Genomic DNA, 57671 nt, shown 5'->3' on the forward strand with positions numbered 1-57671 from the left:
ACCAGTTTCAGAAATTACTCATTGACTTTGTAGCGCATCCGCAGAAGTATGCGAATGCCTTTCATGGTATGATGGCTTTGCAGTGGTTTTCGGCCTTATTTACATTTGTATTAGGTCCTTGGGCTTATTTATCGTTTGTAGAGAAGCGTTCAATTTTGGATTTGAATCAGGGTGAAATACCGCGGTTTCAAATATTTATTTGGGCGATTTTGACGGTATTGGTATCGATGCCTTTTATGGAATATGTCATTCAGTGGAATGAAAATATGGTCTTGCCTGCTGGATTTGAGGGTGTTGAGCAATGGATGAAAGCTTCAGAAGGAAATTTAGCGGAACTCACAAAATTTTTATTGAATTTCCAATCCGATATGGACTTTGGTTTGGCGATTATGGTGATTGCGGGTATCGCGGCATTGGGAGAGGAAATCTTTTTTAGAGGTGTGTTGCAGTCGATATTTGTTCGATATTTGGGCAATAAGCACGTCGCAATCTGGTTGGCCGCTGCGATCTTCAGCTTCATTCATTTTCAGTTTTATGGATTTTTCCCACGCATGTTTTTAGGTGCGTTTTTTGGGTATTTATATGTATGGTACGGGAGTATTTGGGTTCCAATTTTGGCACACTTTTTTAATAATGCGTGGACGCTGACGATGCATTATATGTACCAACAAAAAAGTATTTCGATCAATCCGGAGCAACTAGTTTCGGAGATTCCGTGGTGGTCGGCAGCATTTTCAGTTCTGTTAATGGGTTTTTATTTGCGTAGATTGTATTTGTTACGAACGGACGCAGCATGAAAGACTGGGTAAAAATCGCGGAATCGCGGACGGGAATCGATTTAGAAATGGACAAAGCCTTGCTTTGGGAGCAGGCGGAGATTCGCGCCGTGGTATTGAATCAGAAAGTAAGTGCCTATGATTTAGGGAATTGGGAATTATATGTGCACGCAGACGACGCGTCGGAAGCGCGAACTTTAGTCTTGAAATAATATGGGAATACGTCAAATGTCAAATTTACAACAACGGATTATCGCCGCGCTGATTGGCGTCCCGATTTTGTTGTTTTGCATTCTTTATTCTGACTATACTTTTTTGGGCCTATTTTTGATTATCGGGGCTTTAGCTCAATTAGAATTTTACAAGTTGGTGGGCAGCATGGGTGATAACCTACCCTTAACATTTTACGGAACTTTTTGCGGGATTGTGTTGCATTTATTGACCTTCTTTATTGAAAAAGGGGATGTGGGGTATCAAAATTACTACATACTTTCGCCGTTATTGACGTTGATTTTTTTCATCAAATTGTATAAGTCCAAAGATGAAAAACCCTTCAAAAACATTGCATACACGTTTTTAGGTATTATTTACGTCGCACTACCCTTTGCATTACTGACCGTTTTAGCTTTTATCCAATCTGAAATATATGATCCCAATATAGTCTTGGGCTGTTTGTTTTTGTTGTGGGCGAGTGATTCGGGTGCTTATTTTGCGGGGACGAAGTTTGGAAAGACAAAATTATTTGAGCGTGTTTCGCCGAAGAAATCGTGGGAGGGAAGTATTGGGGGGTTGGTGACGGCGATGGTGGTGGCTACGATTTTGGGTAATTATTTTACGAATTACACAACTTTTCAGTGGTATGCGATTGGGATTATCATTGTGGTGGCGGGAACGTATGGGGATTTAGTGGAGTCGTTGTTTAAGCGGAGTATTAACATCAAAGATTCGGCGGATACGATTCCGGGTCATGGTGGATTTTTGGATCGTTTTGATGGATTGTTACTTTCTATCCCCTTTATCATAACATTTCTAAAATTAGTTCGTTAATAATTTTAATGTTTCGTCAATCGTAATTTGACTTATCTTGCAGGATGTTTAGTCGGTGTATATTTTGTCTTCTTATCTGCGTCTCTTTCTCGAGTCGTTTGTTTGCCCAGGGGCAGGACAAAACCGTATTATTTAATGCCCGCATAATTTCATCCAACAATTCTGAATATTTGCCTTTGGCTTACGTGTATAACCCGGCGGCTGGTCGGGGCGCGTTGAGCGACAACTTCGGGCAGGTGGATCTATATGTTTTTCCGGGGGATAGTTTGGTGTTTACTTATATTGGATATAAACCACAGTATTATGTGATTCCGCGGAAGACGGATGTGGTGCATCAGGCGGTGATTGAGATGGTGGAGGATAACAAGATGTTGTCGGAGGTGAAGGTTTTTTTACATGCCAATGAGGAGGATTTCAAGAAAGCCTTTTTGAATATGAAAGTGCGTGATGAGCGCCAAAAGCGGATATTGGCCGATAATTTAGAGCAGTCGAAGTTGAACGTTTTTGCGTTGCAGGCGGGGATGGGGGCGAGTGCCAACTTCCGAAATTTCTCGGACATGATGGTTTCCTCACAGGCGAATCGAACATTTTTTGCAAGTCCGATGCTCGCCTTAACGAATCCATTTGCGTGGATGAGTTTTATACAGTCGGTGAAAAAGGGAGATCTAAAGCGGAAGGATTGGAAGCCGGCATTTGAGATTCAACCGAAGCAGGTGGTTTCACCGACGCAGTTCATGCGGGATTTGAATCGGAAGTAATAGGGGGGGGTAGGCAGTTTATCAGTTTTCTGCCTAGGATTTTGTCTAAAAGCCTGTTTTCGGGCTAATTTCTTCGTTTTTTATCAGTTTTTCAGACCAATCTCAACTGTATTGTAAATACCTTTGTGCGGTAACGCTGCCGGGGTCGCAGACCCCGGCAGCGTTTACCCCCTTCGCTTAAATCCAATTACCGCCAGCATCCTGCCCGTAGTCCCGTTCTCTTTCCTGTGTGAATAGAACACATCATTATTCGCCACCGTGCAATAGTCGGAAATTTCAATTTGCGTAATGCCTAATGCGTGTAACTGCGCCGCATTTGTGGCTTTTAAATCCACATGCCAGCGCGCACCGCGCTGCTCCTTCAATTCAAATTGCTCCGCTACCTCATCGCCCACTTCGAAGTTTTCCAAGCTAATGCATGGGCCGATGTACGCCAGGATATCTGAAGGATTTGATCCGCCGTTAATCATCGCGGAGGCCGTTTTGTGAACGATTTGAGCGACGGTTCCTTTCCAACCGGCATGAATTGCCGCGGCGGTTTGACGGACTGGATCAGCGAGAAGTATAGGACAACAATCCGCGATCCCCACACCCACGAATATACCCTGCTCAGACGTCAAAACAGCATCAAAACCTGTCTGATACCCCGCGCAAGATGTCGTCCAGATTTCTGAACCATGTACTTGATACGAACGCGCTAAGGCGTCTGGTGAAATACCTAAATCCGCGCAAAAAAGTCCCAGATTGGACGAAATCGCCACCGGATCATCGTCGGTGTGCACTCCTAAATTTAACGATTGATACCCTTGAGAACTCACACCCCCGTGGCGAGTCGAAATACCCGCCACGAGCTGTGGAATATGTTTGAAAATGGCAGGAATAATGACTCTTTCCGAAGAATTAGTCATCATAACTCAAACCATATTGCTTTAATACATCCGCTGGTACACCTTTCCATTCATTCGGTGTATTTCCTTTGTAACCTATATCATCTATACCAATTCTAGAGGTATAAAATCCAGTGGCTGTTAAGTTACGCATCAAAGAAAAAAAGCTAACGCCTTGTGAGAATTCCTTCTTCGCATTTTCAGGATAAGCAATATCATCTACGATATTGATTCGCTGAGCAGGCGTGATCTGCGTAAACAACTTAGAAAACCGACGGTTAGATTCGCTATCTAACCACCGCAATCCACCACGAACAGGCGTTTTAAATTCAGGCTTATCTTTCACAATAAACTCGATAAATCCAGTTACGCCTGCCTGCGACGCACTGCCCGATTTCTTATCAGCCGGAATGATGATGTCCGAAAGGATCGTAATGGTATCTAATTCATGTTTATTTAAAAACACTTCAGCCATTAATTTAGCATCTCTTTCTGCTTCATCTTTGGTTCTTCCACCCGGAATTTTTAAGGGAGCAGCCTTCGGAACACCCGTAGCATTTTCTAATTGCTCAATCGCCCTAGCATCTGGATTTAAAACCGCTAATCCCAAGGAACTTAAACCGATATTTTTTAAATAATCTCTTCTTTTCATCTTATAAATTGGCTTTTTTTCTCTGGTCTATAATATATTCTGAAGTTCTAAGCGATAATGCTAAAATGGTCCAAGTTGCATTTTTATCTCCTTGTGACACAAATGGAGAGGAATCTGCTAAAAATAAATTCTTCACATCATGCGCTTGGCAATTTGAATTAACAACAGAGGTACTGGAATTATTTCCCATTCGCGCTGTTCCTACTTCATGGATAATTCTACCCGGATCAGCCAAACCATAATTAGTATCCGCACCCGGTTTTTTACCTAATGCCTCACCACCCATTTCCTGAATGATTTGCTCAAAGGTATCTTGCATGTGCTTTGCCTGCTTAATCTCGTAATCACTCCATTTGTAATTAAAGCGAACAACTGGAATACCGTATTTGTCCACCACATTTGGATCGATTTCACAATAATTATCTTCTCTTGGAACAGGCTCCCCACGTCCGGCAAAACCTACATAAGAACCATAATACCGGCGATAATCTTCTTTCAAAGTTGCACCGTATCCTCCAGCTGCTTTACGAAGTCCATCTCGCGTATAGTTTTCCTTTCCATTTAATCCTTCAATGCCCCAGCCAAAACCGTAACTCGGCATACCCATTCCACCACCATACTCAATGTGGTACCCACGAGGGAAATCTAATTTGTTATTATCACCCCACCAAGGCGAGTAAACGTGTAATCCACCCACACCATCTTCATTATATACCTTACGGTCAAATAACTTCGGAATGATCGCGGAACGTGATGCACCCGTCGAATCGTTAATGTATTTACCAACTACCCCACTCGAATTTGCAATGCCATTCGGGAAACGAGAACTTTTTGAATTTAATAATAAACGGGCTGTTTCGCCTGCTGAAGCAGCTAACATGACGATTTTTCCTCGTACCGAATATTCTTGCATGGTCCCTGTGTGTACATAAGAAACGCCTGTTGCTAAACCTGTAGCTGCATCAGTCATCACTTCTCTAGCCATCGCAAATGGCAACAAGGTTAAATTTCCAGTGGCCATAGCCGGCTTCACCAACACGGATGAAGAAGAAAAATCGGCATAAGCCGAACATCCACGGTTACACTGCGCACAATAAAAACAAGACCCACGCTCGTTGTTTATTGGTTTCGTTAGGATAGATAAGCGAGAGGGGTAAGTGGGAATTCCCAATGCCTTATTGGCCTTCTTGATCATCAATTCATGTAAACGAGGTTTTGGCGGAGGTAAGAAAAATCCATCTGGATCATTTCTAAGTCCTTCGTTGGTCCCAAAAACCCCTAACATTTTATCAATTTTATCATAATATGGCTTCATGTCATCGTAGCCTATCGGCCAGTCATCCCCTAATCCATCAATACTTTTTCTTTTAAAATCATCTGGTCCAAAACGCAAGGAAATACGTCCCCAGTGGTTCGTTCTTCCACCAACCATCCGCGCACGAAACCAGTCGAATTTAGTGCCGTTTTTACGGGTATATGGCTCTCCGTCGATTTCCCAACCGCCATACGCAGCATCGAAATCACCAAAGGCTCTGGTCGTTCCAGTTCCTCTTCGAGGAGATTCGTAAGGCCATTTTAATTGAGTGATATTTTTCGGGTCAGCGGGATCAAAGGGTTGGCCAGCTTCCAACACACAAACTTTGGCTCCTGCCTTCGTTAATGTATGCGCTGCCATTCCTCCACCGGCTCCAGAACCCACAATCACAACATCGAAAACTTCCTGTTGGGATTGAATGTAAATAGACGAATTAATCATAGTTTTTGATAAGGATTTAAAGAATGGTAAATGTATAAAATTTGACTTATTTTTGTTTCCAATAGCAACAAAAATTTTGGTAAAAAAAACACCCGATGGGCAAGAACCTTTGAAAAAAGGGGAGACCCCACTTTCCCGACAGTTCAATCAAATCAAAGCCAAGTATCCTGGAGCCATTTTGCTATTCCGGGTAGGTGACTTTTATGAGACGTTTGGTGAGGATGCGGTGAAGGCTTCCAAAATTTTAGGGATCACGTTGACACGCCGGAATAACGGCAATGCCGACGATCATTTAGCTGGATTCCCCTACCATTCCTTAGATACGTATTTGCCCAAATTAGTGCGGGCAGGCCAACGAGTCGCCATTTGTGACCAGTTGGAAAATCCTGCGGAAGCCAAAGGCATCGTGAAACGCGGCGTGACTGAATTAGTAACGCCTGGTGTTTCGTTCAACGATCAAGTACTCGATCACAAACGTAATAATTACGTTGCCGCCATTAGCTACCAAGAAAAAGACGCGCAATACGGCGTGGCATTTTTAGATATCTCCACCGGCGAATTTATGTGCTCGCAAGGGCCTTTGGCATACATCCAAAAGCTAATTCAGAGTTTCATGCCCGCCGAGATTTTATATCCGAAAAAATACCGGACGGTTTACCTAGAAAATTTCGGCGATCAGACCCATTCCTTCTCGCTAGAAGAATGGATTTTTTCCCATGAGTTTACCTATCCTTTGTTGACCGAACATTTCAAGACCAAAAATCTGAAAGGTTTTGGAATCGAAAATATGCCGCTCGGCATCATCGCTGCTGGGGTAATTTTACACTACCTCGCGGAGACAGAGCACAAACAAGTGGGGCATATTGCGACGATCCAACGAATCGAAGAGGATAAATTTGTGTGGCTAGATCGCTTTACGATTCGCAATTTAGAGCTCATTTATTCCGTGCAGGAAGGCGGAGTGCCACTTATTTCTTTGTTGGACCAAACGCTCACCCCCATGGGCGCGCGCTTGTTGCGGAAGTGGATGGTCTTACCGCTGAAGGAGTTGGGGGCGATTCAGGAGCGCCAAGCTGGAGTTGCTGGATTGTTGGAATTACCCGATGTCCTCGAGGCCTTAATCAATTTATTGAAGCCCATCGGTGATTTGGAACGTTTGATTTCCAAAGTGGCAGCTGGTCGGATTAATCCACGGGAACTGGTTCAGTTGAAACGAGCCTTGCAACAAATTCCGGCGATCAAGGAAACCTTGGCGTCGCATCCCGCTGAAATTTTACAGAAGTGGGCGGATCAATTGAATCCGTGTTTGCATTTGGTGCAGAAGATTGAGTCCGCGTTGCGCGACGATGCGCCGATGCTCGTGCATCAAGGTGGCATCATCAAAACGGGGTATTTGGCGGAGTTAGATGAGCTACATTTATTGTCGACAAACGGCAAAGATTACCTCGCCGCCATGCAGAAACGTGAGATCGAACGGACAGGTATTACGTCGTTAAAAGTGGCCTTTAATAAGGTTTTTGGCTATTATTTAGAGGTGACCAATGCGCATAAAGACCGCGTGCCGCCGGAGTGGATTCGCAAGCAGACGCTCGTGAATGCGGAGCGATACATCACGGAGGAATTGAAGGGATATGAGGAGAAGATTTTAAGTGCGGAGGATAAAATATCGACGATTGAATTTGGGATTTTTCAGGAGCTAGTGCGTGAATCACTTGAATATTTGGAGTTGATTCAGTTGAATGCGCACGGCATCGCGACCTTGGATGTGTTGACAAGTTTTGCTGTCGTGGCCAAACGAAACGGCTACATACAGCCAACTTTGCATACCGGTGACTCCATACAAATTGAGGCTGGCCGACATCCTGTTATTGAGCAGCAATTGCCATTGGGGGAAGAATACGTGCCAAATGATGTGTATTTAGATAACGAGACCCAACAAATCATTATGATTACCGGCCCGAACATGGCAGGTAAATCGGCACTTTTACGTCAGACAGCCCTCATTGTTTTGATGGCGCAAATGGGTTCTTTCGTGCCGGCTACTTCCGCGTCGATCGGATTGGTAGACAAAGTTTTCACCCGAGTAGGGGCGTCAGATAATCTATCCAAAGGGGAGTCGACCTTCATGGTGGAGATGACCGAAACCGCCGCGATACTTAATAATTTGTCAAATAATTCATTGGTCTTATTGGATGAGATCGGTCGGGGTACGTCTACGTATGACGGCGTTTCCATGGCTTGGGCGATTGCGGAACACGTCCATAATCATCCGAAATGCAGAGCCAAAACATTGTTCGCTACGCACTACCACGAATTGAATGAATTGGCGGAGGATTTTCCACGCATCAAGAATTTCCACGTTTCCGTGAAGGAAGTGGGGAATAAGATTATTTTCTTACGGAAATTAGTTCCGGGTGGTTCGGCACATAGTTTCGGTATTCACGTGGCTCAGATGGCCGGAATGCCTACATCGCTTGTTTTACGTGCGCATGAAATATTGCAGAATCTAGAGAAGGATCACGTCCTCGAGGCGAATGTAGATAAGCTCAAAGACATGCCGAAAAACAACTATCAGCTCAGTTTATTTGGTTCTGAAATCCCGGAAGGGCTAAAGAAAATCGAGGAGCAATTAGGCGAATTGGATGTGAATACCCTTTCGCCTATTGAGGCGTTGTTGAAGTTGAATGAGCTGAAGCGATTATTGTAGAGACGCGATACCTCGCGTCTAAAACAAAAAAGACGCGAGGTATCGCGTCTCTACAAAATCAGACGCGAAGTATCGCGTCTATACAAATTAATTTCTCACATCCAACCCCCAATTCAACTTACTTCTCAACGTAGTTAAGAAATCATCCCCTGGAATCTTGACGATTTTAGCGGCGAAAGGGGCTTTTTGGACCTCGATGGAGAATTTGGAATCGATGACACGGGAGCGGGAATCGATGGATATTAGGAAATTTTGACTGCGGCTCGTGACTTCGAATCGCAATTTTGATTCACTTGAAACGACCAATGGACGCACGTTTAAGTTGTGCGGACTCATGGGTGCGATGATTAAAATATCAGAACTTGGCATGACTAAAGGGCCTCCTACGGAAAGCGAATAGCCCGTTGACCCAGTGGCGGTTGACACAATTAAGCCGTCCGCCCAATAGGTATTCAGGTAATTGCCGTCTACAAAGGCTTTGATCACAATCATGGAAGACGTATCTGTTTTCATGATTCCGACCTCATTTAAGCCAAATTGTTTGTCTTCAAATAATTTGATGTCCGACTGCACACTCACAAGCGTACGATCTTCGATGCGGTAATTTCCTTGGATTAATTGGTCCAAGGCTGGGCTGACATCTTGTGGCGATAACGTAGCCAAAAAGCCTAATCGGCCCGTATTTAAACCCAGAATAGGTAATTCTTTCGCCCCGATGTGCGTCAAGGTTTCCAATAAGGTACCATCACCACCAATACTCCACGCCATGTGCGCGTCTTTTGGCGTTCCTATTTTTTCATTGTATGTAGGAATATTCGCTACGTCAAATTGGTGTTCGGCTAAATGCTGTTTAAAGTATTCGGACAGAATTGGCACGCAGTTTTTGGACGTAATTTCTTGCCAAATAGCCTCCATCAGCGGTTTGGTTTCCGCATTGAAAGACTTCCCATGAATGGCTAAACGTAGTGACACCGGTTAGGGATTTAAAAATTTCATGAATAAGTCAAAGCGCTCATTATCAGCCGCTTCGCGCTTACCAAATACATAAGCTTTGTTGATAATTACCCCATGGCGCTCAAGTCCTTGAACAACGCTTGACAATTGTTCGGTTTGAATTTGAACCATTAATTCGGGTAAACCCAAGGCGTCTTTGCTGTTTCGAAGCATACATGAACGCGTAATTAATCCGCGGTTTTCTTCGATAATCCGGGCAATTAAACTGAAGGAATCGTGTTGAATATGAAATGGAATGTAAATAATTCCACCGTCTTCGCCATTAAATCCATTCAAGGCAATGGCTTCTCCAACCGTGTTTAGGCTTATATACCCCTGCCATTCTTGGGTGTCGTTTACGACTGGAATTAACTTGAATTGGCTTTTTTCAAAGAGGGGTAGGCTGGCAAATAAATCCTCGTCGGCCTCCAACGAATAATCCTTAAAAAACGAAGTTAACTCACTCAATTTTCCACCTGGATGATTGCTGTTCGCAAGCACTTCTTCGGTAACATTTCCCACAAATTTTTTGCCATCCAATACCGCTACGTTGGTAAGTTCAAGTTCATGAAATACCTTAATCGCTTTTTGGATTGAATCTGTTAGTTTCAATACCGGGAAATCATACGATAAGTAAGCGAGCGAGAGCATGCTATACGGGATTTTGGTCTAGCCATTTGGCTAAAATCTGGTTGAATTCTTGCGGTCTTTCCATCATGGGTGCATGGCAACATTTATCTATGAAATGCAACTCAGAACCGGGAATTAATTCATTGAATTCGTGGCCCACTTGCGGTGGGGTAATCGTATCATTTAAGCCCCAAATCAATAGGGTAGGGGTTTTGATCCGAACAATATCTTTGGCCATATTGTTCCGCTGCGCGGATTTGGCAATGGCGATAATGCGCATCACTTTAGGAATGCTATTGGTAATTTCGAATACCTCGTCGACCAATTCCTTGCTCGCTGTTTTTGGGTCGTAGAATGTGTATTCCACGCGCTCTTTGATATACTCGTAATTACCTCGTTTTGGATAGGATCCACCCATGGAATTTTCGAACAATCCGGACGATCCCGTTAGGATTAATCGTTGAACCTTCTCTGGGTATTTTAGGGTATAAATCAAGGCGACATGGCCGCCCAATGAATTGCCGATTAAGCTGAATTTGTCCATCTTTTTGTAGGCGACAAATCCTTCGATGAATGTGGTTAAACCTTCGCAACCTGCCTCTTTGATGGGCATGTCATGAATGGGCATAAGCGGAATGATGACTTTGTATTTTTGGATGAAGTGGGTGATAACGCCTTCCCAATTGCTGAGAGCACCAAATAAACCGTGAAGGAGCAGAAGAGTATCGCCGGATCCCTCCTCGATGTACTGGTAGTCGTGTTCCTTCTTAATTGTATAATCCATTCCTAGTACCCATTTAATCTGCAAAGTAATAAAAAAGACTTTAAACTTTTGTAAGTTTATGCACTTTGTTCATTTTAATTAGTTCATGAAACCAGTTGTCATCATTGGAGCCGGAATGGCCGGCTTGCAGGCCGCCTCACAATTGCATTTAAATCAGATTGCATTTTTGTTGGTGGACGCCCAAAATCACGTGGGCGGACGTCTCCATTCCGAGCATGTCAAAGGCTTCACACTCGATGTAGGATTTCAAGTTTTACAAACCAATTATCCGGAGGTTCAACGCAGTTTGGACTTGCCTGCTTTGGATCTAGCTGCTTTTGAATCGGGCGCTTATTTGTGGAATCAAGATGGCTGGTTGGCCTTCGTGAATCCCCTCAAACAACCAAGGTCCCTGTTCGATGCCTTAGCATCCGGGATGATGACCGTCAAAGATGCTTATTTATTAGCGCGTTTATGGTTTATGACGCAGGCTGATGTCCAACCGCTAGGGTCTCAAGAGTCCACCCAAGATTTTCTAAATCGCTGGGGTTTCTCAACGAAATTTCAAGCACATTTTTTACGGCCGTTTTTTGGCGGGATATTTTTGTCGGCTGGATTGAATCCGCCAGCTTCCTTGTTTCGCTATTACATGAAGCAGTTTTTAGAGGGGACTGCGGCGATACCTGCTGCGGGTATAGGCGCGATTCCGGCCCAACTGGCAGTTGCGTTACCTGCGGATTCGATTCGTTTGGGGACGCAGGTGACTCAGGTTTCAGCGCATCAAGTTACTTTTTCGGATGGTGCTACGGTGGATGCGGAACATGTAATCCTCGCCACAGACGCTTCGGCTGCTGCGAAACTACTGGGGGTGTCACTCGAAAAAGGGGCTTTTTGGAGCACTAAGACCCTTTATTTTCAAGCGCCTGCTGCTGCTGATGTGAAGCCAATGTTGCATTTGGTTCCGAATAGTCGGGTGTTGCATTATGCCTATCTTTCTCATGTACAACCGTCCTATGCGCCAAAGGGCAAGGATTTAATTTCGGTTACCACACTCGATGTCTCGATGCAATCGGCAGATATTTTAGCGGAGCTCATTCCATTTGTCGGCCCTAGCATCCAAAAATGGGCATTTTTGAAGGAGTACCTCTTGCCGGAAGCTTTGCCAGTCGTAGGTGCTTTTGATGAACTAAAGCAAAAAGCTGCGGATGCGGGTATCGTTTTAGCCGGTGATTTCACGGGTTTCCCGTCATTGCAGTCGGCCATGCATTCAGGTCGCGAAGCCGCGGAAAGCTGTTTGACGGCCTGATAATTATCAGAAAATTTTACGGCTTAATTTGTATCTTTGTCGCTCATTTTGTTTAATCATATGAAAGGATTAGTACTCACATTTGCCTTGTTGGCCGCTTTTACCTCGTGTAAAAAAACCAATCCAAACTATCAACAGGAGGCATCGAATCCTAAGTTTTTAGAGCGTGCACAAAACATGTTGACTGAAAGTATCATCCATGATATTTTCGCTCCACCGGTTTCTTCGCGTATTTACATGTATGCCAGTGTGGCGGGATATGAGGGGGCGATTCATGCGGATAAGCGTTTTCGTTCATTTGTGGGTCAGTTAAATGGCTTCGAAAAAGTGGCACAACCGGAGGTAGGATTGGAATATTGTTATCCGTTAGTTTCCACACGTGCGTTTCTTTCCGTGGGTAAAAAGTTAACTTTTGCGCAAGAATTATACGTTGAATTTGACAAACAAATCGAGGCAGATTTCCGCAAGACGGGCATGCCAGATGACGTTTATGAGCGTTCGGTCGCTTTAGGTGATTCCATTGCGGCATCCGTGATGCGCTGGGCTGCCATGGATAATTACAAGCAAACGCGTGGTTTCCGCTTTACGGTGACGAATTTGCCGGGAACTTGGACACCTACGCCCCCAGCGTATATGGATGCGGTAGAGCCTTATTGGACGAAAGTTCGTCCGGTTATTTTAGATTCTTCTGCGCAGTTTAGGGCGCCGGAACCGTCTAAATTTGATTTGACCAAAGGAAGTCCGTATTACAAAGAGGTAATGGATTCGTATGAAACGGTGAAGAATTTAACGAGTGAGCAGCGGGATATTGCCAACTTCTGGGATTGCAATCCCTTTAAAATGAATATTACTGGACATGCGATGTTTGCGACCAAGAAAATGTCGCCGGGTGGACACTGGTTGGGCATTGTGGCGCAAATCTCGCGTCAATATAATAAGCCGTATGTGGAAACGGCGGAGGCTTTGGCCTTGACTTCGTTAGCTATTTTTGATGGATTTATTTCGTGCTGGGATGAGAAATACCGTTCGATTCGTATACGTCCAGAGACGGTGATTAATGCATCGATTGATAAGACTTGGATTCCGGTGTTACAAACGCCTCCATTCCCAGAATATACGTCGGGCCACAGTACCATTTCGCGTGCGGCGGCTGAGGTATTAACGAAGGTTTATGGCGATAATGTGGCATTTAATGATTCCACGGAGGTTCCATATGGCTTGCCTCCACGTAAGTTTACCTCATTTATTCAGGCTTCGGATGAGGCATCTATCAGTCGGCTGTACGGTGGAATTCACTTCCGCCCAGCCTTAGATGAGGGTGCTATTCAAGGTTCGAAAGTGGGTCAGTGGTTATTGGCAAACGTCAAAACGCGCAAGTAATGCACGACATCGCCTCTCGAGATGACATCAAGGTTTTTGTGGATGCCTTTTATGGCGGTATGAAATCAGATGATTTGGTGGGGCATATTTTCTTAGATGTGATGCAGGTAGATTGGACACATCATTTACCAAAGATGTACGATTTCTGGGAGATGCTATTGCTTGATGGCTCCAATTACAAAGGCGCACCCATGCGTCCTCACTTAGAAATTAACCAAAAAGTCCCGTTGACCATGGCCCATTTTGACCGTTGGTTCGAGATGTTCTCCGCCACCCTAGACGCCCATTTTGCAGGTCCTAAAACCGAGGAGGCAAAGACGAAGGCATGGAATATTGCGCAGACGTGGGCATATAAATTAGACTCTGGACGTTAGACGCTAGACTTTGGACGTTAGTCTGAAGTTGAATTGTAGAGACGCAATACGTTGCATCTTATTTAAATAGATACGAGGTGTCGCATCTCTACTTTTTCAGCCGCGAGGTATCGCGTCTCTACAACTTAAAATAAATCTTCCTCGAATCCAACCACGTCGCTAATTTGACAATAATCATCAGCACCACGATGGAATTAAGCACATCACCCCAGGCTTCTGGCATGGATACCAAATCTGCAAATCCTCCCACGAATATGTGCATCTTTTTGTTTAACCATTGAGGAACGATTGTTTCGAAGAAAAGGTAGATCAATAAGGAGTTATTGCCAATCGAATTCAGATACTTGGGTAGGGGAATAATTTGTTTTTCAGCTGACCAGTTTTTGTAGAACAAGGCCATTAACAGAGTAACCCAACCGGCCGAAGCGAGCGTGAAGGATAAAGTTGCCGTTCGTTTGATGATCGGAATTCCGGCCATATCAAGGCCGTATCCAGCTATAATCCCCAAGACCCCTAGGCCTAAAAACGTGCGAAAAACTAATTGCGGAGGACTAGTCCGATGAATAATTCGGCCAATCAAAGCACCCCAAATGGTATGTGCCGCTGTAGGTAAAAAGTTCATCGCGATCCAATGTCCATTGCTTAATTTGCCCATCACCAACAGGTCAATGTATGAACCAAAATTATGATCCGGTGTGTAGGGTTGGTCAAATCCAGGAATCGAACTAAATACATAGAGGGAATGAGAAATCAATAACAATAAAACGGAAGCTGCGATTTGCAAGGGAATCGAAAAGCGTAGTAGGAAGAACGTAATCAGCGTAGTGAAAGCTAATTGAGTCAAGACATTCCACAGTTCGAGCACCATTTCGCCGCGGTAAATGCAATGTAATCCGGTGCCTGCTAGGAATAGAAAAATAGACCTTTTGATTACATGCGGCCACAAAGTTGCATAGGTCGCTCCTTGGTCTAATCTTTTATACGTTGAAAAATAAAGGGCTGATCCAGCGATCAACATAAATCCCGGTTGGATCAAATCCCAAAAATGCAATCCTTGCCAGTCGGCATGGAAAAATTGTTTTAAGATAAATGAATGTGGGAAGAGCGTTTCTAAGTGCTCGTATAGTCCTGTAGTTTCGGCTGCCAATAAAAAAAGGATAAATCCTCTAAAATAATCAACAGCAGGAAAGCGGTTTGAGATCATTGGTTTAGCTTGGTTAGCGCAAATGTAACTATTTTTTTAAAATCAATTTTGTACTTTTGTTCATTATCAAATTATATGATTGTATCTACTCCGGGGAGGATTTGTTTGTTTGGTGAACATCAAGACTATTTAGGTCTTCCCGTAATTGCGGCAGCAATTTCAAAGCGAATTCAAATAAAAGGTGCTTTTCGCCCGGATCGGGTGGTCCATTTCGAAATGCCGGACATAAATAAAAGTGATGAATTCGTCCTAGATTACCCTTTGACATATACGCAAGGGCGTGATTATTTCAAAAGTGTTTGCAACGTATTGCAGCGCCGCGGGCATGTCATCGACAAAGGATTAGAACTAGAAGTTCGTGGTAATATTCCAATCAATTCGGGTACTTCGAGCTCCTCAGCACTGCTTGTTTCTTGGGTACAGTTGCTCAATGAAATGTATAAGCTTGGCTATTCCCAAAAGGAAGTGGGTGAAATCACCTACGAGGCGGAGGTCCTGGAATTTACGGAACCTGGTGGCATGATGGATCAATACGCTACGGCGGTTGGCAATGTCATTTACTTAGCCAGTAAGCCTGAAATCTCCATCAAAACCTACGCTCGGGATCTAGGTACGTTTGTTTTAGGTGATTCAGGTGAGGCCAAAGATACACTCGGCATTTTAGCTCATGTCAAATTTGGGACCTTGGGAGGGATTGAAAAAATCAAACAAGTGGATCCTACATTTGATTTGGCAACCACAGATTTGGATGCCTGCATGGCATACAAAAAATTACTCACAGAAGACGAATGGGTTTTATTATCCGCAAACATTTCGGATCGCGATATTTTACTCGCTGCCAAAGCCATGTTTGAAGGGGAGGAGCCATGGCAAGATGCGCGTTTGGGGGATTTGTTAAACCAACATCAAGTCAATTTGCGAGAACATAAGCGTATTTCGACGCCGAAAATAGACCGTATGATCGAGGCTGCATTAGGAGCGGGAGCTTTGGGAGCCAAGATTAATGGTTCAGGTGGAGGTGGTTGCATGTTTGCTTATGCGCCGCAAAATCCGGAAGCGGTGGTGCAAGCGATCAATGAGGCAGGGGGAAAAGGGTACATCATTCGCGTCGATGTAGGTACGCAAGAAGAGAAAGCAAGTTTATTTTATTAAGATATGAAAAAGAGATTATTGATTTTGGCGGGCGGTATGGCTTCGCGGATGAAGAAGGCGATGGCTGAAGGAGCAAGTGATTTGGATCCCAACTTAGTTGCGCAGGCAAACTCGGTGACCAAGGGTATGATTCAAGTGGGTAAGAATGGCAAGACCTTAATTGATTATCAATTATACAATGCACATTTGGCTGGTATTGAGGAGGTTATGTTATTGTTGCATCCGACGGATACCGTTTCGCAAGAATATTGTGAAAGTTTGATGGCCAAAGATGCGTGTTGGGGCATGAAAATCGTATTCGCGCGCCAACAAATCCCTGCGGATCGCGAGAAGCCAGCTGGGACGTCGGATGCGGTTTATCAAGCATTGATGCAGCATGCGGATTGGCAAACGGGACGCGTGATTGTATGTAATTCCGACAACCTATATAGTGTTAACGCGTTGAAAACACTTTGGGCTTCTCCGGAACCGAATGCGTTGATCTCGTATCACCGCGATAGTTTATTATATCCGGCTGAGCGTATTTCTGCGTTTGCCTTGATTCGCACGGATGCGGAAGGGTATTTATTGGAGATTATTGAAAAGCCTACGGCCGAGCAGGCGTCGGAATTGATGGCGAAGATTGGTCGCTTGGGTGTGAGTATGAACGTATTTGTTTTCGAGGCATCCACATTCTTGCCGTATTTGGCGAAGACACCATTTCATGCAATCCGTAATGAAAAGGAATTACCGACGTCGGTGGTCATGTTTGGAGAAGGCGAAGGTCGTGGTTTTTACACCATTCCATTGGCTGAGAATGTGCCGGATTTAACTTCAAAGGAAGATATTTTGGTCATGAAGCAGTATTTGGAAGAGACGTACGGGGAATTTTAAATTAGACGTTAGTCCGTTTTTTTCTTTGGCAAACCTTTCAGGATTGCCAAAGTTTGAGGCGCTTTGCGCGCCGATTATTATAGATACGCGATACCTCGCGTCTTTTTTTCTTTGGCAAACCTTTCAGGATTGCCAAAGTTTGAGGCGCTTTGCGCGCCGATTAGTGTAGAGACGCGAGGTATCGCGTATCTACATATTTAGGAATTATTTTGTACTTTGGTGCAAAACCTATTTAATAAAGATGTCAATTGCAATCGTAGTTCTCTGCATAGGCCTGTTGGTCTTACTCATTACTTATCTAAAAGTTAATTCATTCATCGCATTTTTGCTGGTGAGTCTCTGTGCGGGCGTACTGCTCGGGTTGCCTTTGGCCGACTTAGCCAAATCCATGCAAAAAGGTTTAGGTGATACGCTTGGGTCCTTGGTGACTATTATTGTTTTAGGAGCCATGTTAGGGAAGTTGGTGGCGAGTAGTGGGGCGGCCCAACAAATCGCCTCGACCTTGATTCAGTTGTTTGGTGAAAAGAATATATCCTGGGGTTTGATGTTTACGGGCTTTATCATTGGGATACCTTTGTTTTATAATGTGGGGTTTGTGCTGATGATCCCATTGATTTTTGCTTTGGTTCAGCGATTCAATTTAAACCCATTACTCGCCGGCGTTCCTATGATGGCTTCGCTTTCGGTGGCACATGGTTATTTACCGCCGCATCCATCCCCAGCGGCTTTGGTCGCACAGTTTCATGCGAATATGGGGACGACGTTGATTTATGGTATCATTGTTTCCATTCCGGCGATTATCTTGGCTGGACCTATTTTTGCCAAAACACTTGGGCATATCAAACCGAAACCCTTGAAAACCTTTGCTGTCCAGGAAGTTGCCGCGGATGAATTACCAAGCAAGGCGTCAAGCTTTTTAACGGCTTTACTTCCCGTATTTTTATTGGTAGTTACAACCGCCTTGGATGTGCAGTTGGGCCAAGACTCAGCTTTCAGTCCTTTTTTACATTTAATTGCTGATCCAGCGATGGTGATGTTGGTGGCCATTTGCTTCGCCACGTGGACTTTAGGCTTACGTTTGGGAAAATCGATGGAACATGTGATGGGGATTTACACGGAAGCCGTGAAGGATGTGGGCATGATTTTGTTGATCATTGCGGGAGCAGGGACATTTAAGGAAGTTTTGTTGGTGTCCGGAGTAAGTAACGAAATTGCGGGGTATTTGGGGAGTTTACCAATTCCCCCTTTAGTATTAGGGTGGTTGATGGCCGCGATTATTCGCGTATGTATTGGATCGGCGACGATTGCGGGTTTAACGGCGGCGGGTATGATTTTACCTCTTGTGGCTGCGGGTGGAGTGAATCCCAATTTGATGGTTTTAAGTATAGGTGCCGGAAGTTTGATGTTTTCGCATGTAAATGATACGGGCTTCTGGATGTTTAAGGAGTATTTTAATTTATCTGTCAAAGAAACGATACGTTCGTGGTCTTTGATGGAAACGATTGTTTCGATTGCGGGGCTTTTGGGCGTGCTTGTATTGAACCAAATTGTCTGAATTATTGAAATGGTTTAGTTTCAACTAGTTTATCAGTTTCAAAAACTTACGGTGAATATTTTTTTGGTTTTTGTCTAGGCCAATTAAACAATTCTATTTTTCCCGTGTTACGGTAGAATATTTTGTTAAACGACACTTATGCCATCAATAATTTGGCCGTAACTTGTCGGTTTATTAATAATTCACTAATTTTCGGAATTAGTATAGTAAGTTGTCAACAAATTTTCACCCCTAACAAAAAAAAGTACATGAAAAAAAATTTACTCATGACTTTCCTGTTGGCTTTCTTCACCCTAACCAGCTTAATTGCGCAGGAAAGAAAGATAACGGGAAAGGTAACTTCGGCCGAAGATGGCTCAGGTTTACCAGGTGTTTCAGTTTCGATTAAAGGAACAGCCAAAGGAACGCAAACGAATGCTGAAGGAGTTTACTCCGTTTCAGTGCCCAATTCTACTACATTGGTATTCTCCTTTGTAGGATTAAATTCACAATCAATTTCAGTAGGTAACCAATCGGTTATCAATGTCGTGTTATCTGCGGATTCACGTCAGTTATCTGAGGTGGTTGTAACGGGTTACAGCTCCGTACAGAAGAGATCTTTTGCAGGGGCTACTGCAAATATTTCATCAAAGGAAGTAGCCAAGCAGACATTTGGATCATTTGACCAAGCTTTACAGGGTGCCGCTACAGGTGTTTCTGTTATGGCGAATGGTGGTCAGCCGGGCCAACAAGCTGTTGTTCGTATTCGTGGAAACGGTTCCATCAATGGTGTGAATACGCCATTATTTATTTTAGATGGCGTTGAAATTTCAGCGGCAGATTTTCAAACAATGAACCAAGGTGATTTTGACGGTATCGAAGTTTTAAAAGATGCGGTTTCTACCGGTATTTATGGTTCTAGAGGAGCTAATGGAGTATTTGTCATTACTTCTAAACGAGGTAAAGCTGGTCAGGTTCAAATGAACTACGATTATCAAATAGGACAAAGTACCATGCCTCAGGATCGCCTTATCGTTATGAATAGCGAAGAGAAGATCAAATATGAGCTTCAACGAGGCAATCCGTATGGTTGGTCAAAAGCAGAGAGTGATTCATTAAGCAAAGTGAATGTTAATTGGCGCGATGAATTATTCCGCACCGCACGTACCGAACAACACCAAATTTCTGCAAACGGTGGAACGGAAGCAAGCAAGTTTTACGCGTCTTTAGCCTACCTTGATCAACAAGGTATCGTTAATACAACGGGTCTGAAGCGTTACACTGCACGAGCGAACGTCGATAACACAGTTAAGAATTTTAAATTTGGTTTAGGAATTCAAGGTGGTTTTTCAAACAGAACCAATACGTCGGAAGCTAATACCTTCTTAAGTTCACCATTGAATGCGATTCGTTGGAGTAATCCGTACGAAGTAGCAAAGCTTGCTGATGGAAGTTTTAATGAATCAGGTGGTCCAAATACGGGTCAATTTGGTTCAGGTCAGCCGAATGGCGCGATGGAGTTGTTTTTGAATTATAACTACAACAAACAGATTAAAGGTGTGGCTACTTCTTACTTAGAGTATCATATTCCTGCTGTTAAAGGCTTGTTCCTACGTACAAACTGGGGTGTAGACTATACGCAAAATGAAAATGCCGACTTCGTAGATCCGAAGGTTTCTGGTGGTATTGCTCGTCAAGGTATCTTGACAAGATCAATGAACAGAAATTTCCGTTATACAGGAACGACCTCATTAAACTACAATGCAACCTTTGGAAAGCATGAAGTAAGTGCTGGGGTATTTGGTGAATTGATTAAGAATGACTTCAGATCATTTGGATTTACGGGTTATGGATTTACGAATGGCTTTACCAACGAAGCTGGTATCACACCAGGATCAGCAACTACACCAAATTACATTCCAGCTGTAGCAGGTAATGGAAACCAATATGGATTGATGTCCTTATTCGCAACAGCTAATTATGGCTATGATGGTAAGTATTACGTAAACGTTGTTGCTAGACGTGATGGATCTTCACGTTTCGGTTTGAACAATAAATGGGCAAACTTTGGATCTGTGGGTCTTGTTTGGTTAGCGAGTGAAGAAGCATTTATTCGCAACATTACATTTATCGACAACCTTAAGTTTAGAGCAAGTTATGGTACGACGGGTAATAATGGTGCTGATTTATATCCGATTCCGCAATTTGGAAGAACTTCATATGCAGGTATTGGAGCATGGTCACCAACGGTTGCGGGTAATCCTCGTTTAACTTGGGAGATTAACTCAACGGCCAACATTGGTGTTGATTTCTCCGTGATGAGAAACAAAATTAATGGTACGATAGAAGTCTACAACAGAAACACAACAGATCAGTTTTACAACCTACCAGTAGATCCTTCTGCAGGTGGTTTCACAACGATACAAAGTAATTTCGGTCAAGTTAGAAACCAAGGAATTGAAGTTTCATTAAACTCTGATTTGATCAAAACTGCTTCATTCACATGGAATGTAGGTGCTAATATTTCATACAATAAGAATGAAATTTTGGAGTTACCTCAAGATAATGTAATCTCTGGTGTTACTGTGTTAGCAAAAGGTAGCCCAATCAATACCTTATTCCTTGTTCCTTACGCTGGTGTAGATCCAGAAACAGGAAATTCATTGTACACGAAGTTAGATGGTACAAAAACACAAACGTTCAACGTAGCTGATAAAATCAAGTATGGTACGTCTGATGCGCCATTATTTGGTGGCTTAACAACGCGTGTTTCTTATGCTGGTTTTGATTTAAGTGCGCAGGCCAACTTCTTCTTGGGTAGAGAAATGTATAATAATGATTTAAATAACATTATTAACCCAACGTATTATTTCGATAATATGCATATTTCTATGTTGAATGAGTGGACGCCAACGAATAAAATCACAGACGTTCCAAGACCAGGAAATCCGTACAGAGCGCAAACATCTAGATTAATTGATGATGCTAGTTTCTGGAGACTGCGTAATGTAACCTTAGGGTATACATTCAAAGCAGCTACATTAAAGAAAATTAAAGTTAGAGCTGCACGCGTTTTTGTTCAAGGACAAAACTTATGGACATCAACTACCTTTAGAGGTTTTGACCCAGAAGCTACTGGAACTTCGTTAACGGGCGCTCAGTACCCTTCTTTAGTACAGACAACGTTCGGTTTAAACATAGGGTTTTAATTATATAAACACAGAAATTATGATACATAAAATATTCAAACGTAGTGCTGCATTGCTATTTTTAGCTGCATTTACGTTACAAAGCTGTCAGGACGAATTCGTCAATCTCGCTCCAGAGTTTACGCTGGATGCTGTCAACAATCCATCAAGTATGGGACAGTTAGAGCAGGTACTAGATGGTGCTTATGCTAACTTTAGAGCTGCAGACTATTATGGATCTGCAAGTGGAACCGGAAGTGGTGCTGGTATCATGCCGGATGTAATGAGTGATAACTTGTATGAAACGATTCAAACTTTGGCAAATTCAAGAGATATGTCAAACTTCCAATTTCAGCAAAATACCGCTCAAATCACGAATATTTACAATGCGATGTACAAGGTAATCTCGGTTGCCAACATTGTTTTGCGTGATGTAGACAAGTTTACAACGCCTGCAAATAAAAAGACGGCCAATCGAATTAAAGGTCAGGCGCATGCGATTAGAGCTTTAGCGCATTTTGATTTATTCAAATATTTTGCAGAAAACTACGATCGTAACAGCACGACTACATTAGCTTTAAATTACAGTAAGACTTTTGAAATTTCTTCTGAGGCAAAGCCAGTCAGATTAAATAACAAAGTGTACTATGATGAGTTGTTCGCTGATATCAATGCAGCACAAACACTTCTTGCTGATGTTGATAAAAATGTAAACCAAGGTTTTGCAGCAATCAGACCAAAAATGGGTCTAGCAGCAGCGAACCTTTTAAAGGCAAGAGTTTCTCTTTATGCTGGTTTGTACGCGGATGCGATTGCAGCGGCTACTGCTGGTATCGCTATTGCACCAGCCTTGGTTAGCAATCAAACTACCTTTAATGGGATGTACTCAGAGGCAGCCGCTGGAGAGATTATCTGGAATGTACAATTTGACGCTGGTCAAAGTGGGCCAACCTTTCTTGCCTTCTTTGCAACGAACAACAGAAGTTATTTCAGACCTGCTTTAGAAATCGCAACGATTGCGGGTACAACTGGTTTGATTCGTAGTAATGACATCCGTTACGGTGCTTATTTTGCGAATGTCAACAGAACTACGGAAGTTCCTCAGGCCTTAGCTTTAACTAAGTACCGTGGTAAAGGTGGTGTTTCTAACGGTAATGCGAATTTTGTTGCCATGAAAACTGCTGAACTTTATTTGATCAGAGCTGAGGCGTATGCACGTTCTAGCACGCCGCAGAATGAATTGGCGATGCGAGATTTGAATGCATTGCGTACAGCTAGAATTAGTGGCTATGTGAATGAGGATTTAACAGGCGCTACGTTGGTTAATGCAATTGCCGATGAAAGAAGAAGAGAGTTCGTTGGCGAAGGCCACCGTTTCTTTGACTTGAAGCGTACATCTAGAACATTAACGCGTGGAAGTACGTGCGGAATTCCAGCACAATCTCCAATCGATAAGTGTTCATTAACGCCTACATCACGTGAGTGGTCATTCCCAATCACGGAGACGTTGACGAATGCAAATCCTAATTTGGTTCAAAATCCAAGTTGGAAGTAATCTTTTAGTCATTTTCATGACGGAAAAAGGGGGTAAGCGAAAGCTTACCCCCTTTTCTTTTGTCAGGGGTTTCACTCCTCACAATTATATGGTATACATCCCAGCTGTATCAGATTGTTTATTTAGTGGAAATTCAAGAAAATATTTGGCTTTGTTGAATTAAAGTGGTGTTTATGTAAGCCGAACACTCCTTTTTCGCAATTTTCTTTGGTCACAAAAGATATTTTCCTAATTTGCATAAATTTTATTTATCTTTTTCATTAATTAAACTAATCAACATGAAAAAACTCTTACTCATTTGGGTAATGGTAATGACTGCGTTCAGTTCATTATTTGCTCAAAACTCAGTTTCAGTGAGACAGGTAACTGGTCAAGTTACTTCATCTGAGGATGGCACAGCGCTACCCGGCGTTAGTGTTAGCCTAAAAGGTACCGCTCGTGGTACAACGACTGGCGCCGATGGATCTTATAAGATTTCAGTAGGCGACGGTGCTGTTTTAGTATTCGGTTTTGTTGGATACAAGCAACAAACAATTTCAGCAGGTAGTCAAACTGCAATTAACGTTGTTTTAGTAACGGATGCGTCTGAACTTAACGAAGTTGTGGTAACGGCATTAGGCCTAACGCGTACGAAGAATTCATTACCTTATGCTGCCCAGCAAATTAAAGGAGATGAGTTAACACGTGTGCGTTCAGGAAATGCGTTCCAAGCTCTTTCTGGTAAAGTAGCTGGTTTACAGATCACACAAGGTAACTCGATTGGTGGTTCAACTAACGTCGTTATTCGTGGTACTAAATCTTTAACTGGGAATAACCAAGCGTTATTTGTCGTTGACGGTGTGCCTATCGATAACTCGAATAAAAATTCGGGTAACCAAACAACGGGTCGTGGTGGATATGATTATGGTAATGCTGCGGCAGATATCAACCCAGATGACATTGAGTCAATGACTGTATTGAAAGGTGCTGCGGCAACTGCGCTTTACGGTTCTCGTGCTTCGAATGGTGTAATCATGATCCAAACGAAAAAAGCGAAAAAAGGTCTAGGTATTACAATTAATACGGGCTTAACAGTAGGAACAATTGATAAATCTACGTTTGCGAAATACCAAAATGGGTACGGTGCAGGTTATTCTGATCCGTATCAAAAAGATGGTTTCTTGTATTTTGATGCCAATGGTGATGGAAAGGATGATTATGTCGTTCCTACAGCGGAAGATGCTTCTTATGGAGTTAAATTTGACAATCGCCCAGTTTACACGTGGGATTCATTTGATCCAGCAGGACCAAACTACATGAAAACAAGCCCATGGGCTGCTGCGAAAAATACGCCAGAAACATTCTATGAGACGGCTATTTCGAACAACACAGCTATTCAATTAGATGGTGCTACAGATAAAGGAACCTTTAAATTAGGATTTACGCGTAACGAAGAGCGTGGTACTTTACCAAACTCGAACGTGACGAAGAATATCATGAATTTGGGTGGTTCGTATAATGTTTCTAGCAAATTGACAGCTTCGGCTTCAGCAAATTTCTCGATTGTAGATGGTAAAGGACGTTACGGTACAGGTTATAGTGGCTTGAACGTAAATCAAAATTTCCGTCAGTGGTATCAAACCAACGTAGATATTCAAGATCAAAAAACAGCGTACTTTCGTAACAGTCAAAACGTTACTTGGAACTGGGCTGATCCATCTTCAGCTGCTGGTTTGAAGCCTATCTACACAGATAACTACTACTGGATTCGTTATCAAAACTATCAAAATGATACGCGTACACGTATTTTTGGTAATGCAATGTTAAACTACAAAGCAACTGATTACTTGAATTTCATGGGTCGTGTTACGGTAGATACATACAATGAATTCCAAGAGGAGCGTACTGCAGTAGGTTCTCAAGGGGCTGCTTCATATAGCCGTTTCGATCGTACGTTTAATGAAACTAACTACGACTTATTAGCCAACTTCGACAAAAACATCATCAAAGATGTGAACTTGAAGGCGTTAGCTGGTTTGAACTTACGTCAATCATATGCTCGTTCAATCTTTGCAGCGACAAATGGTGGTTTGATTGTTCCAGGTTTGTATTCAGTTGCTAACTCAAAAGGTACGGTAGCTGCTCCATCTGAGTCATTTACGCCGCGTGAAGTATTTGGTGTATTTGCTGGTGTTACATTGTCTTACAAGAATTTCTTGAACTTTGATGGAACAATTCGTCAAGATCAGTCTTCGACGTTGCCGGTGGATGCCAACAAGTACCTTTATTATTCAGGAGCTGCTAGCTGGAATTTCTCTGAGCATTTCACGGATCTTCCTTGGTTGACATCTGGTAAGTTGCGTGTTAACTATGCAACGGTGGGTAATGATGCTCCTTGGGGTGCCATTAAGAACGTGTATGATCAACCAGCACCGTTTGGTTCAACGATCTTGTTCTCAGCTCCATCGACACAAAATAACCCTACATTGAAGCCTGAGCAAACTCAATCGAAAGAGATAGGTTTGGAAATGGCTTTTATGCAAAATCGTATTGGATTTGATTTGACATATTATCAAACAAATACCTTAGATCAAATTATGCCAGCTTCGGTAACTTCTTCTACTGGTTTCTCATCAACGTATGTAAATGCGGGTAACATTGAGAACAAAGGTTTTGAGTTAAGCATCTTTGCAAATCCAATTAAAACAGCAGATTTCTCATGGAATTTGAATGTTAACTTTACGCGCAATAGAAGCATGGTGTTGAGTCTTTACAATAATAGCCAAAATTTACAGTTGGCAACATTCCAAGGTGGTGTTTCATTGAACGCTACCGTAGGACAACCTTACGGTATTTTGCAAGGAAGAACTTGGAAGTTTGTGAATGGCGAGAAATTAGTGAAATCTAATGGACGTTATGACATGACTACGACAACTACGAATAACATTGGTAATGTTAATCCAGATTGGATTGGTGGTTTGAATAATTCGGTCCGTTATAAAAACATAACGTTTAATTTCTTGATTGATATTAAGAAAGGTGGTTCTGTATTCTCATTGGATCAGTATTACGGTGCGGCTACAGGTGTGTTAGTTGAATCTGCAGCTTTAAACGACAAAGGAAACCCTTCACGTAATTCAATTGCCGAAGGTGGTGGTGTGATTATGCCAGGTGTGTTAGCCGACGGTTCTAAAAACACAATTCGTGTGGAGAATGATTACGGTACATATGGCTATGCATACAATCCAGCGGCGGCTTTCGTTTACGATGCCGGTTATGTTAAGTTGAGAGAAGCAAACTTAGTTTACGCTTTGCCAAACTCGATTGTACGTAAATTAGGTGGAGTTAAAGGAGTAGACGTATCTGTGTTCGGACGTAACCTTTGGATAATTCAGAAATCAGTTCCTTATGCTGATCCAGAAGAAAATTTATCTGCTGGTAACGTGCAAGGATACCAGTCTGGAGCATATCCAACGACACGTTCTATCGGACTTAACGTCAAGTTGTTGTTTTAATCATCCCAAAAATTTATACTGATGAAAAGAATATTAATCGTTTTTGTACCGCTGTTGGTTTTATTTACAGCTTGTACAAGTGACTTAGCTCAACTAAATGTTGAGACAAAGAGGCCTGCAGCAGTTCCTGCACCTACTTTATTTTCGAATGCTACGAAGACCCTAGCGAACTCGTTGGCATCTGCTAGTGTGAATACGAACGTATTCCGTTTTACAGTTTCGCATTGGGCGATGGCTGTATACCAAGATGAAGCTCAATATGATTTCAATACGCGTGCCATTCCAAATGGCTGGTGGACGACGATGTACCGTGATGTAATCGCGGATTTACGTGAGTCTGCTCGTTTGATCAATGCAGATGCTTCACTTGCTCCTGCTGAAAAGGCGAATAAAATTGCGATTTTGGATATTATGGAAGTGTATGCCTACAGTGTTCTCGTGAATACGTTCGGAAATGTTCCTTACAAAGAGTCGATTAATTCGGCTATTTTGTTTCCTAAATATGATGATGCTAAAACGATCTCTGCTGATTTATTGGCTCGTTTGAATGCTGATATTGCCAAAATCAACCCAACTGCAAATAGTTTCACAGCAACTGAAGATTTAGTTTACAAAGGATCTGCTGCGAAATGGATAAAGTTCGCAAATACGCTACGTTTTAAACTTGGTATGGTCTTAGTGGATGTAGATGCTGCGGCTGCGAAAACAGCTGCTGAGTCTTCTGATGCGGGTGCTATTTCTGCTGCAGCTGATAATGGTTTGTTTACATTCCTTTCTTCTTCACCAAATCAAAATCCTTTATTTGTGGATATCGTAACGGGTGGTCGTCAAGATTACATTGCTGCGAAAGATTTGATGGATAAGTTGATTGGATGGAATGATCCGCGTAAAGCTGCTTTCTTTTCGAAGAATAACGCGGGTAACTACGCAGGTGGTATTGTAGGAAAATCGAATACATTCGTTGATTTTTCTCGTGCCGGTGCAAAAGTTATCGAAGCTGCTTCTCCATATATATTAGCGGATTACGTAGAAACTGAGTTTTTACGTGCTGAGGCAAAAGAAAGAGGATTTAGCGTAGCGGGTTCAGCCGAATCACATTACAATAACGCAATTACAGCTTCTATTCTTTATTGGGGTGGAACTGCTGCTGATGCAGCTGCTTATTTAGCTCAAACAGATGTAGCCTATGCGACAGCTGCTGGAGATTGGAAGCAAAAGATTGGTACGCAAAAGTGGATCGCACTTTACAATCGTCCGTATGAGGGTTGGGTAGAGATTCGTCGTTTGGACCAACCGAAAATTGCAACACCTATTAATGCGAAATCGGGTTTCCCAACTCGTTTATCATATCCATCTACAGAGCAAACTTTAAATGGTGCTAGTTATACAGCGGCTGCTTCGGCAATCGGTGGTGACGTGGTGACAACAAAGTTGTTTTGGGATAAGAATTAACATATTTTTTGTTAGGGTGTAGAAAGGGCGATCCATTGGGTCGCCCTTTTTTTGCCAAATAATATTTTTTTATGGAGCTTATAAAGAAGATTTATTGATAATACATGGGGTTTTGGCGTATGAATACTAATTTTCGAATCAATATTCATTAAACTAAACAACATGAAAAAACTAGTACTCTCCTGGGTGTTAATAATGACTGTAGTCAGCACATTATTCGCTCAATCAAGGCCAGTTACCGGTAAAGTCACTTCATCTGAGGATGGGAGTACAATTCCGGGTGTCAGTGTCAGCATCAAAGGTACAACGACAGGAACAACGACGTCTGCAGATGGAACCTACAAAATTTCTGTAGGAAATGGTGCTTCGTTAGTATTCTCTTCTGTAGGTTTCCTCAATAAAACGATTCCTGTAGGTAACGCGAATTCACTTAACGTAATTTTAGAGGTAGACTCCAAATTACTCAATGAGGTTGTCGTAACAGCGGGTGGAGTCCTACGAGATAAGAAATCGTTAGGTTACGCAACATCAACGATTACGAACGAGCAATTGACGGTAGGTAGAACAACGAACCCTGTGAATGCACTTGCTGCGAAGGTAGCCGGTGTGCGTATTGCTTCGTCAAATGGTATGGTGGGATCATCCACTGCTATTTTTATTCGTGGTTTTACGACGTTTACGGGATCGAACCAACCCTTATTTGTGGTGGATGGTGTGCCGATCGACAACGGTGGAGGTTCTAACGCATTGCAAAACGGTGTGTCTAACTCGAATAGAGCGATTGACATTAACCAAGAAGATATTGAGAACATGTCGATTCTGAAAGGTCCAGCAGCAGCTGCACTTTATGGTTCAAGAGCGGCCAATGGAGCGATCTTGATTACCACGAAAAAAGGTAAGACGGGTCAGAAAAATAGCGTAGTTTTTAACTCTTCATATAACATCGTTGAGGTAAATAGATTACCTGATTATCAAAATGAATATGCACAAGGATCATTAGGAAGATATAATCCGATCAATAACCTATCCTGGGGACCTAAAATAGCAGGTCAAGCTGTAACGAACGCTTTTGGAAAGCAAGAGAATTTAACAGCTTACCCAAATAACGTGTCAGATATTTTCCAACAAGGTATTAATATGCAGAATAACCTTAGTTTCCAAGGTGGAACGGATAAGTCAGCATTTAGATTCTCATACGGAAATCTTCAAGAAACGGGTATTTTAAGTAGTAATTCCCTCAATAGAAACAACTTTACCTTGAATGCTAATTCACAGGTTTCGGAGAAACTATCTGCTAGTGTTTCTGCGCAATACATTACTTCAGTTTCTGAAAGATCACAAATTGGTAACCAACTTTCGAACCCGTTCTTTAGATCATGGTTTATGCCAAGAAACTATGATTTATCAGGAATTCCATTCGAAGATCCTGCCACAGGTAATCAAGTATTTTTTGATAACACAGATAACCCATACTGGACATTGAAAAATAACACGTTCACAGATGAGTTGGATCGTGTAATCGGTAATGTTGCCTTGAAATATTACCTAAAGCCTTGGTTAGCGGTTAATTATCGATTAGGTGTTGACGCCTCTGCTTATGGCACTGTAGGTTATGACCAGATTGGTGCACGCGGTGGTGCAAATACATCTGCTGGCGGTACGGGTGGTATTGCGAATAGTTCATTGACTTCAAGAGATATGAACTCCTATTTCCAGATTATTGGTAATAAAAATATTACGGATGATTTGAAGTTGGACTTTAATATCGGTAATGAGATCGTTGAAAGTAGATCCACGTACACGAGTACAACAGGTAGAAACTTAGCGATTAGAGATCTAAAGAATATTTCCAATGCTTCGGTGGTAACTGCATTTAATCAATCAGCAAACAGAAGATTAGTTGGTGTATTCGGAGAGTTTAACTTTAGCTACAAAGGTTATGCTAACCTTAGCTTTACAGGTAGAAATGATTATTCTTCTACGTTTGGTGCGGGTCAGAACTCATATTTCTACCCATCTATCGCAGGTAGCTTTATTGCCACGGAGGCATTCCCTGCATTAAAGTCAACGGCATTGAGTTTCTTGAAATTATCTGGAAACTATGCTAAAGTAGGTAAAGAGGCAGGTACGTATGCAACCAACACATTATTCCTTTTAGCAGGAGCTAGTGATGGTTTCGGTCCTGTAATCAACTTCCCTTACAATAACTTGGGTGGACGTACATTGAGCAACACGCAGGCTGACCCGAACTTGGGACCTGAGTTTACGACTTCAAGAGAAATTGGATTAGAGGCGAAATTCTTCAAGAACAGAGTTGGTATTGAAATGAATTATTTCAACACCTTGTCGACAGACTTGATCTTTGCTGTGCCGGTAGGTCCATCTACTGGTTTTACTTCACAGAACAGAAATGCTGGTTCATTGAAGCAAAAAGGATTTGAATTGTTAATTACAGCTACTCCATTGCAAACAAGTAAAGGTTCATGGGATATCTCAGCTAACTTTACCACATTAGATCCAATTGTTGAATCGTTAGCAAAAGGGGTTGAATTTATCCAACTAGGAGGATTTACTACGCCAGGAACACGTTTATATGCAGGCCAACCGTATGGTTTATTGTTTGGTTCGGTATTTAACAGAGCTTCAGATGGTAAGAAATTAATTGGCGCGAATGGTTTAACGTCGTTGAGCCCATTGCAAGGAGCAATCGGAAATACCAACCCGGATTGGACAGCTGGTATCACCAACAATATCCGTTACAAAAATTTCAATTTCAATTTCTTATTGGATATCCGGAAAGGTGGCGATGTGTATTCTCGTAATATCGGTGACTTGTATCGTAGTGGTACAGCGAAAGAAACAGCTGAGTTTGCTCGATTAACTGCGACGGGTGACGTAGCTAAACCTTACGTTATTGAAGGGACATTGGCTAACGGTCAGCCAAATACAACTCCTGTTTCTGCGCAAGATTACTGGAGTAATATCTACAACTTTGGTACGGGAGAGTCTTATGTATTCGATGGTTCATGGTTAAGACTACGTGAGGCTTCTATTTCCTACACGGTGCCAAGTAAAGTATTAGCTAAGACGCCAATAGGTAAAATGGAGTTAGGCGTAAATGGACGGAATCTATGGTTGTATGCACCAAATTTCCCTCATTTCGATCCAGAGACCAATGCAACAGGTGTGACAAATTCACAAGGTTTTGAAGCAAATGGTTTACCTCAAACCAGAAATTATGGTTTCTTCTTACGAGCTACTTTTTAATCATAAATATTAATAAGAATATGAAAATTATCAGATATATATCAATGAGTTTGGTAGCCGCTGTTTTTGTGGTTACGAGCTCTTGCGACAGTTATTTGGACATCAATGTTAGTCCTAACTCGCCAACTTCCGCGCCCATCTCTCAAGTGCTAACGAGTGTAACCGTTAACGTAGGTTTTAGAGGTGGTAGCGATATGCATCGTTTTACTTCCCTGATTGCGCAGCAATTTGCTGGGCAAGGAGCGGCAGGTACGCAATCACGTGAATATGCTAGATATTTAATTCAGCCTACAGACGTAAATAATTTATACGCGTCTTTATTTGCTGGCCAGTTGGCAGATATCGAATATATCATTGCCAACAGTGAGAAAAGCCCACACTACCGTGGAGTTGCCCGTATTTTAAAGGCATACGTTTATTCTCAGGCAGTCGATATGTGGGGAGACTTACCTTATTCGGAAGCGTTTAAATCACCTGAGATTAATCAGCCGAAGCTTGATGATGATGAAGTTATTTATACCAAAGTCATTGAATTAATTGATCAAGGTATCGCTGATGTGAAGGCAACTACGTCTGCTTTAAGTCCAGGTAATGATGAGACGATATTTTTGGGTAACCGTACGCGATGGGAGCGTTTAGCAAATACCTTGAAACTGCGTTTGTTTTTACATTACACGGCAAAAGATCCAACTTTTGCTAAAACAAAAATGGATGCCCTTGTTTCTAGCAACGCGATCTTCTTAAGTTCAAATGCCGATAATTTCCAAATGAACTTTGTAGATGCTGTTTCGTCTCAAAATTCAATCCATCAGTTTGAGATTTCAAGACCAGATCAGTTTTTCCCGAACAAGACGCTTGTAGACATGATGAATGGTACAACAGATCCGAGAAGACCATTCTACTTCACTGATTTTCCATTCGGTTCAGGTACCTACAAAGGGGCAAGTCCAGTGGATGCCCAGTCATTTGCTTTCTCTCGCGTTCATACATTCCTTAGAGGTAACTTGAAATCTGCCATTCCTGCTACAAGTGTTAATGCTTCTGGTGCTATTGTTGCAGCAGCAGCTTATAATAATTCGTATACCGGTGCTGCACCGATTCGTTTGTTAACATTTGCTGAATATAATTTCATCCGTGCAGAACATGCGTTACGTTATGGTGCAGGTGTTAGTGCTGCTGAAGGTTTCTTTAGAGAAGGAATTAGAGCATCTCTGAGTCTTGTGGGTGTTAGCGCAGCAGATCAAAATGCATACATTGCTGCTCAAGGAAATTTGAATGCAACTTCGTTAGAAGGAAATATTGCAAAAATTATCACGGAGAAGTATGTCGCGAATTATGGTGTTGCCGTGGAGCCTTGGAACGATTGGAGACGTACTGGTTATCCTGCGCTAAGAGCAGTTGACGCGAGCGTTGCCGCCATGACAGGTGGTATTCCTCGTTCTTTGTTCTATCCTGATTCGGAGGTAAGTGCGAACACCAACTTCAAACAAAAATCAAACATGTTGGCGAAAGTATTCTGGGATACAAGACCATAAAACATTTTGTTAACTCATATGCACAAAGGCTGTTCTTTTCTAAGGGCAGCCTTTGTTGTTTTAATTTGTTTCGCTATTCATTTCTATTAATCGTAGCTAAGGTGACCTATACCGGGTTCGCCTTGTTTTTGCCAAATTTTCTATTGGATTAATACGTTAATAAAGAATATTTATTAACAATTTGTTGGATTTTGAAGTTTCAATGTTAATTTTCGGATTCAATTTCATTCATTAAACTAAACAACATGAAAAAACTAGTACTCTCCTGGGTGTTAATGATGGCTGTAGTAAGCACATTATTCGCTCAAACAAGGCAAGTTACCGGTAAAGTCACGACGTCTGAGGACGGAAGTGGACTTCCGGGCGTAAGCGTTAGCGCCAAAGGTTCTTCTAAAGGAACGACAACGGCTGCCGACGGTTCTTACAAGATTTCAGTAAACGATGGAGCTTCATTAGTCTTCTCATTCGTAGGTTTTAATTCGCAATCAGTTGCAGTTGGAACTCGCGGAGTTATCGATGTACAACTTCAAGTAGACAACACACAATTATCAGAGGTAGTTGTTGTTGGTTACGGGACTAGAAAGCGTCAAGAGTTTACAGGTGCTGCGTCATCTGTAAAAGCTGCTTCAATCGCTGAGCGTCCGGTACAATCTTTCTCTCAAGGTTTGACAGGTCAAGCTGCCGGTGTTAACATCACACAACCGAACGGTTTGTTGAACAACCCTCCAGTAATTCGTGTTCGTGGTTTGAGTTCACTTTCATTGAGCTCGTTTCCTTTAGTTGTTATTGACGGTATTCCAATTTCTACAGATAACGTATCAGCTAACTCAACGACGAATAACCCGTTGGCAGATATTAACCCATCTGACATTGAGTCAATCGATATCTTAAAGGATGCGGCTTCAGCGGCAATCTACGGATCTCGTGCAGGTGCGGGTGTTTTGTTAATTACAACAAAGCGCGGTAAGTCAGGAAGAGCAAAAGTTTCAATCGATTCTTGGGCTGGTGTTTCAGAAGCAGTACGTCTTCCCGATGTTTTGAATGCAGAGCAGTTTATGTTGCACAAGAATGGCGCGATTGCGAATGCATTATCGTTGAATCCAAATGCAGTAGCTGCTTCACAGCGTAATGCACAGAACAAATCTTTTTTACCATCTTACAATGCGGATGGTTCTTTAATTGATACAGATTGGTACAAAGAAGTTTACCAAACATCAATTTCTCAAAACCACAATTTATCAATCACAGGTGGTACGGATAAAACAAATTATTACTTCTCTGCTGGTTATTCAGATCAAGATGGTTTCTTGAAGAGTAATACGTTCCAACGTCGTTCAGGTCGTTTCAACATGGATCACCAAGCAACGAAGTGGTTGAAATTGACTGCAAACTTTAACTACTCAAACACATTTAACCAGGCTCCGATGTCAGGTTCAAATGCGGGTGGTGCATTTAATACATCAGGTTTAGGTCGTATCGCAGTTGCGCAAGTTCCTAACTTGCCTGCGCGTTTGCCAGATGGTTCTTACAACTTGGAAAACAATACGATTGGTCGTTTGAATAACTTATTACCAGCACAATTCCCTAACCCGGCTGTCGTTCGTGACTTGGATAACATTACATCTGAGAATACACGTTTGATTGCTAATTTAGGAGCTGAATTCCGTTTAGCGGAAGGCTTAACTGCGAAAACAAGTTATTCTTGGGATCGTCGTAATACAGAGAACATTCGTTTCTTCAATCCATTCAATGGTGACGGTTGGTCAGTAAGTGGTGATGCCTATAACAACACGGCTCGTTCAGACAACTGGAACTTAATCAACACCTTGCAATACAATAAAATATTGGCTGAGAAGCATAATTTCTCTGTTATTGCAGGTTCTGATGTTCAGAAAACACGTGTGTTAAACTGGGGTGCTCAACGCCAAGGATTAGCTGATTTCTTCTTCACTGATTTCCAAGGAAATTATGGAACGAATTTAGCTGCTGGTAACGGTATTGCGCAAGTGGCGTATGAAGCTTATTTTTCTAGTTTCTCATATAGCTATGCCAACAAATATTTCTTAAGTGCAAACTACCGTGTGGATGGTAACTCTGCCTTATCTTCAGAAAACCGTTGGGGTGATTTCGGTGGAGCATCTTTAGGATGGACTGTTTCTGAGGAGAAATTCTTCAAAAACATGAATTTAGGAAATAAGCTTACAAACTTGCGTTTAAAAGCTAGTTATGGTAAAGTAGGTAACGGTAACGTGCCGAATGCATATGGTTCTTATTCAACATTTGCTTCTGGATTGTATGGTGCAGCGCCAACGTTGGCATTTAACCAAGCTGGAAACAAGAACTTGAAATGGGAGACATCTACACAAACCAACGTTGGTTTAGACGTAAGTTTCTTAAATGATCGTATTCAAGTAGAAGCTAACTACTACTATAAGGATATTGATAATTTGATTTTGAACGTTCCTCAAGCTCCTTCTAAAGGTATTCCTGGAAACTCAATCTTGGCGAACGTAGGTTCGATGTACAACAAAGGATACGAATTAGCAATTACGGCAACGCCAATTGATAACAATGGGTTTGTTTGGACAACTAACGTAAACTTTGCGACAAACGAAAACATGGTTACTTCATTGGTTGACGCAAACACGCCGATCTTGACAGCTACTTCAGGTTTAGAAACTACGAATATTACACGCGTTGGATATTCTGCAGCTCAAGTTTACGGGGTAAAGACTGCTGGTGTTAATCCAGAGAATGGTCGTCGTATCTTCGTAACACGTGATGGAACCAAAGTTCAATATCTACACCTAGGTGGAGCGAATGCTTGGACAACCTTAGATGGTAAGCCTACTTCTTCACCTTCAAACCAACAGCAGGTTTTGGGTAATACCTTGCCTACATTCTATGGTGGTTTTAACAATACGTTCCGTTACAAGGGATTTGATTTAGGCTTGAACTTTACATTCTCAGGAGGTAACTACATTTACAATGGTTCTCAAGCGGGTCTTCGTGACCAACGTGTTTGGAACAACACAGTAGATGTATTAGATTCTTGGAAGACTCCAGGTCAAATTACAGAGATTCCTCGTGCTATCTATGGCGATAACATCTCGAATGGTTCTGCTTTCTTGATTGACGCCAATCTTCAAAAGGGTGATTTCTTGCGTTTGCAAACAGCAACACTTGGTTATAAAATCCCTGCGAATTTGACATCTATCGGGGTAACTTCCATTCGTGTCTATGCACAAGGAAACAACTTATTGTTGTTCACTCCTTACTTAGGTGTTGACCCTGAAATTTCATCAAATGGTGATTCGAACTTGGCTTCAGGTATTGAGCGTAACTCAATCCCACAAGGACGTGCATTTACTTTTGGTATTAATATTGGTCTATAATTTTAACGCAGATATAAAATGAAATTATTCATAAATAAAATAGGAATTTTGTCTGTCGCTTTAGCGCTGACTGTTTCTTCATGCGATAAGGAATTCCTTAACGCAGTTCCTGAATTGGATTTATCGGACGCAACCGTATTTAATACGCCTGCACGTGTACTTTCTCAGGTAAATGGCTTGTATGGTTCTGCGAAAAGCGGAAGTTTATTTGGAGGTCGTTATTTGATTTATAACGATATCCGTGGCGAGGAGTGGATTAACCGGACAACAAATGGTGTAACTGGTTACGGTACGTATCAAGGAAATCAAGATCCTTCTGATTCGTATTTGGCCAACTTCTGGATTCAGGGGTATTTGACAATCAATCGTGCCAACTTGTTTTTAGAGGGTTTAACGGCTAATCCAACGGCGGTTACTCCAGCATTAGCTGCGAATTACCGTGGTGAGGCTAAGTTTTTGCGTGCATTGACTTACTTCTCTTTGGTTCAGTTTTTCGCTAAGCCATATATTTTAGACAAAGGTGCTTCGGCAGGTTTGCCTTTACGTTTAAAAGGAGAGTCTTCTTCTGCTAATAATGATTTAGCTCGTTCTACGGTAGCTCAAGTATATGCTCAAGTATTAAAGGATTTGAATGAAGCGGAAGCTGAATTACCAGATTCTTACAGTACTGCCTTATTGAACACAACACGTGCACACAAGAATTCAGCTGTAGCGTTGAAAACACGTGTGATGTTGGCGATGGGCGATTACGCTGGTGTTATCACAGAAGGTAACAAGATTGTAACTGCGGCAGCTCCATTCCGTTCAACAACACGTGTGGCTCATACCCTACAAGCGGATGTTAGTAATGTATTTAAGGCTCCTTATACAACAACGGAATCTGTATTCTCTTTCCCGATGGATGCGACTAACGCGCCAGGAACACAAAACCAATTAGGTTTTTACTGGAATGCAGGTAACGTTGAATATACGTTAAATCCAGGTCCTACAGGTATTTACAACAATGCACAGTTTGGTGCAAATGATGATCGTAAGACAAAAATGACTGTTCCAAGAACAGCCGTTGCCAATGCGCCATCATTGACTAAATTCAGTGGCGTGGCTCCATTTGTGGATTTTGTACCGAACATTCGTTATGCTGAGGTATTATTGAACGTAGCTGAAGCAGAAGCAGAGGCAGGGAGCTTAACACGTGCAGCTGCGATTTTACGCGCGGTACATGGTCGCTCTGACGCAGCTTATGAGTTCCCTTCTTTGGCTACTAAGTCGGAAGTGGTTCGTGCAATCTTGACTGAGCGTCGTATCGAATTCTTGGGCGAAGGTTTCCGTGCTAATGATGTATTACGTCGTGGCGAGCCTTTAAACTCATTCGGTGCTGGTGCAATCATTCAGCCATCTGATCCACGTTATATCTTTGGTATTCCATTAGTTGAGGTTCAAACAAACCCTAGTATCGGTAAGTAAGATATCTCAAAAATAGTTTGAATAGGCGGCCCGTAAATGGCCGCCTATTTTTTTATGATCGGGATAAAAACAATTTATATTAATTAATTGTTAAGAAATTTGGTCTTCATATATTTGCCAAATTTTATTTCATTCATCATTTGTTTAAACTAAAGACATTATGAAAAAAACGTTACTAGTCAGTATTTTCTTGTGGCTTACGGCATTAGTCCCCTTGCTGGCCCAAGATCGTACTATTTCAGGAAAGGTAACCACGGAAGATGGTTCTACATTACCTGGAGTTAATATCGCTATTAAAGGGACAACGAAAGGGACATCAACCGATGCGGATGGTGCATTTAAGCTGAGCGTTTCGCCTACAGCCGTGCTTGTCATTAGCTCAGTAGGCTATGCTTCCCAAGAGGTGCGCGTTGGAAACCGTTCGGTTGTCAACATTTCACTTCAATCAAACACATCTCAACTCGATGAGGTTATCGTTACGACCTTTGGTACGTCTAAAAAGGCATCATTTACAGGTTCTTCTGCTTCTATTGGGGCAGAAAAATTAGGTGTTCGTCCGATCACCAACATTGGTCAAGCCTTAGAAGGTATTGCAGCCGGTGTCACGACTACTTCTACAGGAGGCCAGCCAGGCTCATCTCCAGCCGTACGTATTCGTGGTTTTGGTTCGATTTCATCTTCGAATGATCCATTATACGTCGTGGACGGTGTTCCTTACTCAGCGAGTATTGCGAATCTAAACAATGATGATATTCAGTCCATTACCGTTTTGAAAGATGCAGCGTCTACCGCTCTATATGGTGCGCGTGCAGCGAATGGTGTGGTCATGGTTACAACCAAGAAAGGATTGAACGGTAAAAATTCAATTAACATCAAATACACCAAAGGTTTTAACACACGCGCTCTGCCTGAGTACGACCGTGTAGGTGCTGCTGATTATTACCCACTGATGTGGGAATCTAACCGGAATAACTTAGCTTACCGCGCAGCTAACCCTGTGCCTATCGCAACAGCAAGTTCTACTGCTTCAGCGGGTCTAGGTGCGATAGTAGGAACAGGTTATAACGTATACAATGTACCTTTTGCTCAATTAGTAGGTACAGACGGAAAACTTAATCCATCTGCCCAAATGATCTACAACCCAGATGATTTAAACTGGGAAAAAGCGGTGATGCGTCAAGGTATCCGTGATGAGGTAAATGCGAATTTCTCAGGATCGAATGGCAAGACCGATTACTTCTTATCTGTATCTTATTTGAACGATAAAGGATATCAAATTAAATCCGATTATGATCGTTTTACCGCACGTTTAAACGTGAATAGCCAAATGAATTCATGGTTTAAGGTAGGGGCCAACATGAATACGACGGTCACTACATCGAATCAGTCAACGGCTGATGGTGGAACTTCATTTGTTAACCCATTCTTCTTTACACGTGGTATGGCGCCTATTTATCCCGTATATGCGTATGATCCTAAAAATCCAGGTTCATTCTTAACGACTGAAGATGGCCGCCGTCGCTATGACTACGGAAACTTAAGTGCATTAGGTTTATCGAATCGTCCACAATATGGCGGTCGGCACGTAGTTGCTGAAACGGAATTGAACGAAAACTTCTTCCGTAGAAACTTATTAGGTGGTCGTACGTATGCAGAAGTTACGTTCTTAAAAGATTTCAAATTTACGTCTAACGTAGGTGTGGATATTACAAACGCTAACTCAATTGTTTTTGGTAACCCAGAAATCGGTGATGGTGCGCCAGCAGGTCGTGCATCTAATTTGTTTGAGAATATCACGAACTACAACTTGTCACAGTTGTTGACATACAACCATACCTTCGGAAAGCACAATGTGGATGCCTTAGTAGGTCATGAAAACTACAACTTAGTAAGTAACAGCTTAGATGGTTCACGTTCGCAGCAAATTTTGGATGGAAATTATGAGTTGATCAACTTTACGACAACGACTAACTTGACATCACAATATGACATGCGTCGCGTAGAAGGTTACTTCTCTCGTTTGAATTACGATTATGATTCGAAATATTTTGTTTCATTCTCCGCTCGACGCGATGGATCTTCTAAGTTTTACCAAGATAAGCGTTGGGGTACATTCTACTCAGCATCAGCCGCTTGGCGTTTAGATCAAGAAGATTTTATCAAGCAATTTAGCTTCATCGATAACTTGAAACTAAGAAGTTCTTGGGGTCAAACAGGTAATGATGGTGGTATCAGCAACTACGCTTGGCAGCCATTATATGCCTTGGGCTGGAACAATGCTACCGAGCCAGGTATCTTGCAATCTTCGTTAGGTAGCAAGTCATTGGAGTGGGAAACAAATACGGCATTTGACGTAGCTGTTGAGTTTGGCTTGTTCAAGAACCGTTTATCGGGTACGATTGAATATTTTAATCGTCAGTCCACCAACTTGATTTTTGCAGTTCCTTTGCCACTTTCTGTGGGTATTGGATCTGAGACGCGTAACATTGGATCGATGTACAACAAAGGTATCGAGCTTCAGTTAGGCTATGATGTCATTCGTACGAAAGATTTCAATTTTCACATTGATTTGAATGCGACTCGTTTAGAGAATCAAATCACCAAAATGCCAAAAGAGAGCAAGGAGATCATCGACGGCACGAAAAAGTTGAAAGAAGGGAGTTCATTGTATGACTATTGGTTACGTGAGTATAAAGGCGTAAACCCAGAAACGGGAGCAGCTGAATATCGTGCGATTTCATATGTAGCTTCTAACTCAAGAATTACGGCATCAGGTGATACCTTAACGAATAACATTGCGAATGCACGTTTCTGGTATAATGGGTCATCTATTCCAGATTTGACAGGATCGGTGAATACGTCAGTAAGCTATAAAGGGTTCTCATTAACGGCATTAATGGTGTACCAACTCGGTGGTAAAATCTACGATGGGGCTTATGCTGGTTTAATGGGTGCAGGATACCACAATGCCAAACACGTAGACATCTTGAAGCGTTGGCAAAATCCAGGTGACATCACCGAAGTGCCTCGTATGGATAATGGACGTACGGCAGATTTTAATGCTGCGTCGGATCGCTGGTTAATTGACGGAAGTTTTATGAATATCCGTACGGTGACATTGGCATATCGGTTACCAAAGTCGGTTTTGACTAAATTCAAAATTGATAATGCCCAGGTATACATGAGTGGTGAAAACTTCTTGATGCTTTCTCGCAGAAGCGGTATGAACGTCCAACAAAATTTTGGAGGAACGACAAGTAACGTGTATAGCCCGGCTAAATCATTGGTATTAGGTCTTTCATTCTCTTTATAATTTAGAATCATGAAAAATAAAAGTTTACTAATTTTCGCTTTCTTTCTCAGCATGATCTCTTTATCATGTGAGAAAACATATTTGGATACGACGCCTACCGCAAGTATCGACGCAGGTTCTGCTTATGCGACAACAAAAAATGCAGCAGCAGCTATCAACGGTATCTACCGTTCCTTTGTTGTTCGTTATTTGAGCTCACAAGGTCACTCAGGTCATCCGGCCATGATGATTATTTTAGATCACATGGGTGAAGATATGGTTTTAGGTACCACAGCATCCGGCTGGCACGTGGGCGAGACCCAATGGGTTGCTCATCGCTCTGACGTGAATACGATGGCTCAATTCCCGTATGAATTGTATTACCGCATTATTGGTAATGCCAACATTGGCATTGCGAATATTGATAAAGCCGTAGGCCCAGCCGCTGATCGTAATGCATTAAAAGGTGAGGCATTGGCTTTACGGGCTTTTGGTTACTTCAACTTGGTGCAGTTATACGGTAAACGCTACGAGGCGCGTGCGAAGCCTAATACGCAATTAGGTGTGCCATTGGTTTTAGAGCCAACGACCGAAGGAAAACCACGTAATACCGTCGAAGAAGTATATGCACAAATCAATAAAGACTTGGCGGATGCTGCGTTGTTATTGACCGCATCACGGGCTAACAAATCGCATATCAATTTGAATGTGGTACGCGGATTCCAAGCGCGCGTAGCCTTGGTTCAGCAAGATTGGGCAAATGCCGCTAAATTTGCAGCAGAAGCGCGTGCTGGATTTGCTCCAATGAATGCGACGCAGTACCTAGATGGTTTTCAAGATATCGCCAACCCCGAGTGGATGTGGGGTTTTGATCACTTAGAAGATCAATCTGAGTTTTTTGGTGGGTATCACTCGTATATTTCATGTAACTACAATTCGACTGTTATTCGTACCTACCCTAAGGTAATTAATAGTTTGTTATACAAGCAGATTCCAACCACAGACGTCCGCGCAAAGATGTGGGTTGAAAATCCGACTGCAGCAAACTCAATTGTTCCTCCGGGGGGTGTTCGTCCTAAGTTCTTGAATCAAAAATTCAGATTGCCAGGTGTACCTTCTACATCGGCTATGGGCGATGTGCCGTACATGCGTGCAGCTGAAATGTATTTGATCGAAGCTGAAGCGAAAGCTCGTTTAAATGATGCTGCTGGTGCTTCCAAAGTGTTGTTTGATTTAGTGAAAACACGTGATGCTAGTTATGTACAGTCGACAAAAACAGGTGATGCTTTGGTAGCAGAGATTTTAATCCACCGCCGCATTGAATTATGGGGTGAAGGTCACCGTTTCCTAGATTTAAAGCGTACAAACGCGCCATTAAACAGAAATGGAACAAACGCAATAGCCTCAGTTGTATTATTGTTTGATGCAGCTCCGGGTGATGTGCGTTGGGAATTCTTAATCCCACGTCGTGAGATTAATGCAAATCCAGCAATCGTACAAAATCCACTATAAATTGAATTTCAAAAGGTGGCTGACAAATCAGCCACCTTTTTTTATCCCTTATTTATCCTATGAAAAAATCAACTCTGTTGTTGTCCGTAGCCCTTTTTATAGGTGCTGCCAGCCTAAGCCACGCGCAAGATACTGATGCGTATCAATTACCGCCTAAGGAAATTGCCGACTTGCTTTTAGCGAAGCCAACGCCTTTTGTGCGCATTGATTCCAAAGCAGAATATTTATTATTACTAGGCCGTAATTCGTATCCGAGTGTGGAGGAATTAGGCCAACCGGAAATGAAGATTGCGGGATTGCGATTGAATCCCCTTAATTTTTCTCCAAGCCGACAAAGCCCCATCAGCAGTATTACGTTGCAGTCCATCAAATCCGGTGCTCCCATCGCGATTACTGGCTTGCCCAAAAACCTAGCTGCCGGAGCGATCGCCTGGAATCCATCCGAAACTAAAATTGCATTTACCCAATCCGAAGTGAATCGGGTAGATCTATATGTCATCGATATCGCCACCAAAAAAGCGACGCGCGTGAACAATGATCCGATTAACCAAGTCTTAGGCAATGCCTTTACGTGGGTAGATGATCAAACTATTTTATACAAAGCAACGACGCATGACGCAGCTGGTGCACCGAAGCGTCCGATTACGCCGAAGGGACCTACGATCCAACAAAATATTGGCAAGGCTGCTCCACGTCCTACATTCCAGGATTTGATTAAATCTCCGTATGATGAGAGTCTGTTCGCGTATTATGCTGAAAGCCAACTGGTCCTTTACAAAAATGGGGTCAATAAGAAAGTCGGCAAGCCTGAGCTAACCAACTCTTTTCAATTATCGCCTGATCGGCAGTATGTTATGACGCGGACCTTAACGAAACCATTCTCGTATGCGGTGCCGGCGTATGGATTTACATCCACTGTTTCCGTGATGAATCTAGAAGGGAAAGTTATCAAGGAATTAGCCAAACTTCCTTCTGCGGAGAGCGCTCCAGCAGGAAATGACAACGTGCAAAATGTCCCAAGGGGATTTGAGTGGCGTGATGATGAGCCAGCTTCGATCGTGTATGCGATGCCATTGGATAGTGGTTTCATCAAGAAGCAAGTGGAATTTCATGATGCGGTTTATAGCCTAGCTGCGCCATTTACGCAAGCAGCGAAGGAGTTGTTTAAAACCAAAACGCGTTTTGCCGGGGTGACTTGGGGAGATAAAAATCTTGCATTGGTATCCGAGGTATTGCGTGGGAAGCAAACGTCAAAAGTGAGTCGCTATACGCCGCAGACGGGTGCGATGGAGGTTTTGTATGAACGTAATCTAACTGATGCTTACCGCAATCCAGGAAGTCCTGTTCAGACAAAAAATGCGTTTGGACGTGATGTGATTCAATTGATCGACGGCGGAACTAAAATACTAATGAACAACCCAGTGGGTTCTTCTGATAAGGGTGATTTACCTTTTATTGCCAAATTTGATTTAATTACGAAGAAGAATGAGATCATTTGGCGAGCCAAAGAAGGAAGCTTTGAAATGGTAGAAGAGGTGATCGATGCGGAGAAATTACAAGTTTTGACTCGTAAGGAATCAAAAACAGATGTCCCAAATTACTTCATCAAAAACCTTTTGAACCCTGCACAGGATAAATCTTTGACGCAATTTGAAAATCCATATCCTAATTTAGTGGGTATCACCAAAGAGAAAATCAAATACAAACGTGCTGACGGGGTAGATTTAACGGGAGATTTGTATTTGCCAAAAGGCTATAACAAAGAAAAGGATGGTCCTTTGCCAGTTTTAATCTGGGCTTATCCGCGTGAATTTAATTCAGCGGCAGATGCGGCGCAGATTCGTGGTAGCAAAGACCGTTTTACGACTTTGAGCTGGGCTTCGCCTATTTACTATGCGACACAGGGATATGCGATTTTGGATAATGCGGAAATGCCGATTGTTTCAACAGACGCTTCTAAGAAGCCAAATGATAATTTTGTCGAGCAGCTGAAGTTGAATGCATCCGCGGCAATCGATCATTTGGTGCAGTTGGGTGTAGGTGATCGCAAGCGCATGGCGGTAGGTGGTCATAGCTATGGCGCCTTTATGACAGCTAATTTATTGGCCCATACGGATTTGTTTAAGGCAGGTATTGCACGTAGTGGTGCTTATAACAGAACCTTAACTCCGTTTGGTTTCCAAAATGAAGATCGTACGTATTGGCAAGCACCTCAATTATATTTTGAAATGAGCCCATTCAGTTATGCAGATAAAATCAAGGAACCGATTTTATTAGTGCACGGCGAGCAGGATGATAACACAGGTACCTTCCCAATTAATAGTGAGCGTTTATACGCTGCGTTAAAAGGAAATGGAGGCACAACCCGCTTTGTGTATTTACCCTACGAAGCGCATAGCTACCGTGGCCGAGAAAATGTCTTGCACCTGCTGTGGGAACAGTTTCAGTGGTTGGAGAAGTATCTTAAATAAGTTAAAAAGGCGACCGCATGGTCGCCTTTTTAATTGTAGAGACGCGATACTTCGCGTCTAAATTTCTTTTAAAGACGCGAGGTATCGCGTCTCTACTTTTAAAGACGCGAGGTATCGCGTCTCTACAATTTTACCAAATTTTTATCCGATCCTCCGGCTTCTTATATAATTTATCACCTGGTTTCACACCGAACGCCTGATACCACGCGTCCATGTTAACGGGTGCTCCGATGGTCCGGTATTGTGCTGGTGAATGCGGATCTGTTTGAATCAAATTTGCAGCCGTTTCAGGTACTGTTTTGCTTCTCCACACCTGAGCCCACGCTAAGAAGAATCGTTGGTCTGGTGTAAACCCGTCAATTTTCGTTTTGGACTTTCCTTGCTTCGTCATCTTGAATGCCTCATAAGCCACGTTCAAACCACCTAAATCACCGATGTTCTCGCCCATCGTAAATTTCCCATTTACATGGAGTGTATCTAATACGGTATAGGCGTCAAATTGCTTGCCTAATTGCTCAGTCTTAACTTTAAATTTGGCCAGGTCATCTTTTGTCCACCAATTGCGTAAGGCTCCATCTTTATCATATTGACTACCTGAATCATCGTAGCCATGTGACATTTCATGGCCGATTACTGCGCCAATTCCACCGTAGTTAATCGCATCATCTGCTTTGGCATCAAAGAAAGGGAATTGTAAAATTCCCGCTGGGAATACGATTTCATTCATCACCGGGCTGTAATACGCATTAACCGTTGGCGGCGTCATGCCCCACTTCGTACGGTCTACCGGTTTTCCGATCTGAGCGATGTTCTCTTGGAAACCCCACGCACCTGCATTGCGCATGTTTTGATAAAAGGCGTTTGGTGAAATTTCTAAACCTTCATATGTTTTCCAAATTTCTGGATAGCCGATTTTGGGTGTAAAGGCGTACAATTTAGCTAAGGCTTTTTGCTTCGTTTCTGCACTCATCCACTCGAGACCATTGATGCGGATTTCGAATGCCTTACGGAGATTCGCAACCAATTCCACCATGCGCTCTTTCGCTTCTGGCTTGAAATATTTGGCTACATATAACTGGCCTAATAGTTCACCAATTACGCCATCGGTAAGGGATGACATGCGTTGCCAACGGGGCGTTTGGGCTTTTTGGCCACTAACGACTTGATTGAATGTAAAGCTTGCATTCACAAAAGGATAGCTTAAATAGCTAGATGATCCTTTCAAAAGATTCCAGGTTAAATAGGTTTTCCAAGTCTCAATCGGTGTTTCGATCAACATTTTATTGACAGACTCAAAGAATTTAGGCGCAGAAACCAATACCGAATCAGGTGCTTTTGTACCAAAATCTTGGAACGTCAATGCCCAATTGAATGCCGGTGTTTTCTGGTTGAAATCTGCAAAGACAAGTTTGTTGTATGTCTTATATGGATCGCGCATTTCCAAACGCGACATTTGTGCTTCCGCTAATTTTTTCTCCAATTGGAAAATAGACGCTGCATTCGCTTTCGCTTGTGCAGGTGATGTGCCAATCAATTCAAATAGCGTCGATACGTAGGTTTTAAATCCTTCTTGGATCTTTAAACTACGCGCGTCCGATTTTAAGTATAAATCGCGATCAGGTAAAGATGTTCCGCCTTGGCCCAACTGTGGAACCATTTTGTCCACTTGCTTGCGGTCTTGACCTACGTAGAAACTGAATAGGGGAGAACCAGCACCAGTCTTGCGCATGCGGGCAATTTCGGTGATAATCTGAGACTTGAATTGGATCGCGTTGATTTGGTTTAAATCTGCTTGAATAGGTGAATAACCTAGTTTTTCAATCGTCAAACTGTCCATCGCTGCTGCATAGAAATCAGCCACGCGTCGTTCAACAGAACCTGCGGCTGCTTTAGAGCCCTGCGTTCCCTCAAGGATGGATTTTACGGCATTGATGTTGAAATCACGAAGTTGGTTGAAGCTACCCCAGCGTGTTTCTTTGGCTGGAATGACATTGTTTTTCAACCAAGCGCCATTTGAATATTCCACAAAATCATCTCCAGGTTTTACGGAAAGATTCATGTTTGCACGGTCAATAAATTTGGCCGGAGTTTGTGCGTTCAGGGTACCTATACTTAAGGTTAACGCCAAACTAAGTAATGCGTATTTTTTTTTCATAAGATTTTAATGATGAAGAATTATCAACTAATTTACGAAGCTAAATGTTTTACATGAAAAATTTTCTCCTAATTATTCTATTTGCCTGCGGATTTGCCGCATTTGGGCAAAAACCAGCGATGACACATGAACGCATGTGGATGCTAAAAAAAATCGGTGCACCCGCACTCAGCGCTTCCGGCAAATGGGTGGTTTTCAGTCGGACCGAAACGTCGTATAACTCGGATGAACAAAGTACGGATTTGTGGCTTTCGGCTGCCGACGGGTCTACGGAGCCCCGAAAAATAACGAATACCAAAGGCGGTGAAGAAGGTTATTTCTGGCACCCAACTGCCAATCAAATCTTTTTTTCTGCCAAGCGAGAAGGAGATGAAGTTGCTCAATTATACCGCTTAAATCTTGATTTCGGGGGTGAAGCACAACGTTTGACGAATTTATCCACAGGCGTTTCGGGAGCTAAAATTAGTTCGGATGGTAAATTGATCGCATTTACGTCGCGCGTATACCCAACAGCGTTCACAGATTCGCTCAGTAAAAAAATAGCTGAGGATAAGAAGAAAATCAAAACCAAAGCACGGGTCTATACCTCCTTCCCGATTCGCTATTGGGATTCTTGGCTCGATGAAAAACAAACACATATCTTCGTGATGGATGTTACCACGGCAAAGCCAACGCCCAAAAACATCTTTTCTCAAGTAAGCTTAGTAGAATCCAAAGGTTTTCAATTGGGGGCGTTTGACATTGCTCCAGACGGATCGACGATTGTTTTTTCAGCGACTACAGAATATAATACTTCTGCCTACCGTTCCCCAACATCACATCTTTATTCACTTCCTGTTACGGGCGGAGAGGCTAAATTGGTGAGTGATGAAACGACTGACTATGGCCAAGTTCAGTTTTCGGAAGACGGTAAATACCTCATGTCGACTGGACATGTGAATGGCAACAAAATCTATTATTTGAATCACCTGTATCGTTTTGCGTGGCCAAGTATGAGCGGTCGGACCGAATTAGCTGTGGGCCTAGACCGTCCGATCAACGACATGCAAATCTCAGGGGAATCGATTTATGCGAGTATCGAAGATCAAGGTGTGGATCGTGCGATTCAGATTTCGATTGAGTCTGGTGAAGTGAAACCGCTGTTTGGCGGAGAGTCTGGTTCTGTGACTGGATTGTCGGTATCGAATGGGGTTGTGGCCTATACGTACCAACATATCGCTGCGCCTGCCGAAGTATTTACCTATGTAGGTGGAAAACGCATCGGAATTTCCAAAGCGAATGATGCAGTTTTGGCCTCGTTGGATTTGCCTAAACCAGAGGTTTTCTGGACCAAATCATCGCGAGGTAAAATGATTCGTAGTACCATCTTGCGTCCGGCGGGTTTTGATGCGTCAAAAAAATACCCCCTTTTTGTGTTGATGCACGGAGGACCAGCCATCTCATTTAAAGATGTTTTTGGTTCCCGTTGGAACCCTTATGTATTAGGTTCTTCTGATTATGTCTTGGTCATGACCGACTACACAGGTTCGGTAGGCTATGGCGAGAAATTCGCGCAAGACATTCAGTTTGATCCATTTAAAGGACCCGGAAATGAAATTTTAGAGGCTGCAGCAGATGCCATTAAGCGCTATCCGTTTATTGATGCCTCGCGCCAAGCGGCAGGTGGTGCGTCGTATGGAGGGCATTTGGCCAACTGGATGCAGGCGACTACCTCGCATTTCAAATGTTTAATTGCGCACGCGGGATTAGTGAATTCAGAGGTGCAATGGGGCACGTCGGATGTGATTTGGGGTCGTGAATTAATGAATGGAAGTGCGCCATGGGTACCTACCAAAACCTGGAAGGAACAAAATCCGATGCGTTTTGCCGCTAATTTCAAAACGCCCATGTTATTGACCGTAGGGGAAAATGATTTCCGTGTCCCCATCAACAATACACTCGAAAACTGGAGCATTCATCAGCGCTTACAGATTCCAAGTAAATTGATTGTTTTCCCAGGCGAGAATCATTGGATCCTAAGTCCAGATAATTCGAAGTTTCATTATCAGGAGGTTAGGAACTGGTTGGGGGAGTATTTGAAATAGTAATCAGTGGTCAGTAATCAGTAGTCAGTAGTCAGTAATCAGTAGTCAGTAATCAGTGGTCAGTAATTTATAGGTAAAGAGTCCAAAGTCAAACGGTTAATATTTTTGGCTTTGAACTTTTATTTCCACTGACAACTGACCACTGATTACTGACCACTTACAAGCACCACCATCTTCCCCGTCCTAACAGACTCATCGCACGCGAATGCGATTCGCAAACTGTTTACCGCGTCTTCTACGTGATCAGTTAAGTCCACATTGTCCTGAATAGCGTGTAGGAAATAAGCTTGCTCGCGGTCACATAAACCTTGGTGATCGGGTTCGTCGGTTAGATTAATCCACTCATCTGCGCGAGTGAATTCATTTTCAGCATTGATATCAGCATGGTGCACACGCAATGATTCGGTTTTGGTATGGGATTCTACGGAATCAGATTTCCCTTCGCCACTCGCGTTTTGAGCGACAATGGAAACAGATCCTTTTGGGCCAAAAACATCTTTGACAAAATAAGCCGTCTGGGAAATCATAGGTCCCCAGCCTGCTTCGTACCAGCCTACGGAACCATCTTCAAAATGAATTTGGAGTTGGCCATAATTGTAATTTCCAGCCGGAATATCTTCCGTCATGCGCGCCCCAATCGCCGAAACACGTATGGGTTTCGAACGCGTCATTTGGCACATGACATCAATGTAATGCACGCCGCAATCCACGATTGGGCTTAAACTTGCCATCAAATTACGGTGCACATCCCACATGTATCCGTGGGATTGTTGGTTCAAATTCATCCGCATGACGAGTGGTTTTCCCATTTCTTTGGCAATTTCGATAAACTTAATCCACGAAGGATGGTGGCGTAAAATATAGCCAACAACGAGTTTTTTGCCTGTTTTTTGTGCCACAGCTGCCACGCGAATCGCGCCCGCTAAACTATCAGCAATGGGCTTTTCGATAAACACATGACAACCCGCTTCCATGGCCGCAATCGCATACGCTTCGTGCGTGTCTGGGTAGGTGGAGATGCAAACGGCATCGGGTTTGGTTTCAGCTAGGGCCGATAGATATTCGTCGAATAATGGGTAAGAGCCGCCTAATTTTTGATTCAATGTCTCCTTGCTTTTGCCGGGAGAAACGAGGCCGCAAATTTCGAAAGCGGCTGCGTTATGATAGGCTGTTGCGTGGGAGGCACCCATGTTGCCACATCCCACCACTAATACGCGTAATTTTTGCATAGGTTCAGATTTGAAAGCCCAAGTTACTAAGAATGATTATAAAATTCGATTCCCTGTCTTTATATAATATGCGTGGATGCCAGGTGCTATCGGAAAGGGCACCAATGAATGGCTGAATCAATAAACCTGTCACCGGTCCCGCTAAATTCAATAAGGGTATTTCATCTGGACTCGCCCCTAAGAAATCATATATGGGATTAACCGCACTTTGCTGGAGCCCGAAGCTATATTGAATGCCGAAAAAACCAACGTTCATGTTGATGATTTGACTAAAGCTTAGCGTAGGTTTTTTTATAGACATTCCAACAGGTTTATTTTCAGATTAAATTTAAATGATCGGATGTTTTTGCGCAAACAGTACTAGACTGTTGGCTAATATTCCTGCGATAAAGGGTGAATCATTAGTTCGTCGATCACGACATGCGCGGGCTGATTCATGATGTAATAGATGCTGTCGGCCATATTTTCAGGGCTCAACCATCCTTGATGAGATGGATCGCCTTGCGGGTCTGCATGAAAATGGGAGTCAACTAAACCGGAATATACGGTAGAAACTTTGATGCCATCTTTTCTGACTTCTTTGCGCACGGCTTCGGTGAAGGCATGTTGGGCATATTTTGAGGCGCAATACAAGGAACCACCGTCGAAAACCCGTTTCGCTACATCGGACGCGATGGTGATGAGGTGACCTTTTTTCGCTTCTTTCATGTGGGGTAAGACGTGTTGGGTGCACAAAAAAGTCCCTTTCACATTGGTGTCAAAAACCTGATCCCATTTTTCGCTTGTATAACTTTCGGTTGGCCCAAAAGCGCCAACGCCCGCATTGTTAATCAAGAAATCAATTTTCTGAAAGGTGTGGGCTGTCTTTTCGATCGCCAAAGTGACAAAGGCTTCATCGGCAATATCACCTGCAAAGTAAAGCGGTCGGTGCCCAATTTCTGTAATCTCCGCAGCGAGGTCTTTGAGTTCGCCTTGATTGCGTGCGATGAGGCTGAGTTGGAAATTATGTCCGGCAAGTAGGAGGGCGAGTGCACGTCCAATTCCTTTGGAAGCGCCGGTTATGATGGCGGTTGGGTAGTTTTGGTTCATAAACAAACATACAAAAATGTTCCTAGAGATGGAATGGCTGGGAGGAATGCATTGGATTAATTTGTATTTATTTCATTTATTTGTGGATGAAACAAATTGCGTTTTTAATTAATCCCCACAAAAAAGAAGAGTTAGCTAGTTATGTAAGCTGGGTTTTGAAGCAGTGTGCTGCGCATCAAATCACGGTTTTTGACCGAGAATGGCCATTCGCGCTGGAAGGATTTGAGGAAGTTTGGGTGATGGGGGGTGATGGAACGTTTAATTATTTTGTGAATCGTTATCCGACCTGTTCCTTGCCGATTGGCCTATTCAAAGGGGGGACGGGCAATGATTTTTACTGGAAACTTTTTGGGGATTGTTCGCGTGAAGCTCATTTGGCTTCCATTCTGGCTGGTGTCCGTGGGCGATTCGATGCGGGGCAGGTGAATGAGATGCTATTTTTAAATGGTGTGGGGATCGGAATTGAGGGGGAGGTTTTGCGCTCGATGGAGGCGATACGGTACATCAAAGGTGGTTTGGGCTATTATTTGGCCGCAATTCCTGCCTTATTCAGATTCAAGCATTATCGGATTTCAGGCCTTCCTGTCTTTTTATGCATGGTCTTTAATTCATCGCGTGCGGGGGGTGGATTTCATTTTTTTCCCATGGCTTCGATCGAAGATGGGGAATTGGATATGATGGTTTGTGAGCCGTTGCCCGTTTGGAAGCGTTTATTTTACATGCCCATTATCCAGTCGGGGAAGCACGTGGGTTTGCCATTTTTGAGATTTTCGCGGATAAGCCAACAAACCATTTCGTGTGATCGCTTGTTGCGTGCACAGGTGGATGGGGAAGTTTTGGAATCCAACACATTTGAATTCCGGGTACTTCCGGCTAAATTTGATTTTATTAAATCGATCTAATATGATGCAAAAATTACTCTTGACATGCACTGCTTTCTGCTTAGCCATGTCGATTCAAGCGCAAGAGCTGGACAAGAAAAAAGTGTTTTCACGTTTAGTGGAGCGCGAAACTCAGTATGGGCAAATCGCTCAAAAAATATGGAATTATGCGGAGGTAGGGTATAAGGAAAAGCAAAGTTCGTTGTTGCTGCAAGAGACCTTACGTCAGGCTGGATTTACCGTGGAGGCGGGTGTAGCGGATATTCCTACGGCTTTCGTGGCGACCTTTGGTCAGGGAAAACCAGTGATTGGTATCATGGCAGAATACGATGCCTTGCCAGGTTTGTCGCAGGATTCGATTCCCACCAAACGTAGTTTGGGAGGTAATTCGGGACATGCGTGTGGGCACCATTTGTTTGGTACTGCGTCAGTTGCTGCGGCGATTGCGGTGCGGGACTGGATGAAGGAAACGGGTCAAAAAGGAACGATTAAATTATATGGCTGCCCGGCGGAAGAGGGTGGTTCTGGAAAAGTATATATGGTGCGGGCGGGTTTATTTAGTCAGGCGGATGTGATGTTGCACTGGCATCCGAATGATGAGAACACCGTTTCGGCTTCGTCTTCATTGGCCAATAAAGCAGGGAAATTTCGTTTTTATGGATTGTCATCGCATGCGGCAGCCTCACCGGAACGAGGTCGTTCGGCCTTGGATGGCGTGGAGGCGATGGACCACATGGCGAATATGATGCGGGAGCATGTGCCGTCTTCGACGCGGATTCATTATGTGATTACGAATGGTGGCAAAGCGCCAAATATCGTGCCTGATTTTGCGGAGGTGTATTATTATGTACGTTCGCCGCAGCGGGAAGTGGTGGCTGATGTGTGGAGTCGATTGGAGAAAATTGCCGAGGGTGCAGCGCTGGGAACCGGCACGCGGTATGAGGCGGAGTTGATCGGTGGAGTATATGAAGTTTTACCCAATCAGCGCTTAGCGAGTGTGATGGGGGTAAACCTAAAGGCCGTGGGTGGATATACCCTAAATGCTTCTGAACTTGCTTTTGCGAAGCAATTGCAACAGACAGTGGGTATGCAGGCGGTGGATTTGGCGACGACGAATCAAGTATTTATGGATCGTCCGGATCCGAGTGGTGGTGGGTCCACGGACGTGGGAGATGTGAGCTGGGTGGTGCCAACGGTCGGTTTGGGTACCGCGACATGGGTTCCAGGTACCTCCGCGCATAGCTGGCAAGCTGTCGCTGCCGGCGGTATGTCGATAGGCCGAAAAGGGATGATGGTAGCTGCGAAAACCCTAGCGGCCACCGCGATGGATTTATTTAAGAAACCTGCTTTGATCGAGGAGGCACGCGCGGAGTGGTTGACAAAACGCGGAGGCGCCGAATTTCAATACAAATCATTGTTGGGCGACCGCAAGCCTGCCTTAAATTACCGCGATTAATTTTATCAGTTTTTTTGCGGGGCTTTGGGTTTTTAAACCGTAGCTTTTTGCCGCCTGTTACCTTTGGCACACCTGATAGGTGTGCCAAAGGTGCGGCAAGACTTTTTTTTTCAAGATATTCATCGTAACATTGCAATGTAATAATCAAACCCCATGGGAATCACCAAGACCGATTTGTTTACCGATGAGCAAAATGCGATCGCCCAAATGGCGAAAGTATTAGGTCATCCAGCGCGTGTGGCCATTCTGCAGTATTTAGTGAAGTCGAAAACCTGCATCAATGGCGATTTAATTTCAGAGCTTGGCCTCGCCCAAGCCACCATTTCCCAGCACCTGCGTGAGTTAAAAGAGATTGGTTTTATTCAAGGCACCATTGAAGGGGTGTCTGTTTGTTATTGCATTAATCCGGAGAAGTGGGCGGAGTTTAGCCAACTGTTCGGATCGTTTTTTGACCATTATTTCGTTTCTCAACAATCTAACTGCTGTTAATCATGAGCTTTCCTCGTATGCACGTATCACTTTATGTCAGCAATTTGGCTGCATCAGTGAATTTTTATTCGACGTTTTTTGGCCAACCTGCCACCAAGGTAAAACCGGGTTATGCCAAATACGTCCTCGATAGTCCATCGTTGATCATCTCCTTTATTGAAAATCCGGAGCGTGTTCAGTCCAATTTTGGTCACCTAGGTTTTCAAGTGGAAACATTTGAGGAAATGTCCAACCGCTTAGTTCAAGCACGCGCGCAAGGACTTGTTTCCAAAGAGGAAATCGGCACTTCTTGCTGCTATGCGGTGCAAGATAAGTTTTGGGCAACAGATCCAGATGGAGTTCAGTGGGAGGTTTACTATTTCCACGAAGATGCAGAATTCAACGATCCGCATTATGAAAATCAGGATGCGGCTGCTTGTTGCATGCCGCCGGTCGCTGAAAAAATTGAACTAAAAATGGTTGAAACACAAGCAACCAATACCTGCGCTCCCGGATCCGGATGTTGTTAATAAATTATCAGTTTTTTTATTCATAAATACCTTAGCTTTGGCACACCTGCCAGGTGTGCCAAAGCTCAAGCAATAAGTCCCATCTTTTCACATGAATAACACCCTAAACGAAAACCTCGAATCCATTTTAGCCTTGGAAATCACGGATGAACGTAAAGCCGTCCTCCAGCCCTTGATCGAATACATCAAATCCAAGCGTGAAAAAGAGCAGCCTATCCGTTTAAATTTCATCTGCACGCACAATTCGCGTCGGTCGCAATTTTCTCAGATTTGGGCACAAACAGCGGCGGATTATTTTCAATTAGCCGCTCAATGTTATTCAGGTGGGGTCGAAGTGACCGCCTGCAACGAACGAACCGTTGCCTCGCTGGAGCGTATGGGATTCATCGTCTCGAAACACGGACATTCGAATCCAATATACTTCATCTTGCACACGCAAGATTCGCGTCCCATTAATGTGTTTTCGAAATTGTATGACGATGTCATTAATCCGCACACAAGTTTCGCAACGGTGATGACTTGTTCTCATGCCGACGAAAATTGCCCGTTTATTCCCGGTGCAGAAGTGCGAATCCCCGTGCGATACGAAGATCCGAAAGCCTTTGATGATACCCCGGAGGAGGCTGCGCAATACGATGAACGTTCGCGGCAGATTGCGAGTGAAATGTTTTACGTCTTTTCGCGGGTCTAGCTGGTGTGGTCTCGAACCACCAACCAGCGGCCGTCGATTTTCTTGATCAACAGCGTAAAATAGCCGCCTACATTCCCTAAACTCGGCCTAGCCAGATTCCACCGACCGAGCACCCAAGCGGTTTGGCCAGCCGTGACATCAATTTCCTGAATGTCAAAAGACAGCGTGCCCATCGTCTCCCGATTCGGATAACTAGTCTGATAGCGCTTCAATGTAGCCGCCCAGCCTTTGGTCACACCAGCCTTGCCGATGAACTTTAAGTCCTCGCTTTTGGCATAATATTCCATAAACTCCTCAATCTTTCCCTCATTCCACAATCTCTCCTGCGTACTCAGGACAGACTTGATATCCGAAACATCTTTATTTGTTTGTGCAAAAATAGGGAACGCCAAAAGGACGAAGGCAATAATTTTCATAGGTCGATATTTTTTTCCAAAGTAAGAAAATTTTGTCGACACATGTCGGTTTTTCGTATCAAACGTACCAAGCAAATTTTTACTTACCGATTATTGTATCACTTTTGTAAAATAATAAATCTAGACTTACCATGAAGCAATTTATACTAGCCATTTCGCTAGCATGTACCTCGCTAGCAGCTCTTGCGCAAGCTCCCGATGAAAATCGTTTTGTTAAGTCGGTACTCGTAGACAAACTCGACGAGCCGATGGAATTTACATTTTTGCCCGACGGACGCATCGTGTTCGTAGAACGTAAAGGTGAAGTCAAACAATACGATCCCGCGACCGGAATCACGAAGTCAATCGGGAAAATCGTGACGAATACGAAATATACCAACCGCGCTGGCCAAGTACGCGAAGCCGAAGAAGGTGTGATGGGCGTGATCGTTGATCCAAAATTCAAAGAAAATCATTGGTTATACATCTATTATGCACACCCGAAAGAAGCGAAACACGTGTTGGCACGTATCGAACTAAAGGAAGAGCAATTGTTGATAGACCAACAAAAAATCGTTCTTGAAGTTCCGACGCAGCGCGAGGAATGCTGCCACACTGGTGGGGGTATGGTGTTCGACAAGGCAGGAAATTTATTCTTGACTGTTGGTAATAACACCAGTAACAGCAATTCAGAGGGTTATGCACCCATCGACGAACGTCCGGGTCAGGCTTATTGGGATGACCAACGAGGAGCTTCGAACACGAATGATTTACGTGGAAAAATCTTACGTATCCATCCAGAAAAAGATGGTTCATACACGATTCCGAAAGGAAACTTATTTGCAGCAGGAACACCTAAGACACGTCCTGAAATCTACACGATGGGTCACCGTAATCCATGGAGACCAAGTTTAGATTCAAAAACTGGATTTTTGTATTGGGGTGAAGTGGGTCCAGATGCTTCCGTAGACTCGGAAAAAGGTCCACGTGGCTATGATGAATTTAACCAAGCAAAAGGTCCCGGATATTTCGGTTGGCCTTATTTCATCGGAAATAACCAAGCCTATTCCGATGTGAATTTTGAGACATTAGCGATCGGACCGAAATTCAATCCGGCTGCTCCTGTAAATGAATCACCCAACAACACAGGTTTACGTGAATTGCCACCGGCTACAAAAGCCTTTATTTGGTATCCGTATGGTATTTCGGAAGAATTCCCATTAGTGGGTTCATCGGGACGTTCGGCAACGGGAGGTCCAGTATATCACCGTTCTGA

The 57671-nt window shown here is 43.1% G+C and carries 41 protein-coding genes (1 of these 41 running past the window's edge); 29 read left to right on the top strand and 12 right to left on the bottom strand.

The genetic code is table 11. The features are described 5' to 3' along the window. The 4 genes from ACIQ6T_RS04515 to ACIQ6T_RS04530 form a co-directional block, all read left to right on the top strand. Nucleotides 1-797 (top strand): lysostaphin resistance A-like protein (locus tag ACIQ6T_RS04515; protein ID WP_395784682.1); only part of this gene is annotated, 797 nt, incomplete at its 5' end. Then, on the top strand, nt 794-988 hold the full coding sequence (locus tag ACIQ6T_RS04520; protein WP_395784684.1) for a putative signal transducing protein: 195 nt from the start codon (nt 794-796) through the stop codon (nt 986-988). The genes ACIQ6T_RS04515 and ACIQ6T_RS04520, both read left to right, overlap by 4 nt. Before the next feature lie 16 nt (nt 989-1004). Further along, nucleotides 1005-1823, top strand: a complete 819-nt coding sequence (locus ACIQ6T_RS04525; protein WP_395784686.1) for a phosphatidate cytidylyltransferase — start codon at nt 1005-1007, stop codon at nt 1821-1823. A gap of 176 nt (nt 1824-1999) precedes the next feature. Further along, on the top strand, nt 2000-2581 hold the full coding sequence (locus tag ACIQ6T_RS04530) for a carboxypeptidase-like regulatory domain-containing protein (RefSeq protein WP_395784688.1): 582 nt from the start codon (nt 2000-2002) through the stop codon (nt 2579-2581). A 164-nt stretch (nt 2582-2745) separates the two neighbouring features. On the opposite strand, the gene pgeF is transcribed toward ACIQ6T_RS04530, so the two are convergent. The 3 genes from pgeF to ACIQ6T_RS04545 are packed head-to-tail and all read right to left on the bottom strand — an operon-like array spanning nt 2746 to nt 5876. Further along, entirely contained in the window at nt 2746-3492 is a 747-nt protein-coding gene (gene pgeF, locus ACIQ6T_RS04535; protein WP_395784690.1) for a peptidoglycan editing factor PgeF, read from the bottom strand. Beyond that, on the bottom strand, nt 3482-4120 hold the full coding sequence (locus ACIQ6T_RS04540; protein WP_395784692.1) for a gluconate 2-dehydrogenase subunit 3 family protein: 639 nt from the start codon (nt 4118-4120) through the stop codon (nt 3482-3484). Before ACIQ6T_RS04540 ends, pgeF begins: the two co-directional genes overlap by 11 nt. A gap of 1 nt (nt 4121) precedes the next feature. Then, nucleotides 4122-5876, bottom strand: coding sequence for a GMC family oxidoreductase (locus ACIQ6T_RS04545; RefSeq protein ID WP_395784694.1), 1755 nt, complete (start codon nt 5874-5876; stop codon nt 4122-4124). 61 nt (nt 5877-5937) lie between these two features. On the opposite strand from ACIQ6T_RS04545, the gene mutS reads away from it, so the two are divergent. Then, nucleotides 5938-8583 (top strand): DNA mismatch repair protein MutS, encoded by a 2646-nt coding sequence (mutS, locus tag ACIQ6T_RS04550; protein WP_395784771.1) that lies wholly within the window; start codon nt 5938-5940, stop codon nt 8581-8583. A gap of 87 nt (nt 8584-8670) precedes the next feature. Here the strand turns inward: mutS and ACIQ6T_RS04555 are convergent, their stop codons facing one another. Genes ACIQ6T_RS04555 through ACIQ6T_RS04565 form a run of 3 tightly spaced genes read right to left on the bottom strand, consistent with a single transcriptional unit; the run spans nt 8671 to nt 10990 of the window. Then, nucleotides 8671-9555 carry an NAD kinase gene (locus ACIQ6T_RS04555; protein WP_395784696.1) on the bottom strand — a complete coding sequence of 295 codons (885 nt, stop codon included), beginning with the start codon at nt 9553-9555 and terminating at the stop codon, nt 8671-8673. A 3-nt stretch (nt 9556-9558) separates the two neighbouring features. Continuing rightward, entirely contained in the window at nt 9559-10227 is a 669-nt protein-coding gene (locus tag ACIQ6T_RS04560; RefSeq protein ID WP_395784698.1) for a hypothetical protein, read from the bottom strand. 1 nt (nt 10228) lies between these two features. Continuing rightward, nucleotides 10229-10990, bottom strand: coding sequence for an alpha/beta fold hydrolase (locus tag ACIQ6T_RS04565; RefSeq protein ID WP_395784700.1), 762 nt, complete (start codon nt 10988-10990; stop codon nt 10229-10231). An 85-nt stretch (nt 10991-11075) separates the two neighbouring features. On the opposite strand from ACIQ6T_RS04565, the gene ACIQ6T_RS04570 reads away from it, so the two are divergent. From ACIQ6T_RS04570 to ACIQ6T_RS04580, 3 genes are read left to right on the top strand one after another with little or no spacing between them, the layout of a single operon-like run. After that, nucleotides 11076-12275 (top strand): protoporphyrinogen/coproporphyrinogen oxidase, encoded by a 1200-nt coding sequence (locus tag ACIQ6T_RS04570; RefSeq protein ID WP_395784702.1) that lies wholly within the window; start codon nt 11076-11078, stop codon nt 12273-12275. Between the two features lie 60 nt (nt 12276-12335). Beyond that, nucleotides 12336-13655 (top strand): vanadium-dependent haloperoxidase, encoded by a 1320-nt coding sequence (locus tag ACIQ6T_RS04575; RefSeq protein WP_395784704.1) that lies wholly within the window; start codon nt 12336-12338, stop codon nt 13653-13655. Then, entirely contained in the window at nt 13655-14029 is a 375-nt protein-coding gene (locus ACIQ6T_RS04580; protein ID WP_395784706.1) for a group III truncated hemoglobin, read from the top strand. The genes ACIQ6T_RS04575 and ACIQ6T_RS04580 overlap by 1 nt, the downstream gene beginning before the upstream one ends. A gap of 118 nt (nt 14030-14147) precedes the next feature. Here ACIQ6T_RS04580 and ACIQ6T_RS04585 read toward each other — a convergent pair whose 3' ends face one another. Continuing rightward, nucleotides 14148-15233, bottom strand: coding sequence for an acyltransferase family protein (locus ACIQ6T_RS04585; protein ID WP_395784708.1), 1086 nt, complete (start codon nt 15231-15233; stop codon nt 14148-14150). 75 nt (nt 15234-15308) lie between these two features. On the opposite strand from ACIQ6T_RS04585, the gene ACIQ6T_RS04590 reads away from it, so the two are divergent. The 14 genes from ACIQ6T_RS04590 (at nt 15309) to ACIQ6T_RS04655 (ending at nt 45417) form a co-directional block, all read left to right on the top strand. Then, nucleotides 15309-16385 (top strand): mevalonate kinase, encoded by a 1077-nt coding sequence (locus ACIQ6T_RS04590; RefSeq protein ID WP_395784710.1) that lies wholly within the window; start codon nt 15309-15311, stop codon nt 16383-16385. A 3-nt stretch (nt 16386-16388) separates the two neighbouring features. After that, nucleotides 16389-17258, top strand: a complete 870-nt coding sequence (locus tag ACIQ6T_RS04595) for a sugar phosphate nucleotidyltransferase (RefSeq protein ID WP_395784712.1) — start codon at nt 16389-16391, stop codon at nt 17256-17258. Between the two features lie 235 nt (nt 17259-17493). Then, nucleotides 17494-18813: a gluconate:H+ symporter gene (locus ACIQ6T_RS04600; RefSeq protein WP_395784772.1), complete on the top strand. Its 1320-nt coding sequence runs from the start codon at nt 17494-17496 to the stop codon at nt 18811-18813. Between the two features lie 248 nt (nt 18814-19061). Further along, nucleotides 19062-22001: a SusC/RagA family TonB-linked outer membrane protein gene (locus ACIQ6T_RS04605; protein WP_395784714.1), complete on the top strand. Its 2940-nt coding sequence runs from the start codon at nt 19062-19064 to the stop codon at nt 21999-22001. A 19-nt stretch (nt 22002-22020) separates the two neighbouring features. Continuing rightward, nucleotides 22021-23535, top strand: coding sequence for a RagB/SusD family nutrient uptake outer membrane protein (locus ACIQ6T_RS04610; RefSeq protein WP_395784716.1), 1515 nt, complete (start codon nt 22021-22023; stop codon nt 23533-23535). Nucleotides 23536-23813: 278 nt separating this feature from the next. After that, a complete protein-coding gene (locus tag ACIQ6T_RS04615; protein WP_395784718.1) occupies nt 23814-27029 on the top strand; it encodes a SusC/RagA family TonB-linked outer membrane protein in 3216 nt (1071 codons plus the stop codon). Nucleotides 27030-27050: 21 nt separating this feature from the next. Continuing rightward, nucleotides 27051-28481 (top strand): SusD/RagB family nutrient-binding outer membrane lipoprotein, encoded by a 1431-nt coding sequence (locus ACIQ6T_RS04620; protein ID WP_395784720.1) that lies wholly within the window; start codon nt 27051-27053, stop codon nt 28479-28481. A gap of 162 nt (nt 28482-28643) precedes the next feature. Then, a complete protein-coding gene (locus ACIQ6T_RS04625) occupies nt 28644-31748 on the top strand; it encodes a SusC/RagA family TonB-linked outer membrane protein (protein ID WP_395784722.1) in 3105 nt (1034 codons plus the stop codon). 20 nt (nt 31749-31768) lie between these two features. Continuing rightward, entirely contained in the window at nt 31769-33283 is a 1515-nt protein-coding gene (locus ACIQ6T_RS04630; RefSeq protein ID WP_395784724.1) for a SusD/RagB family nutrient-binding outer membrane lipoprotein, read from the top strand. Nucleotides 33284-33528: 245 nt separating this feature from the next. Then, a complete protein-coding gene (locus ACIQ6T_RS04635; RefSeq protein WP_395784726.1) occupies nt 33529-36678 on the top strand; it encodes a SusC/RagA family TonB-linked outer membrane protein in 3150 nt (1049 codons plus the stop codon). An 18-nt stretch (nt 36679-36696) separates the two neighbouring features. Further along, nucleotides 36697-38142, top strand: coding sequence for a RagB/SusD family nutrient uptake outer membrane protein (locus tag ACIQ6T_RS04640; protein WP_395784728.1), 1446 nt, complete (start codon nt 36697-36699; stop codon nt 38140-38142). Nucleotides 38143-38302: 160 nt separating this feature from the next. Continuing rightward, nucleotides 38303-41455, top strand: a complete 3153-nt coding sequence (locus tag ACIQ6T_RS04645) for a SusC/RagA family TonB-linked outer membrane protein (protein ID WP_395784730.1) — start codon at nt 38303-38305, stop codon at nt 41453-41455. Nucleotides 41456-41464: 9 nt separating this feature from the next. Then, nucleotides 41465-42946 carry a RagB/SusD family nutrient uptake outer membrane protein gene (locus tag ACIQ6T_RS04650; protein WP_395784732.1) on the top strand — a complete coding sequence of 494 codons (1482 nt, stop codon included), beginning with the start codon at nt 41465-41467 and terminating at the stop codon, nt 42944-42946. Nucleotides 42947-43005: 59 nt separating this feature from the next. Beyond that, nucleotides 43006-45417, top strand: a complete 2412-nt coding sequence (locus tag ACIQ6T_RS04655) for a prolyl oligopeptidase family serine peptidase (protein ID WP_395784734.1) — start codon at nt 43006-43008, stop codon at nt 45415-45417. 130 nt (nt 45418-45547) lie between these two features. Here ACIQ6T_RS04655 and ACIQ6T_RS04660 read toward each other — a convergent pair whose 3' ends face one another. Beyond that, complete coding sequence (locus tag ACIQ6T_RS04660; RefSeq protein WP_395784736.1) at nt 45548-47572, bottom strand: M13 family metallopeptidase; 2025 nt, start codon at nt 47570-47572, stop codon at nt 45548-45550. Between the two features lie 53 nt (nt 47573-47625). Here ACIQ6T_RS04660 and ACIQ6T_RS04665 point away from each other — a divergent pair, with 53 nt between their 5' ends. Next, nucleotides 47626-49656, top strand: a complete 2031-nt coding sequence (locus ACIQ6T_RS04665) for a S9 family peptidase (protein ID WP_395784738.1) — start codon at nt 47626-47628, stop codon at nt 49654-49656. Between the two features lie 146 nt (nt 49657-49802). On the opposite strand, the gene ACIQ6T_RS04670 is transcribed toward ACIQ6T_RS04665, so the two are convergent. The 3 genes from ACIQ6T_RS04670 to ACIQ6T_RS04680 all read right to left on the bottom strand — a co-directional run bounded on the left by ACIQ6T_RS04670 (nt 49803) and on the right by ACIQ6T_RS04680 (nt 51974). Next, nucleotides 49803-50885: a Gfo/Idh/MocA family protein gene (locus ACIQ6T_RS04670; protein ID WP_395784740.1), complete on the bottom strand. Its 1083-nt coding sequence runs from the start codon at nt 50883-50885 to the stop codon at nt 49803-49805. Between the two features lie 4 nt (nt 50886-50889). Further along, nucleotides 50890-51186: a hypothetical protein gene (locus ACIQ6T_RS04675; RefSeq protein ID WP_395784742.1), complete on the bottom strand. Its 297-nt coding sequence runs from the start codon at nt 51184-51186 to the stop codon at nt 50890-50892. A 71-nt stretch (nt 51187-51257) separates the two neighbouring features. Then, the gene (locus tag ACIQ6T_RS04680) at nt 51258-51974 is read right to left on the bottom strand and encodes an SDR family oxidoreductase (protein ID WP_395767468.1); all 717 of its coding nucleotides are present in this window, start codon (nt 51972-51974) and stop codon (nt 51258-51260) included. Nucleotides 51975-52060: 86 nt separating this feature from the next. Here ACIQ6T_RS04680 and ACIQ6T_RS04685 point away from each other — a divergent pair, with 86 nt between their 5' ends. From ACIQ6T_RS04685 to ACIQ6T_RS04705, 5 genes are all read left to right on the top strand, one after another. After that, the gene (locus ACIQ6T_RS04685) at nt 52061-52876 is read left to right on the top strand and encodes a diacylglycerol/lipid kinase family protein (protein ID WP_395784744.1); all 816 of its coding nucleotides are present in this window, start codon (nt 52061-52063) and stop codon (nt 52874-52876) included. Between the two features lie 4 nt (nt 52877-52880). Continuing rightward, a complete protein-coding gene (locus ACIQ6T_RS04690) occupies nt 52881-54311 on the top strand; it encodes an amidohydrolase (protein ID WP_395784773.1) in 1431 nt (476 codons plus the stop codon). A gap of 153 nt (nt 54312-54464) precedes the next feature. After that, nucleotides 54465-54800: an ArsR/SmtB family transcription factor gene (locus tag ACIQ6T_RS04695; RefSeq protein WP_395767466.1), complete on the top strand. Its 336-nt coding sequence runs from the start codon at nt 54465-54467 to the stop codon at nt 54798-54800. Between the two features lie 2 nt (nt 54801-54802). Continuing rightward, the gene (locus ACIQ6T_RS04700; RefSeq protein ID WP_395784746.1) at nt 54803-55309 is read left to right on the top strand and encodes an ArsI/CadI family heavy metal resistance metalloenzyme; all 507 of its coding nucleotides are present in this window, start codon (nt 54803-54805) and stop codon (nt 55307-55309) included. 91 nt (nt 55310-55400) lie between these two features. After that, a complete protein-coding gene (locus tag ACIQ6T_RS04705) occupies nt 55401-56000 on the top strand; it encodes a protein-tyrosine-phosphatase (RefSeq protein ID WP_395784748.1) in 600 nt (199 codons plus the stop codon). Here the strand turns inward: ACIQ6T_RS04705 and ACIQ6T_RS04710 are convergent. Next, nucleotides 55997-56416, bottom strand: coding sequence for a YybH family protein (locus ACIQ6T_RS04710; protein WP_395767463.1), 420 nt, complete (start codon nt 56414-56416; stop codon nt 55997-55999). The two genes, ACIQ6T_RS04705 and ACIQ6T_RS04710, sit on opposite strands and share 4 nt — an antisense overlap. A gap of 131 nt (nt 56417-56547) precedes the next feature. On the opposite strand from ACIQ6T_RS04710, the gene ACIQ6T_RS04715 reads away from it, so the two are divergent. After that, nucleotides 56548-57671, top strand: the beginning of a protein-coding gene (locus tag ACIQ6T_RS04715; RefSeq protein WP_395767462.1) for a PQQ-dependent sugar dehydrogenase. It continues 1705 nt past the right edge of the window; 1124 of the gene's 2829 nt are visible here — the first part of the coding sequence; the start codon lies at nt 56548-56550; its stop codon lies beyond the right edge, outside the window.

Source organism: Aquirufa sp., from assembly GCF_044377215.1.
GTDB lineage: Bacteria > Bacteroidota > Bacteroidia > Cytophagales > Spirosomataceae > Aquirufa.

Coding starts and splice junctions, on each gene's coding strand:
- ACIQ6T_RS04520 (WP_395784684.1), top strand. CDS start 794: ATGAAAGACTGGGTAAAAATCGCGGAATCGCGGACGGGAATCGATTTA.
- ACIQ6T_RS04525 (WP_395784686.1), top strand. CDS start 1,005: ATGTCAAATTTACAACAACGGATTATCGCCGCGCTGATTGGCGTCCCG.
- pgeF (WP_395784690.1), bottom strand. CDS start 3,492: ATGATGACTAATTCTTCGGAAAGAGTCATTATTCCTGCCATTTTCAAA.
- ACIQ6T_RS04540 (WP_395784692.1), bottom strand. CDS start 4,120: ATGAAAAGAAGAGATTATTTAAAAAATATCGGTTTAAGTTCCTTGGGA.
- ACIQ6T_RS04545 (WP_395784694.1), bottom strand. CDS start 5,876: ATGATTAATTCGTCTATTTACATTCAATCCCAACAGGAAGTTTTCGAT.
- ACIQ6T_RS04560 (WP_395784698.1), bottom strand. CDS start 10,227: ATGCTCTCGCTCGCTTACTTATCGTATGATTTCCCGGTATTGAAACTA.
- ACIQ6T_RS04565 (WP_395784700.1), bottom strand. CDS start 10,990: ATGGATTATACAATTAAGAAGGAACACGACTACCAGTACATCGAGGAG.
- ACIQ6T_RS04570 (WP_395784702.1), top strand. CDS start 11,076: ATGAAACCAGTTGTCATCATTGGAGCCGGAATGGCCGGCTTGCAGGCC.
- ACIQ6T_RS04575 (WP_395784704.1), top strand. CDS start 12,336: ATGAAAGGATTAGTACTCACATTTGCCTTGTTGGCCGCTTTTACCTCG.
- ACIQ6T_RS04580 (WP_395784706.1), top strand. CDS start 13,655: ATGCACGACATCGCCTCTCGAGATGACATCAAGGTTTTTGTGGATGCC.
- ACIQ6T_RS04585 (WP_395784708.1), bottom strand. CDS start 15,233: ATGATCTCAAACCGCTTTCCTGCTGTTGATTATTTTAGAGGATTTATC.
- ACIQ6T_RS04590 (WP_395784710.1), top strand. CDS start 15,309: ATGATTGTATCTACTCCGGGGAGGATTTGTTTGTTTGGTGAACATCAA.
- ACIQ6T_RS04595 (WP_395784712.1), top strand. CDS start 16,389: ATGAAAAAGAGATTATTGATTTTGGCGGGCGGTATGGCTTCGCGGATG.
- ACIQ6T_RS04605 (WP_395784714.1), top strand. CDS start 19,062: ATGAAAAAAAATTTACTCATGACTTTCCTGTTGGCTTTCTTCACCCTA.
- ACIQ6T_RS04610 (WP_395784716.1), top strand. CDS start 22,021: ATGATACATAAAATATTCAAACGTAGTGCTGCATTGCTATTTTTAGCT.
- ACIQ6T_RS04615 (WP_395784718.1), top strand. CDS start 23,814: ATGAAAAAACTCTTACTCATTTGGGTAATGGTAATGACTGCGTTCAGT.
- ACIQ6T_RS04620 (WP_395784720.1), top strand. CDS start 27,051: ATGAAAAGAATATTAATCGTTTTTGTACCGCTGTTGGTTTTATTTACA.
- ACIQ6T_RS04625 (WP_395784722.1), top strand. CDS start 28,644: ATGAAAAAACTAGTACTCTCCTGGGTGTTAATAATGACTGTAGTCAGC.
- ACIQ6T_RS04630 (WP_395784724.1), top strand. CDS start 31,769: ATGAAAATTATCAGATATATATCAATGAGTTTGGTAGCCGCTGTTTTT.
- ACIQ6T_RS04635 (WP_395784726.1), top strand. CDS start 33,529: ATGAAAAAACTAGTACTCTCCTGGGTGTTAATGATGGCTGTAGTAAGC.
- ACIQ6T_RS04640 (WP_395784728.1), top strand. CDS start 36,697: ATGAAATTATTCATAAATAAAATAGGAATTTTGTCTGTCGCTTTAGCG.
- ACIQ6T_RS04645 (WP_395784730.1), top strand. CDS start 38,303: ATGAAAAAAACGTTACTAGTCAGTATTTTCTTGTGGCTTACGGCATTA.
- ACIQ6T_RS04650 (WP_395784732.1), top strand. CDS start 41,465: ATGAAAAATAAAAGTTTACTAATTTTCGCTTTCTTTCTCAGCATGATC.
- ACIQ6T_RS04655 (WP_395784734.1), top strand. CDS start 43,006: ATGAAAAAATCAACTCTGTTGTTGTCCGTAGCCCTTTTTATAGGTGCT.
- ACIQ6T_RS04660 (WP_395784736.1), bottom strand. CDS start 47,572: ATGAAAAAAAAATACGCATTACTTAGTTTGGCGTTAACCTTAAGTATA.
- ACIQ6T_RS04665 (WP_395784738.1), top strand. CDS start 47,626: ATGAAAAATTTTCTCCTAATTATTCTATTTGCCTGCGGATTTGCCGCA.
- ACIQ6T_RS04670 (WP_395784740.1), bottom strand. CDS start 50,885: ATGCAAAAATTACGCGTATTAGTGGTGGGATGTGGCAACATGGGTGCC.
- ACIQ6T_RS04675 (WP_395784742.1), bottom strand. CDS start 51,186: ATGTCTATAAAAAAACCTACGCTAAGCTTTAGTCAAATCATCAACATG.
- ACIQ6T_RS04680 (WP_395767468.1), bottom strand. CDS start 51,974: ATGAACCAAAACTACCCAACCGCCATCATAACCGGCGCTTCCAAAGGA.
- ACIQ6T_RS04685 (WP_395784744.1), top strand. CDS start 52,061: ATGAAACAAATTGCGTTTTTAATTAATCCCCACAAAAAAGAAGAGTTA.
- ACIQ6T_RS04690 (WP_395784773.1), top strand. CDS start 52,881: ATGCAAAAATTACTCTTGACATGCACTGCTTTCTGCTTAGCCATGTCG.
- ACIQ6T_RS04695 (WP_395767466.1), top strand. CDS start 54,465: ATGGGAATCACCAAGACCGATTTGTTTACCGATGAGCAAAATGCGATC.
- ACIQ6T_RS04700 (WP_395784746.1), top strand. CDS start 54,803: ATGAGCTTTCCTCGTATGCACGTATCACTTTATGTCAGCAATTTGGCT.
- ACIQ6T_RS04705 (WP_395784748.1), top strand. CDS start 55,401: ATGAATAACACCCTAAACGAAAACCTCGAATCCATTTTAGCCTTGGAA.
- ACIQ6T_RS04710 (WP_395767463.1), bottom strand. CDS start 56,416: ATGAAAATTATTGCCTTCGTCCTTTTGGCGTTCCCTATTTTTGCACAA.